The sequence below is a fragment of the Vibrio sp. 10N.247.311.47 genome (genome assembly GCF_041467535.1).
Classification (GTDB): domain Bacteria; phylum Pseudomonadota; class Gammaproteobacteria; order Enterobacterales; family Vibrionaceae; genus Vibrio; species Vibrio crassostreae_C.
The window spans coordinates 1-45,807 of record NZ_JBFSUR010000038.1; the positions used below are offsets into that span (position 1 = coordinate 1).

A 45,807-nucleotide genomic window follows, 5' to 3' on the forward strand; every position below is an offset into this window, starting at 1 on the left:
GAGCGCAACCTTGCCAAGGTTGAGGTCATCGGTTCGAACCCGATGTATCGCTCCAGCTTTCTTCTAAAAAAGCTAATAAGTACTTTAAACCTCTGTGTTTAAAGGCGACCACAAAGGTCACGCTCTTTCTTTAATGCTGCGAAGCATAATCCCCCAAAAAAGCAAATAATCCTCCATCATGGTGGATATTTTTTTGTCTTAAATTTTTCTTAGCAACTGAAATGCTAGTAAATATCAGGTCTCTGAAGCAGACACTTGAGGTTTTTCACATCTATAAACAGACTTATCCACAAAATGTTAGGTGTGGATAACTTGGTTGATAAAGTTGTTTCAGGCTTAATTCTTTACCTATCCCTAAAAGATCTTTCTTGTTTTCAATATATTAGATGAATTGCAGCGATCGTAACTTGTTGTTTTTTATCAAGTTGGATGCCTATCTTGGATTTAATAAAAGATCGTTAACTTGTTGTTTTTTGATCTTAATCATTTATCGGTACTGTGTTTAACTTTGCTCGGGTGTCGGAAGTTTACGAGAGTTCTGAATTTTTTCCACATTGTTAGAATTGAGAACAAGGTCAAACATTGTTCTAAAATTATGTGCAACGAGTTGTCTTAAATATTGGACTATCGATGTGGGTGTCGCTGTCAATCGTTGATACCAAAAGGGCTAGGCGTCTCTTGGTAGTCCTTTCTCTACTATACGTATCAGTCTGTGCTTTTTGGTGGAGATTTTGCTGTTACTTTTTTGCACACAGCTATTTTTCTGCGTAGAGCTATCTTCTTGCACACTGCTAGCGTTGGGTAACTGCTGTAGTTGTTTATTCAAAGCCCACTCAATATGCACATCCAACATATCGTTTTTCCCTTGATGAGACTCCAGCGTTTCAACAATGCGTTGTTGGAATGGTGCATTGCCCATCGCAACAAAGATGTTGCGTAACCACTGGGTGTGGCCGATACGTCTGATTGCTGAGCCTTCCATTTTCTTTAGGAAGGTTGCTTCGTCCCAACTTGAAAGTGACACCAGATCGGCTTCTTGGAAATCTTCTCTGCGGTGAAAGTCGGTTTGTTCTGTAAGTTCGGCATGACGGTTCCATGGGCAAACTAACTGACAATCATCACAACCGTAAATACGGTTACCAATGGCATCTCTATACTCTTCAGGGATCACACCATCATATTCAATGGTTAAGTACGAGATACATTTGCGAGCATCCACTACGCCATCAGCAATAATGGCACCCGTTGGGCAAGAAGTGATACATGCGGTGCATTTGCCGCACTCATCAAGACTGGGTTCATCCGTTGGAAGAGAGATGTTAACCAACAGCTCCCCTAGAAAGAACCAAGAGCCAGCGTCTTTATCAAGAATTAATGAGTGTTTACCTGTCCAGCCCAACCCTGCTTTTTGAGCGAGTGGTCTTTCCAAAATGGGCGCTGAATCGACGAAAGGGCGTGAGTCTAAACCCTCGACCTCTTTTTCAATTCTTTGTCCTAGCTTTTTCAACTGGTTACGGAACAATTTGTGATAGTCGCGGCCTAAAGAATAGCGGCTGATGTAGCCTTGAGTGGTATCGCTTAGGTTAGAGGCGAACTGAGCTTCTGGTGGTAGGTAGTTCATTCGAGCGCTGATCACTCGAATTGTGCCTGGGTGAAGTTCATCAGGACGTGCACGCATCATCCCATGTCGAGCCATCCAATCCATTTCGCCGTGGTTGCCAGCATCTAGCCATGCTTGAAGAGGGGCTTCGTGTTCACTTAAATCAACATCGCAGATGCCAACTTTTTGAAAGCCCAGCTCTTTTCCCCAGATTTTAATTTTTTCAGCAAGATGGTCTAGATTCATGGCTTATTTCTTATTTTCTCTGTTTTACAATTAGAGATAAGGCTAATTAAAATTAGGTTCGGCAAAAATGGGGGCGGATCTTAACGGATCTTAGTGGTGTTGACCAGAACAGACGCGTTTTGAGCAGTATTTTTCATAGAACTTACACTTGAGTGCTTGTCTCCCAAAAGCATCACGGTTTACTATTCTTGTTCTTTTGATTTTTATATAGTCAACGATCGATTTTTAGAGAACGTATTCATGAGCACGAAACAATTTACTTTGAAAGATGAACAAGCAACGATTCAATTAGGAACGGAGCTTTCGAATCTTTGCTCACAGCAGACGACTATTTATCTGCATGGTGATCTTGGCGCAGGTAAAACGACTTTCAGTCGTGGCTTTGTAAAAGCACTTGGCCATCAAGGAAATGTAAAGAGCCCAACGTATACTCTAGTTGAACCTTATCAACTTGCAGATTGGCAGGTGTACCACTTTGACCTTTATCGCCTAGCCGATCCTGAAGAGTTAGAGTTTATGGGAATTCGTGACTACTTTACTCCGGATGCTATCTGTTTGGTTGAATGGCCTGAGAAAGGTTATGGGATGCTACCAGAAGCCGATTTGGATATTGATATTCGTTACCAAGACGATCACCGTGTTGTTTCTTTAACCGCTAATAGTGAATACGGACAGCGCTTACTTAGTCAGTTGGAGTTATGTTGATTTCTAAACGCCTTATTTCAACAGTGGCCATGATGGCTGCTGTTTTTTCTATACTGTTTTCTTCACTTGTTTCTGCAAACTCACTGAAAAGTTTAAGGGTTTGGCCTTCTCCAGAAGAAACTCGTGTGGTTATCGACTTAAAATCAGAAGCGGACTTTAGCTATTTCACCCTGAGTAGCCCGAGTCGCTTAGTGGTTGATTTAAAAAATACCAGTCTTGCGACTAAGTTACCGGTCGAGGTGAAAGACAGCCCTGTTCTATCTAAGATTCGTAAGAGCTCACCGCCAGACAAAAACACCTATCGCTTGGTTTTTGAGTTAAAGAAGTCGTCTAAAGCAGAATTATTCAAACTGAGCCCGACCCCAGGTGGTCAGTATGGACACCGTTTGGTGATCGACTTACCTCATGGTGCGGCAAGTAAAGCGACATCGACACCGAGTAAGCCAACGGTAAGTAAGAACATTAATCAGGTTAAGCGCCAGAAAGATATTCTAATTGTGATTGATCCTGGTCACGGTGGTGAAGACCCAGGTTCGATTGGTCCTACGCGTAAATACGAAAAAGACGCGACTCTGAGTATTTCTAAGAAGTTAGCAGCTCAACTGAATGCGGTCCCGGGGATCAAAACTCGTATGACTCGTAATGCTGATTACTTTGTGAACCTGAATCGACGTGTTGCGATTGCTCGAGAGAATGAAGCTCACCTGTTGATCTCTATTCACGCCGACGCCTTTACGACGCCTCAACCAAGAGGTGGTTCAGTGTTTGTATTGAACACTCGACGCGCAAATACAGAGATCTCTCGTTGGATTGAGAATAAAGAGAAACAGTCTGAATTGCTTGGTGGTAGCGGTGCAGCGTTCACAAGCAATATTGATGATAAGAACGTAAACCAAACCCTGCTTGATTTGCAGTTTAGCCACTCTCAAAAAGAGGGCTACAAACTGGCAACGGCAATTCTGTCTGAAATGGGTAAGGTTGCGAAACTGCACAATAGCAAGCCGATTAACACCAGCTTAGCAGTATTACGTTCACCACAGATCCCATCAGTACTGGTAGAGACAGGTTTTATTTCGAATCCGACGGAAGAGAAGCTTCTTTTCCAACGTTCGCACCAAGATAAATTGGCACGAGCAGTGACTAAAGCGGTGGTTAAGTATTTGAAGGCTAACCCGCCTGAAGGGATTATCTTGTCTAACGCAACGTCATCAACGGGCAGCGTGAGCCAACATAAAGTCTCTCGTGGTGAGTCTTTGTCTGTGATTGCGAGCAAGTATGGTACGTCGACACAGACGTTGATGAAGTTCAACAATCTGAAATCGAGCAGCCTAGCAATTGGTCAAGTACTTAAGATTCCAGGCAGTGCTTCAACTTCATCATCAAGCAGTGCGGTTCAAACTAAGACCATCACTCACACGGTTAAGTCTGGAGAGTACCTAGGTAAGATCGCCAGCCGCTATAAAGTGTCGGTGGCTGATATTAAACGTGAGAACCGTTTGAAATCAGAGACGGTGAGAGTAGGCCAAAAGTTACGTATTACGGTTGAAGTTAAAGATGTTCCTCTGCGCAAACACAAAGTTGCAAGAGGTGATTACCTTGGCAAGATAGCTTCGAAATACGGCGTGAGCGTCAACAGCATTCGCCAAGCGAATAAGTTAAAATCTGACAGCCTGGCTATCGGCCAAGTGTTGATTATTCCTCACAAGTAGTCTTGGGAATGCTAAACAGCTTCAGGTATATCAATGATAAAAAATAAGAACTAGTGCAAACGTAGCAGCGTTTCCATCAATGGCAGTAAGGTAGCTATAAATATGACGATCAAAATACTGCCAGCTCGGTTAGCTAACCAAATCGCAGCGGGTGAGGTGGTAGAAAGACCCGCTTCTGTTGTAAAAGAGTTGGTTGAGAACAGTTTGGATTCTGGTGCGACACGTATCGATATTGATATCGAGAAAGGTGGCGCCAAGATGATCCGCGTTCGTGACAATGGTAAAGGCATCGTAAAAGATGAGCTTGCCTTGGCACTGAGTCGTCATGCTACCTCCAAAATCCACACTCTTGATGACCTAGAGGCGATCGTCAGCCTCGGTTTCCGTGGTGAAGCGCTGGCGAGTATTAGCTCGGTTGCGCGCTTAACCATGACGTCACGCCCTGCCACTCAAGATCAAGCTTGGGCAGCACACAGTGAAGGCCGTGATATGCAGGTGAAACTGCAGCCTGCGGCGCATCCTATTGGCACTTCGGTTGAGGTGTTGGACCTGTTCTTTAATACGCCAGCACGCCGCAAATTCTTACGCACCGAGAAAACTGAATTCACCCATATTGATGAGTTGCTTAAACGCATCGCATTGAGTCGTTTTGATGTGACGATCAACCTTCGTCATAACGGCAAGATGATTCGTCAGTACCGCGCTGCAAAAACACAAGTTCAAGCAGAAAAGCGAATCGCTGCGGTATGTGGCAATCCTTTTGTTCGTCATATGCTTAAGATCGAACTTGAGCATCAAGGCCTAAAACTTCATGGCTGGATCACCACGCCAGAAGGAGCAAGACAACAAAGCGATCTACAATACTGCTATGTGAACGGTCGTATGATGCGAGACAAGCTGATCAATCATGCGATTCGTCAAAGCTATGAGACCAGCCTACGCCCAGACCAATTTGCAACTTATGTGTTGTTCATTGAGCTAGACCCGCATCAAGTCGACGTGAATGTTCACCCTGCCAAACATGAAGTACGTTTCCATCAAGCTCGCCTTGTGCATGACTTTATTTACCAAGCATTGAGTGACGGTTTAGCACAGAGCAAGCAGATTGATGCGGCGCCTATTAATCAATCCGCTTTCCACCAATCAGAAGCCCCTAATTATCAACAGGATAGTTCGGTGCCTGAAGTGGAAGAGACGACGAGTTTTAGCGCTCCAGAAAGCGATACCCCAGCTCATTCGGAACAATCGCAGGTTTCTGAAAGAGTGCGACATGCGATTGAGCAGACGCCAGCCTACCCAAGAAAAGCCGAATCTGAGCAGGTTTATGATAACTCTCAGCACAGCGTTAATGATGGTGGGCGACATTATGTTTCATCAATTAGCCCAAGCTCATCAACCAGTCCAAGTTCATCTGCTGGCCGAAGCTCGGCTACTAGTGACAGCAGTTTTACCGCTTCCTCTCGCCAAGAGTGGATAGAGTCTCGACCTGAACCTAAAAAAGAGAAAGAGCCACACCAACATCATGGTGAACCCGCGCCATCTAAGCGAGAAGTGAAAGCCTATAAAGAGCTTCTGAAAACGCCTGATTTTGATGATCAAGTTGTACAGCCTTCATCTTCTCAAGAGCATGTGGCACCAGTAGAAACCAGAGACAACTTAGAAAATAAAGAAAATAAAGAAAATAAAGAAGCTAAGCCTGCTCAACAGAATCCTGTTCATTTAAAGCCAAGAGCAGCAGTGACGGATTTGGGGAAAGCGGTCTCGGTTGTTGAACGTCAATATCTCGTGATGGGCAACAAGAATGGTTGTGTTTTGGTTTCCTTAGCTAAGGCTGAATTATTACGTGTTGTTGGTCAGCTTGATACTCGAGGTGGTGCGTTAAAAAGCCAACCACTATTGGTGCCTTTATCGATTAAGCTGGGTAGTGAACTTGTCGAAGTTGCTAAGGCGCTGAGTCAAACTCTGGCATTACTGGGGATTGAGCTTAAGGCGCGAAACAGCGAGGCGGTAATGGTGATGGGCGTGCCTTCTCCTTTAAGGCAGCAAAACTTACAAATTTTGATCCCAGATCTGTTATCTTACGCGGCTTCATTAAACGCTCAGATTGTTGATAAACACTCGGCTAATGTTTCTAACGACCTATTGCCATCATTGGTCAACTGGATCGGGATTCAAACCGCACAAGTAAAAAGCGACTACACTTTATCTGAAGCGGTTCAACTAGTTGGGGAACTAGAACAACTTTGGCATGGTCTACTTCCATTAGATGATCCAGAGTTTGTTAATCCTATCGACTTTTCAGCGACTATAGCCGCGTTTACGGTTTAATTTTTTCGCGACGACCTTTGTCTTTTTAGCTGAATACGTCGCGACACAAAGCCCTTTGCTAAAAAGCGCTAAAACAGAGAAGCAAATACAAAATATCATGACTGAAAAATTACCTTTAGCGTTGTTTTTAATGGGCCCAACGGCGTCAGGAAAAACAGATTTAGCTATCCGCTTACGTCAGAAATACCCTGTAGAGATCATCAGCGTCGATTCGGCATTGATCTACAAAGACATGGATATTGGTACCGCTAAACCGGATGCGGAAGAGCTTGAGCTCGCGCCTCATCGCTTGATTGATATTTTGGATCCAAGCGAAGCGTATTCTGCGGCAGATTTTCGTCGTGATGCGATCAATGAAATGAATAAGATTGTAGCGGAAGGCAAAATCCCGTTACTTGTTGGTGGCACAATGCTGTACTACAAAGCATTGTTGGAAGGTTTATCGCCATTACCAGCCGCGGATCAAGAGATTCGTAAGCAGATTGAAGCGGAATCTATCGAACAAGGTTGGCAGGCATTGCACGATCAATTAAGAGAGATAGATCCCGTATCCGCTGAAAGAATACACCCAAATGATCCACAAAGGCTTTCAAGGGCATTGGAAGTTTACCGAATTTCGGGTAAAACATTAACAGAGCTAACTCAAACGAAAGGCGATAGCCTGCCATTTCGTGTAAAACAATTTGCAATAGCTCCCAAGGAAAGGACTGAACTCCATCGCCGCATTGAGCTGCGTTTCGAGAAGATGATAGAAGCTGGGTTTGAAGATGAAATGAAGGCGTTGTACGCCAGAGAAGATCTTCACCCTGAACTGCCATCGATCCGATGCGTTGGTTATAGGCAGATGTGGGATTATTTAGACGGTAATTGTGATTTAGACGAAGCGGTTTTCCGTGGTGTCTGTGCAACCCGTCAGTTGGCCAAGCGACAAATCACCTGGTTGCGCAGTTGGGATGATTTAACTTGGTTAGATAGCGAAAACATTGATCAAGCGTTAGAAACTCTTTCAGATGCAATAGCATCTGATTAGTATTGCTGTGTATAATGTGATCGCTTTTGCGTGAATATACTCTGGAAAGGATCCGTTATTGAGGCTTTTAAAAATCACAGCCTTTCAATAACAACGGAGTTTTTTTATTCATTTAGCTCAGATGCAAAGGCCGCACCTTTTTGTGCACCACTAGCTAAATAATTACAACAAAATACAAATAAGGAAAATAAAATGGCTAAGGGGCAATCGCTACAAGACCCATTCCTAAATGCACTCCGTCGTGAGCGCATTCCAGTCTCTATCTATCTTGTTAACGGCATTAAGCTGCAAGGTCAGATCGAGTCTTTCGATCAATTCGTGATCTTATTGAAGAACACAGTAAACCAAATGGTTTACAAGCATGCGATTTCTACTGTGGTACCTGCTCGCGCAGTTAGTCACCACAGCGGCGAGCAACGCACGCCATCTGATCGTCCAGAGAAGACTGAAGATTAATCGTTCAATTTGTACAGCTTGCGCTGTAATAAGGAGTTGGTTGCTTGTTTGACCGTTATGAATCCGGCGAGCGAGCCGTACTTGTTCATATCAACTTCACGCAAGAGGGAGAATGGGAAGATCTAAGCGAATGTGAAATGCTGGTCTCCTCAGCGGGGGTAGAAACGCTACAAGTGATTACTGGTAGCCGACAATCCCCACTCCCTAAATACTACGTTGGAGAAGGTAAAGCCCTAGAAATCGCACAAGCTGTTCAGCTGACCGGTGCTGAAATTGTGATTTTTAACCACTCCCTCTCTCCTGCCCAAGAGCGCAACCTCGAGCAATTGTGTAAATGTCGTGTGATTGATCGCACGGGTTTGATCTTAGATATTTTTGCACAACGTGCGCGAACTCATGAAGGTAAGCTACAAGTTGAGCTCGCTCAGCTTCGTCATATCTCTACCCGGTTGATTCGTGGTTGGACTCACCTTGAAAGGCAGAAAGGTGGTATTGGTCTTCGTGGTCCAGGTGAAACTCAACTGGAAACCGATCGACGTTTGTTGCGTGACCGTATAAAGGCAATACTACGTCGTTTAGCGAAAGTTGCTAAGCAGCGTGAACAAGGACGACGTGCTCGTAATCGAGCTGAAATCCCAACAATTTCTTTGGTTGGTTATACCAACGCAGGGAAATCAACACTTTTCAATCGCATCACAAGTGCTGGTGTTTATGCGGCAGACCAACTGTTTGCAACCCTAGACCCAACACTACGTAAGATTGATTTGGCAGATGTCGGGCCTGCAATTCTCGCAGATACCGTAGGTTTTATCCGTCATCTACCACACGACTTGGTCGCTGCGTTCAAGGCAACATTACAAGAGACGCAGGAAGCTGACATTTTGTTACATGTTGTTGATGCCAGTGATGACCGTTTTCGTGAGAACATTCAGGCTGTTCATGAAGTATTAGAAGAAATCGATGCTCATGAAGTGCCAACCCTTGTAGTCATGAACAAAATTGACTGCATGGAAGACCAAAAACCTCGAATTGAAAGAGACGAAGAGGGCGCACCTCGCGCTGTTTGGGTTTCTGCAATGGAAGGAGAAGGTATTGAGCTACTGTTTGAAGCTTTAACTGAGCGTTTAGCTAGCCAGATGGTTCAATTCCGGTTGTGTATTCCACATCAACATCAGGGCCGTATTCGCAGCTTATTCTTCGAGATGAAATGTATTCAACAGGAAGAGTATGATGAAAATGGTAACTTGTTGATAGATATCCGAATGCAACAAATAGATTGGTCTAAACTTGAAAAAAGAGAAGGGGCGCTCTTAGGTGACTTTATCGTTACCAAAGAGACTGCTACAGTATAACGTCATATCAAATGATGGAGCTTTCTAATGGCGTGGAATGAGCCTGGAAATAACAACAACGGCGATAATAACGGCCGCGATAATGACCCTTGGGGTAATAAAAATAATCGCGGCGGCCGAGATCAAGGACCGCCAGATCTAGACGAAGTGTTTAATAAACTAAGTCAAAAGTTAGGTGGCAAGTTTGGTAAAAAAGGTAGCAACGGCAACGGACCATCTATTGGTGGTGGCGGTGCAATTGGCTTTGGTGTCATTGCCGTTATTGCTATTGCTATCTGGTTCTTCGCTGGTTTCTACACCGTTGGCGAAGCAGAAAGAGCAGTAGTACTTCGACTGGGTCAGTTCGACCGTATCGAAGAACCTGGTCTTAACTGGCACCCACGCTTCATCGATGAAATCAGTGATGAGCAACTAGTAAACGTTCAAGCGATTCGTTCTCTACGTGCTGCTGGCACGATGCTAACGAAAGATGAAAACGTTGTGACCGTTGAAATGGGTGTTCAATACCGTGTTTCTGACCCATACAAGTACTTGTATCGTGTAACGAATGCAGACGACAGTTTACGTCAAGCAACCGATTCCGCGCTTCGTGCGGTAATTGGTGACTCACTAATGGATAGTATCCTGACAAGTGGTCGTCAGCAGATTCGTCAAAGCACTCAAGAAACGTTGAACCGTATTATTGATAGCTACGATATGGGTATTCTGATTGTTGATGTGAACTTCCAGTCAGCACGTCCACCTGAGCAAGTGAAAGATGCATTTGATGATGCTATCGCGGCTCGTGAGGATGAAGAGCGTTTTGAACGTGAAGCTGAAGCTTACCGAAATGACATTCTTCCAAAAGCAACAGGTCGTGCTGAGCGTTTGAAGAAAGAAGCGGTGGGTTACTCAGAGCGCATAGTTAATGGTGCTCTAGGTCAAGTTGCTCAATTCGAGAAACTGCTACCTGAATACCAAGCTGCTCCTGAAGTAACACGTAACCGTATGTACCTAGATACAATGGAAAAAGTGTACTCAAGCACATCGAAAGTCCTGATTGATTCTGAATCAAGCGGTAACTTGCTATACCTACCAATTGATAAGCTAGGCGCACAAGGTGGTTCTCAGTCGGGCTCTCGCCCTGCAAAAGCATCATCAACTTACGATCAAATTGAGTTAGAAACTCAAGCGGATCCAAAGCCTAGCACTCAAACTCGTTCAGACAGTTCACGCCAAGGGAGATACTAATAATGCGTAAATTAATGATCCCTGTATTAGTTGTGACGATTGCCCTTCTATTGATGTCAGTGTTTGTGATTCAAGAAGGTGAGCGTGGCATGGTAATTCGTTTTGGTCGAGTTCTCGATGACAACGGCGTATCACGAATCTATGAACCAGGTCTGCACTTTAAACTACCGATGTTTGATCGCGTAAAAGTACTTGATGCTCGTATTCAAACGATGGATGGCCGTTCTGACCGTTTCGTAACATCAGAGAAAAAAGACGTTCTAATTGATACTTACGCAAAATGGCGTATTGCTGATTTTGGACGTTTCTATCTGAGTACCGGTGGCGGTAATATCATGACGGCAGAAGCACTTCTTGAGCGTAAAGTGACAGATGTTCTTCGTTCTGAAATTGGTTCTCGTGAAATTAAGCAGATCGTGTCAGGCCCTCGCAACAAGGACATCCTGCCAGACTCTGCTGATAGCGAAGTCGTCACAACGGTAGCGGCTGCAGAAGCACTAGAAGTTGATGGCGAACGCGATAAGATCATGGAAAACGTTTTGTCTGGAACGGCAGAAAGTGCGATGGCTGATTTAGGTGTTGAAGTTGTTGATTTTCGTATGAAGAAGATTAACCTTCCTGACGAAATCAGTGAATCTATCTACCGCCGTATGCGTGCAGAACGTGAATCGGTTGCTCGTAGACACCGTTCTCAAGGTCGTGAGAAAGCGGAAGTTATCCGTGCTCAAGCTGAGCTAGAAGTGGCAACAGTTCTTGCTGAAGCTGACCGTACAGCTCGAATCACTCGTGGTGATGCGGATGCAGAAGCAGCGAAGATCTACTCTGATGCGTTCAGCAAAGATCCTGAGTTCTACGGCTTCATGCGTTCATTGCAAGCTTATGAGACATCATTTAGCGATAAGAGCGACATTCTAGTACTGGATCCGAAGACTGACTTCTTCCAATACATGAATCAAGCAAGCGGCGCTCCAGCAAAATAAGCTGATGCGTTAGCGAATGCTTAGCTTAATAAGCAAAATACGTTAAAACTTAAAAGGCTCCCATTGTGGGAGCCTTTTTGTTTTCTATGACTTCTTTCAGGAGGAGACATGTTTGTGGATTCACTATTGGGGCGCGAGGGAAGGCGCTTAACAGCGTTCTACTTATAGAAACCTAGCGGTAGGTCATGAAAGCGATAACCGCTCCAGCCACCACAAGACAGCCTCCAATGCGGCGCAGTTGCGTGTCTGGTTGCTCGCTCAGTTGCGCGACCATGTTTCTCCAGCCATTGGGTGCAATCAAGGGGCCGAGCCCTTCCACAATAAGTACGAGCCCAATAGCGAGCCAAATTGATTGAGACATGGTTCTGCCTTTTGTCTGTAAAAAAGCAATGATATCAGTATCTTTACACATCTGCCCCCAGTTATGGCTGGTTTATTTTTGTACAGCGTTAACGTTTATGAACAAAAAGTGACTGCAAGAAGTGTGATTCAGTGCTAGAATCCATTTTTAATTAGCAACAGAAATTGGAAAGATGGGAAATAACGTAGTCGTTCTAGGCACCCAATGGGGTGATGAAGGTAAAGGTAAAATCGTTGACCTTTTAACTGAAGATGCAAAATACGTGGTTCGCTACCAAGGCGGTCACAATGCAGGTCACACACTTGTAATTGACGGTGAAAAAACCGTTCTTCACTTAATTCCATCAGGCATCCTACGTAATAACGTTAAATGTGTTATTGGTAACGGTGTAGTATTATCGCCTGACGCACTTCTAAAAGAAATGAAGCCTCTTGAAGATCGCGGTATTCCAGTACGTGAACGTCTTTTCATCTCTGAAGCTTGTCCTCTAATTCTTCCGTACCACATTGCAATCGACAACGCGCGTGAAATCGCTCGTGGCGCTAAAGCTATCGGTACAACGGGTCGTGGTATCGGTCCTGCTTACGAAGATAAAGTTGCTCGTCGCGGTCTACGCGTTGGCGACCTTTTCGATAAAGAAGCATTTGCTGAGAAGCTAAAAGAAGTGATGGAATTCCACAACTTCCAACTAGAGCACTTCTACAAAGCTGAAACAGTAAGCTACGAAGAAGTTCTTGAGCAAGCGATGAGCTACGCAGACATGTTAACTGCGATGGTTATCGACGTAACTGACGAACTAGACGCAGCACGTAAGCGCGGCGACAAGATCATGTTCGAAGGTGCTCAAGGTACGCTACTAGATATCGACCACGGTACTTACCCATACGTAACGTCTTCTAACACGACTGCTGGTGGTGTTGCTGCAGGTTCTGGTTTCGGTCCTCGTCACATCGGTTACATCCTTGGTATTACTAAGGCTTACTGTACTCGTGTTGGTTCAGGTCCATTCCCTACTGAGCTATACGATGGCCTTGAGAAGCAAGACCCAGTTGGTAAACACCTAGGCGATGTTGGTCACGAGTTTGGCGCAACAACTGGTCGTCTACGTCGTACTGGTTGGTTTGATGCTGTTGCTATGCGTCGTGCAATCCAAATCAACTCTCTATCTGGTATGTGTCTAACTAAACTAGACGTTCTAGATGGCCTAGAAGAACTAAAAATCTGTACTGGTTACAAGATGAAAGATGGTTCTATCCTAGAAGTTTCTCCAATGGCTGCTGAGTCATTCGAAGAAGCGACGCCAATCTACGAAACAATGCCTGGTTGGTCTGAAAACACATTTGGTGCTAAATCTATCGACGCGCTTCCACAAGCTGCTCTAGATTACATCAAGCGTATCGAAGACCTAACTGGCGTTCCAATTGATATCGTATCAACTGGCCCAGATCGTAACGAAACTATCATCAAGGTTCACCCATACGGCGCATAATGCCTGCTGAGTGATTACCAGGCACGAACAGTGCTTTGATAATAAAATAGTTTTCTAAAAGCCGACTTTATTAAGTCGGCTTTTTAATACCTGCAATTTAGCCGTTCACTCTTTGATGGTGATCTTTTAAGCGTCATCAGGCAAAATATTGCCCATTAACGGCAAGTTTTGTCTAAAGCCGTCGGGGTTATTGCCGATACAGATATCATGGAAAGTGAAGTTCACCCTGTTTTGTGCGTGTAGAAATCCTCTGCATTCCTCAATAGATAACTTTAGCGACAGATAATAGAGTGCAGGTATGAAGCTACGAATTGTGGCAGCTTCATTAATAATGGCGCTGAGCTCACCCTTGAGTCATGCTAATTTGGCTGATGTGGGAGAGCCCGTTCCAATATATACAGAAGCTGAACTGATTAATTTAATCGAAAATAATCAACATCTAGAGCGAGTGAAAGCTGATAAGTGCCAGTTAGTTGAAGATATCGTTGCTCGTGCAACGCGTATTAGCTTGCCTTCTTATGAGTTTTTATACGGTGATATGTTGGCTTGGGGTGTGTGTGTTCCACAAGATGTAGAGCTTGGCCTTTACTATATGGAAAACGCGGCACATCAAGGTTTACCCGCTGCATTAGAGCAGTTAGGTCGTTATTACTCTCGTGGTACTTTGGTACAACAAGATCAAGAGCGTGCGATTCCGTATCTACGTGAAGCAGCCTCGATGGGTAACTTAAGTGCGAGCATTCACTTAGCGGAACTCTTGTTACGTGACTACGGTAGCCCATTGGATTATGAAGATGCTTACCGTTGGTTGTATAATTCGGTAACCGCAGACCAAAGACAACACAGACGTATCACTGTGCTTCGTAGCGGACTGGAACAGAGAATGCCAGACAATATTATTGCTCGAGCAAAGCGTCGAGACGTGTTCTGGTAATACCGAGCAAGAAGCCTGTAATGATCCCTGCACTCATTGTTACAGGAAACAAGACTTAAAAAGCCCCGCCTAATTTAGTTAGTGCGGGGCTTTTTACGTTTAGGAGGTCATGCTATTCGATTGCGAGTTTATTGAACAACCTCACCAGACTCAATTACCGTTTCACGAACAACCTTAGTGAAATCGAGTGCTTCTTGGCGGATCTTATCTTCGTCTACCGTTAGCATGTCGCGATCTTGCATGATGATCTTGCCATCAACGATGGAATGACGAACATTGCCTGAGTTAGCTGAGTACACCAGTGCTGAGTATGGGTTGTAGACCGGAACCATATTTGGCGCCTTAGTATCGATCACTATGATGTCAGCCAGTTTGCCTGCTTCAAGAGAGCCGATCTTATCTTCCATGTGCAGCGCTTTTGCTGCGCCCATGGTCGCCATGTCGATCACTTTGATCGGCGGCATCGCAGCACGATCTTTGTTAACTAACTTGTGAACCTTAGCGACTTGGTTGAACTCATCAATGGTGCTCAGTGTGTTACCAGACATTGGGCCATCAGTACCTAAACCGATACGCACGTTCTCGTCATACATCTTAAGGGCAGGTGATACACCTTTTGCTGACTTGATGTTAGCACTCATGTTATGAGCTACACCCATATCCGATTTCTTCACCAGTTCGATATCATGATCGTCAACAAGGATCATGTGTGCACCCACCAAGTTCTTGTTGAGTGCGCCAATGCTGTCCATGTATTGAACCGGGGACAATCCATCAGAACGCTCTGCGATTTTCTCTTCTTCACGGTGTGATTCTGCAAGGTGAATCATTACTGGAACATCTAACTCTAGGGAGAGCTTAGATATTTTCTGCAGGATCTCTGTGGTGTTGGTGTAAGGCGCATGCGGTGCAAACGCTGGTGTGATTCGCGGGTGATCTTTGTATTCTTCAATGAAGTTCAACGCGTACTTAATGCCTTCTTCGGCGTTGGCCGCATCGGCTACAGGGAACTTAATCACCGTTTCACCTAGGATGGCACGCATACCGATCTTATCGACGGTTTTTGCGACTTCATCTTCGAAGTAGTACATGTCGGCGTAAGTGGTCACACCGCCTTTCACCATTTCAACGTTACCTAGGTTGGCACCAATGCGTACCATGTCTCGCGATACTAGCTTCTTCTCTAGCGGAAAGATGTAACGGTGCAGGCGATCTGGCACATCATCGGCTAACGAACGGAAAACTGTCATTGATACATGAGTATGGGTATTGATGAGACCTGGCATAACGATATCGCCATCAACGTCTAACACTTGCTTAGCTTGGTACTGCTTCTCTAGTGAAGCATCACCAACCGCAATGATTTTGTTGTCTTTGACCACAACAGTACCGCTTTCATAAACCGTTTTGTCTTGGTTCATGGTTAGAACCATCGCATCGGTAATCATCAGGTCAGCCTTTTCCATTGCCGAACTTGCGAATGGGAACAGCGCTAGGCTCGCCATAGCTGAAGCCAATAAAGTGCGTTTTAGTTTCATATCATACCCAGAACAGGAGTTGGTAAAGTGCGTGGATAATAGTGTATTTCATTCATGGCGCAAACGTTTGTTTTATCGTTTGCTTGAAATTTTGATGATAATCCACGTCTATGAAGCGATGTTTCACAAAGTGAAGATATGTATCAATCTGAGGTTATTTGAGTGTTTTCTAAAGCATATCTGTAGCTTACCCCTAGCATCAGATATACTAGGGGTATATACCTTCCTTGCTTAAGCAGGCCCGCCTATGTCAAAAAACACACCAACGTCAGAAAATACGACAGCGACAACCACTGTTGATCCTTTTGCCGACCGAGAGTCGAAAAATTACGATAACCCAGTACCAAGCCGAGAGTTCATTATTTCGTTTCTAACAGACGCGAATATTCCGATGAACCGCAACGATCTATTCGAAGCTTTGGGTCTTGCTGGAGAGGAACAATATGAAGGGCTGCGTCGTCGTTTACGTGCAATGGAACGTGATGGACAGCTTATCTTTACCCGTCGTCAGTGCTACGCATTGCCTGAGAAGATGGAACTGATCAAAGGCTATGTGATTGGTCATAAAGACGGTCATGGTTGGGTTCGCCCAGACGGCAGTGTGGGTAAAGACAATGATATCGTGCTGCCGCATCATCAGATGAAAACCATCATGCACGGTGATTACGTATTGGTTCAGCCTACTGACAACAGTAAGCGTGGCCGTCGTGAAGGTCGCTTGGTTCGTGTGCTTGAAGAGCGTAAAACGCCACTTGTTGGTCGCTTCTTCCTAGAGTACGGCCATTCTTACGTTGTTGCTGATGATTCACGTATTAGTCACGACATCCAGATCCCTACTGAGCATAAAGGCGGTGCTCGAATGGGTAATGTGGTTGTGATTGAAATTACGGATCGCGGTGGTCGTTCTCGTAACATGATGGGGAAAGTAACCGAAGTTCTTGGTGAAAACATGGCGCCGGGTATGGAAACGCAGATTGCGATCCGTACTCACCAGATCCCACAAGAGTGGCCTGAAGCGGTAGATAAGCAAATCGAAAACCTAGGTGAGCATGTTCCTGAAGAAGCAAAAGAAGGACGTGTAGACCTGCGTAAACTGCCATTGGTTACCATTGATGGTGAAGATGCGCGTGACTTCGATGATGCGGTTTACTGTGAAGCGAAGAAAGGCGGCGGCTGGCGTCTATGGGTAGCGATTGCTGACGTAAGTTACTACGTTCGCCCAGATACAGCGCTAGACAAAGAAGCGATTAACCGTGGTAACTCGGTATACTTCCCGTCACAAGTCGTGCCAATGCTGCCAGAAGTGCTTTCAAATGGTTTGTGTTCATTGAACCCTCAGGTAGACCGTTTATGTATGGTTTGTGAGATGACTATCTCAGACAAAGGTAAACTGTCAGGCTACAAGCACTACGAAGCGGTAATGAATTCTCATGCTCGTCTTACTTATAACAAAGTAGGCGCGATCTTAGATGGCAATGAAGAATTACGTGAGCGTTACGAACCTGAAGTACCACATCTTGAAGAGCTTCATAAGATGTATAAGGTGCTTAAGAAAACGCGTGACGAACGTGGTGCGATTGAATTTGAAACGGTAGAAACTAAGTTTATCTTCAATGCGGATCGTAAGATTGACCGTATTGAGCCAGTAATTCGTAACGATGCACACAAGATCATCGAAGAATGTATGATTCTTGCGAATATCGCATCGGCATCTTACGTAGAAAAAGCGAAAGAGCCTGCGCTGTACCGTGTTCACGAAACTCCGGGCGAAGAGCGCTTAATGGGCTTCAAGAGCTTTTTAAGTGAATTAGGTTTAACACTGGAAGGTGGTCTGTCGCCATCACCAGTAGACTATGCACAACTGATGCAACAGATTAATGAACGTGAAGATCGTGAATTAATCCAAACCATGCTGCTACGCTCAATGAAGCAAGCGGTATACAACGCGGATAACGCGGGTCACTTTGGTTTAGCTCTTAAACGCTATGCTCACTTTACCTCGCCAATTCGTCGTTACCCAGATTTGCTATTGCACCGTGCGATTAAGTACCTTATTGCGAAAGAAGAAGGTCGTAACAGCGAACGTTGGACGCCAACTGGTGGTTACCACTACACTTTCGATGATATGGACTTCTACGGCGAGCAGTGTTCAATGACTGAACGTCGTGCTGATGACGCAACGCGTGAAGTAAACGACTGGTTGAAGTGTGAATACATGCAAGACCATGTCGGTGAGGTGATGGATGGTGTGATTGCCAACGTGACTGGTTTTGGCTTCTTTGTTCGTCTAACTGAACTGCACATTGATGGCTTGGTACACATCTCAGCGCTAGCGAATGATTACTACCAATTTGATGCTGTTGGTCAGCGTCTAGTGGGTGAAAGCTCAGGTAATATCTACCGCTTGGGTGATTCGGTTAAAGTGAAGGTTTCTGCGGTTAATTTAGAAACTCGCCAAATCGACTTTGACTTAGAAGACACTGATCGTCAGCCGCGTGGCAAAGGCAAAACAGCCAAGAAGCGTGCAGCAGAAGCGATGAAAAAGGCGAAAAGCAAGAAGCGCTCAGCAGTGAAGAGTAATAAGCCAGGTGTATCAGCGAAGCCTATGGTTGAGCCAACTAAGCGACCTGACGGAAGCAGCGAAGGCCCTGCTAAGAAGAAAAAGCCAGCGAATAAAACCGGTGCTGCTAAAGCTCGCGCAAAGAAAAAGCGTGCAGCAAGCCGTAAGCCAAAGGCTGATAAGTCTTAAGACTGATAAATCTTAAGGCTAATAAGGCGCTGTGCTAATCAGGTTTAGCGCCTAACTGATTTAATTTAATGCGAGAGTATCAGGCGTAAGACGCATACTCTCGAAATGAACAACACAGAGAGGGATGCATCGGCATTGATGTCATTCATCTCTGAGCAATAAGAGTAACTTGAGACAATGAGTAACGAATTTATTTACGGTATTCACGCGGTGAAAGCCGTACTAGAAAAAGATCCTGCACGTTTTATCGAAGCGTATGTATTGAAAGGTCGCCAAGACGAGCGTCTTCTTCCATTACTGAACCAACTGCAACAGTTTGGTGTGTCGATTCAACAGATGGGTCGTAAGCCGTTGGATGAAAAAGCACAAGGTGCGAATCACCAAGGTCTTATTGCTAAGGTGAAGCCTGCTAAGCAGCTTAATGAAACTCACCTAGACGATATCCTAGCGCAGCACGAACAGCCTTTGCTGTTAGTTCTAGACGGCGTAACAGACCCTCATAACCTAGGCGCTTGTCTACGTAACGCGGATGCCGCAGGTGTCGCTGCTGTTATCGTACCTAAAGATCGCTCTTCGCCGTTAACAGCAACGGTAAGCAAGGTTGCATGTGGCGCAGCTGAAACGGTTCCTCTCGTGCGCGTAACCAACCTTGCTCGCACAATGCGTGCACTGCAAGAGCAGGGCGTATGGTTTGTGGGTACGGCAGGTGAAGCAACGCATGATATCTATCAAGCGAAGCTAACGGGTCCTCTTGCGGTAGTTATGGGTGCAGAAGGTGACGGTATGCGTCGTTTAACTCGTGAAACTTGCGATGATCTGATTAAGATTCCAATGGCAGGTAGCGTATCGAGCTTAAATGTTTCTGTGGCGTCGGGTATTTGCCTGTTCGAAGCGGTAAGACAGCGTTTAGCTCAGTAATGCGTTAACGCTGCTTTAAGTCTATGAATTTATTAGCGCTCACCACTTGCTGGTGGGCGTTTCTTTTTAGGCTGTTATAGCAAAATCCATCGGTTTGTCGGATGGCTAGATGGCGACAGAAAAACTGTTTCATTATTCACCAAATAGCGCTTGCCAATACCGGGTTCTTTCTATAACATTTGCCGTCCTTAAAACTCGGTCATTTATCTTTAGTTCCTTGCTTCCTCTGGACGACCGGGCCACTCGTGGAAGCTAATAATCCGTAAGGAGCAACCAAATGCGTCATTACGAAATCGTATTCATGGTTCACCCTGATCAAAGCGAGCAAGTTGCTGGCATGATCGAGCGTTACACTGGTTCTATCACTGAAGCTGGCGGTACTATCCACCGTCTAGAAGACTGGGGTCGTCGTCAAATGGCTTACCCAATCAACAAGCTTCACAAAGCTCACTACGTTCTTATGAACGTTGAAGCTGGTCAAGAAGTGATTGACGAGCTAGAAACTGCTTTCCGTTTCAACGATGCAGTTCTACGTAACATGATCATGCGCACTAAAGGCGCTGTGACTGAGCAATCTATTATGCTTAAGCAAAAAGAAGAGCGTGCAGAGCGTGCTCCTCGTCGCGAAGAGCGTACAGAAGCTAAACCAGAAGCAGCTGCTGAGTAATTCTTTTTTGGCTTAACGCCTTAAAAAATTCTCAACTTGTTTTAGGTCATTGATAGTTATTTCGATAATTGTGAAAGACCGCTTTACTAAATTTAAGATCAGGAGATAGCCCATGGCTCGTTTCTTCCGTCGTCGTAAATTCTGCCGTTTCACTGCAGAAGGCGTACAAGAGATTGACTACAAAGACGTAGCAACTCTTAAAAACTACATCACTGAAGCTGGTAAAATCGTACCTAGCCGTATCACTGGTACAAGCGCTAAGTACCAGCGTCAACTAGCTCGCGCTATCAAGCGTTCTCGTTACCTAGCTCTACTACCGTACACTGACAAGCATCAGTAATCGGTAATAGTTAATAATAGTTTAAGAGGACTAAGATAATGCAAGTTATTCTACTTGATAAGATCGGTAACCTAGGTGGCCTTGGCGACCAAGTAAACGTTAAATCTGGTTACGCTCGTAACTTCCTTATCCCACAGGGTAAAGCAGTTATGGCAACTAAAGACAACGTTGCTATGTTCGAAACTCGTCGTGCTGAACTAGAAGCTAAAGTTGCTGAGCAACTAGCTGCTGCTGAAGCTCGTGCAGAGAGCGTTAACACTCTAGAAGGCGTTACAATCGCTTCTAAAGCTGGTGACGAAGGTAAACTATTCGGTTCTATCGGTACTCGTGACATCGCTGACGCTATTACAGCGGCAGGTGTTGCAGTAGCTAAGAGCGAAGTACGCCTACCTGAAGGCGCTCTACGTAACATCGGCGAATTCGAAGTAAGCATCCAACTTCACTCTGAAGTTTTTGCTACTGCGAAAATCGCTATCGTTGCAGCTGAGTAATTTCAGTACCAAGACGAATTCTTTCTTTTGAAAGTTTTAAACACCAGCTTCGGCTGGTGTTTTTTTATGTCTGGAATATAGGAAAGTACAAAGAAGGGCTACAGTAGGTAAAAAGCTTACGGTGATCCATAAGCTGTTATTGCTGAACAAGTTGTTCTCAAGGTTAGAGGTGGCCTAAGATTAGAACTGGAAGAGCAAGTTGATCGATAGAACAGAGTCTTGTTTGCTTAAGCCTTCAGGCACTTTATCGTGGTACTGGCGAGAGTGAGCGATCTTCAGCGCGATATTGTCAGTAATATCGTTGATGGCTTCTAACTCAGTATCAAACTTTAGGTTACTGTGACCAGAGACAAGCGTCACGTCTGCCTTGAGCTGCAAATTCTTCAACACCTGCCATGACGTATTCACGTTGCCACGGAAAATTGCCTCTTCAACAATCTCTGGGAAGATGATGTCATCATCGTCGATCTCATCGAGGTTTGGCTCTTGGTAACGAAAACCTGGGCCCACTTCGACTTCCAATACAAACTCTTCGGTATTCGAAAACTGGTAACCCAGACCACTCGAAATTGTGTAGTCCTTAAAGTAAGCACTGTATCTCGAGTCGACTCCTTTGAAACTGCCGTAAAGGTAGGTTTTAGGGCTTAACTTGTAGTCACTCTGAGCTGAGTAAGTCGATTGCCTTTTGTCTTCTTCGCCATCTTTGTAGAGGTTGTAGTATTTCCATTCACCACTGGTTCTATGACGGCCAGCCGTGTACTCACCGTTAAGGCGTGCGTTAAGCGCTCGTGAATCAGAGTTACCAGTATGCGACTGATATCCAAATTCGACTTCCGTTTTTAGCGGGCTCGGTAGTTCTGTATCACTTGTATCACTCGGTGCGATATCCATATCTTTTTCTTCAGGTGTCGGTGCAACGACGATCGGCTCAGAAGTAGGTTCTGAAACTACTATAGAGTCGAGGATTGCATCAACAGAGTCTTTAGCATCAACAGAGGCTTTAGCATCATCAGCTAAGGCCAACGGAGCGCTCAGGAGACCGATGCTTAGAAGACTAGAGCTTAGAAGACCAGTGCTCAGAGCCAATAATTTGGACACGCATACCTCTAGTTATACAGTGAGTGAATGGCAGGATCGTAATGCTACCCTTGGTTAATTCCGTCAGCAATAGGTAAATTCTTCCTGAAGAATAAAACAAACTCATAGGATCGGATTACAAACGGATGTTCTTGGGTATAATGAACGATCATTATTAGTTATTGAGTGTAGTCATAGTGGATACCAAAAGTCAGAAATCAGCCAACGATCAGGTGGACGCCATCAAGGTCCCGCCACATTCATTAGAAGCTGAGCAATCTGTTATTGGCGGTTTGTTATTAGATAACGAACGCTGGGATACAGTTGCCGAAAAGGTTGTGGCCAAAGACTTTTATAGCCGTCCTCACCGTCTGATCTTTGAAGCGGTAAAGGATATCCTTGAAGAAAGTTCTCCTCTGGATCTTATTACACTCTCTGAACATTTAGAGCTGCGTGAGCAACTTGAAGAAGTGGGTGGCTTTGCTTACCTTGCTGACTTAGCGAAAAACACACCAAGTGCCGCAAACATCAATGCGTATGCGGATATCGTAGCGCAACGTGCACTTGTTCGTAGCCTGATTGGTGTCGCGAATGAGATTGCTGATTCTGGTTATGACCCTCAAGGTCGTACATCGGAAGAGCTGGTTGATCTTGCTGAAAGTAAAGTCTTCGCGATTGCCGAAGGCCGTGCAAGTGAAAACGAAGGTCCACAAAACGTTGATAGCATTCTAGAGAAGACGCTAGAACGTATCGAGATCCTATACAAAACGCCGCAAGATGGTGTGACAGGTGTCGATACTGGCTTCAACGACCTCAACAAGAAAACAGCAGGTCTACAAGGCTCTGACTTAATTATTGTTGCTGCTCGTCCATCGATGGGTAAAACCACATTTGCGATGAACTTGTGTGAAAACGCGGCGATGAAGCAAGACAAACCGGTTTTAATCTTCTCGCTAGAGATGCCAGCCGAACAGCTGATGATGCGTATGCTTGCGTCACTTTCTCGCGTAGACCAAACCAAGATTCGTACTGGTCAGCTAGATGATGAAGATTGGGCTCGTATCTCGTCGAGTATGGGTATTCTGATGGATAAGAAGAATATGTATATCGATGACAGCTCGGGTCTAACGCCAACAGAAGTGCGTTCTCGTGCTCGACGTATCGCTCGTGAACACGATGGTATCTCTATGATCATGATAGATTACCTTCAATTAATGCGTGTACCTTCGTTATCTGATAACCGTACTCTTGAAATCGCCGAGATTTCTCGCTCATTGAAAGCGTTAGCAAAAGAGCTCAACGTTCCGGTTGTGGCACTTTCTCAGCTTAACCGTTCCCTAGAGCAACGTGCTGATAAGCGCCCAGTAAACTCGGATTTGCGTGAATCAGGTTCGATTGAGCAAGATGCCGATTTGATCATGTTCATCTATCGTGATGAGGTTTATAACCCAGATAGTTCCTTGAAAGGCATTGCTGAGATCATCCTTGGTAAGCAACGTAACGGTCCGATCGGTTCTGTTCGTCTTACGTTCCAAGGCCAACACTCCCGATTTGATAACTATGCAGGCCCTGCATTTGATGATGAGTAATCGCTAATGACTTACATGAAAGCGGCGACGGCGAGCATTGACTTAAACGCGCTCGAACATAACCTGAACCAGATAAAGTCGAAGGCTCCTCAGTGCAAGGTCATGTCTGTTGTGAAAGCCAATGGCTACGGACACGGCTTACTGCATATAGCCAAGCATTCAAAAAGCTCTGATGCTTTTGGTGTGGCGCGTATTGAAGAAGCGTTACAACTTCGTGCTGGTGGCATTGTTAAACCTATTTTGTTGCTGGAAGGATTTTACTCTTCGGGCGATTTGCCAATCTTGGTGACCAATAACATTCAAACGGTGGTGCATTGTGAAGAGCAATTAAGCGCGCTAGAGAATGCGGATTTGGAAACACCCGTTGTGGTATGGCTAAAAGTCGACAGTGGTATGCACCGATTAGGTGTTCGCCCTGAGCAATACCAAAACTTTGTTGAGCGTTTGCATCAATGTGCGAATGTTGCCAAACCTCTACGTTACATGAGCCACTTCGGTTGTGCTGATGAACTGGATAGAGCAACCACCGTTGAACAGACAGAGCTTTTCTTGTCGCTTACTGAAGGTTGTGAAGGGGAGCGTTCACTTGCTGCCTCTGCGGGTTTACTCGCTTGGCCAGACAGCCACCTTGATTGGGTTCGTCCGGGAATCATATCTTACGGTGTCTCTCCGTTTGTTGATAAATCAGCGCAAGAGCTTGGATTTTTGCCTGTGATGACCCTGACCTCACACCTAATTGCCGTTCGCGATGTGAAAGCCGGTGAAAGTGTGGGTTATGGCGGAAACTGGACCAGTGAACGTGATACCAAGGTTGGTGTTATCGCGATTGGTTATGGTGATGGTTATCCTCGTACTGCACCTAACGGTACTCCAGTGTTCGTTAACGGTCGAAAAGTACCGATCGCAGGACGTGTATCAATGGACATGCTAACGGTTGATCTAGGCCCTGATGCGGCAGATAAAGTCGGCGATGAAGCGACTCTGTGGGGTAAAGATTTACCTTCAGAAGAAGTGGCTGAACATATCGGCACTATCGCTTACGAGTTAGTCACTAAGCTGACTTCGCGTGTTGCGATGGAATATGTGAAGTAATCATGGATCTTGATAAGTAAATTATGTTCAAGCGAACGACTCGAAGCTGGCTAATGTCTGCAATGACATTACTCGGTGTCAGCTTTTCTTCTTCCGCTGTGAGTGAAGAAAAAGATTCAGCCTTTGTTCCTTTCTACTTCAGCACCGAAACCATGGGTAACACCTTTGGGGTTGCGGGTGTCGCAAAGGGTGTTTGGCAACCTCAAGCCGCTCTGTTTGGTATTGCACTCTATTCAGACAAAGACAGCTATGTCGGTTTTCTATCGGCCTTTAACTATGCCTTGTCTGAGAACGTATTGTTTAGCACTCAGATGTATCAAGCGCGCTTCAACGACAACCCGTATTACATTGGTTCTCAAGGCGATAATGATTCATCTATCGATGACAAAACCATTGCTGATGGCTTAGAGCAAAACTATCAGTTTGAGTTTAAGTATTTGCTACCTTGGGGCAACGTTGCAGAGCATGGCTTACTCGGCGCGTTTCAACCAATCAAAGAGTTCAGTTTTGCTTCGCCAGTCGAATCGGGTGTCAGTTCGATTCTATTTACGCCTTTTTATACTGCTCGTGAGTTGGAAGGTTTAAATAATACCGAGGAGGCAACAGGCTTTAGTTTGGCGTTTGATTGGGATAACCGTGATAGCACACGCAACCCGACCAGAGGTTCTCACACTAACCTTGAGTTCACCACTGGCGCAGAGAGTTGGTCTAACGATGACTTGTGGCTTAAGTGGACCTTCCAAAATAGCCAGTACTTTGCTTTAGGTCCTTTAGGGGACTTATTCGATCAACAAGTTGTGGCACTCGATTTCTATACTGCTGATACGCCAACGTGGGATAACTGCTCTGGGCAAGATTGTGCTCGCCCACCAGAAACGGAGCAAGCTCGATTGGGTGGCTTGTATCGTTTACGAGGTTATACCGGAGGTCGTTATCACGGTCGCTCTGCAGTTCATTATTCTGCTGAGTACCGAGTACTTCCTGACTGGCAACCACTTGGCGATATCCCACTGATAAACTACTACGATTTGCCTTGGTGGCAATGGGTAGCGTTTGCTGAATTAGGGCGCGTTGCCGATGAGTACGACATCAAAACACTGCACTCGGACATGAAATGGAGCTTAGGTGGCGCGGTGCGTTTCCAAGTGGAAGGTATTGTTGTACGTGCTGAGTTGGCGCGAGGTGGTGACGAAGGGGCCTTTAGGGTTATGATAAACCAGCCCTTCTAAACCTTTCGGCCTACAGTAGGCCAAATACTATTTTTATAAGAGTGGTCGTGGAAACACACCACTCTTTTTTATTAACAAGATATTGTTTTTATTAAGGAGATCTTGTTTTCAAGCAGTCTACTCACCTTGCATCGTAGCAATCACAGTTCGGCTTCCACCACAATCTCGGTGCTCTCCTAAGTAAATACCCTGCCATGTTCCTAAAGCTAAACGACCATTGCTAATTGGTATTGTCACACTGGTGCCAAGTGTCGATGCTTTAATGTGGGCAGGCATGTCATCATCACCTTCATAGGTGTGTCTGTAGTAGGGCGCTCGCTCTGGGACAAACTTATTAAAGTGCGACTCCATATCGGTACGGACGGTAGGATCAGCGTTCTCGTTTAGCGTGAGGCTGGCAGAGGTATGTTGGATAAAAAGATGTAATAAACCAACAGATAGAGAATTGATATCGTGTATCTGTTGTTCAATTTCATCAGTAATGAGATGAAATCCACGCTTTCTTGCATTTAGGTGTATAGTCTTCTGAATCCACATACGCCATCCTTTATAATGTGTTTGGAAAAAAAGTGGTTTAACGCTATCTTTTGAACTTGAATTTATCAGCTATCGCTCACATTTAATTATGTTAGAACCTGAGTCAGCATCGATCTCTCTATCAGGAAATCGAATCCTGATTTATCTCAAGGTGGCGCTCTTCATATACGGCATAATACGTCGTGAAAAAAAATTACAAAGAATCTTTCAGTGGTGACGCGGTTTGGTCATCACAGAAAAATATAAACTTTCGCCTAATCGGGGGTTCTATTCATCACCCAGGTGACGTTTAGAATAAAACCTACAGTAACATCGGGATAGATACCATGTTGAAAAATATCAACCCAACGCAAACACAAGCGTGGAAAGCTCTAACGGCACATTTTGAGTCTGCTCAAGATATGGATATGAAAGAGCTGTTTGCTCAAGATGCAAAGCGTTTCGAGAGCTTTTCTACTCGTTTCGGTTCTGACATCTTAGTGGATTACTCTAAGAACCTTATCGATGCTGAAACTATGCAGCACCTATTTGCTCTTGCGAACGAGACTGAAGTTAAGTCTGCAATCGAAGCAATGTTCGGTGGTGATGCAATCAACAAGACTGAAGGTCGTTCAGTACTTCACACTGCTCTACGTAACCGTAGCGACAAGCCAGTAATGGTTGACGGCAAAGACGTAATGCCAGCAGTTAACGCTGTACTAGCAAAAATGGAACTGTTCACACACCGCATCGTTTCTGGTGAGTGGAAAGGTTACACAGGTAAAGAGATCACTGATGTTGTAAACATCGGTATCGGCGGTTCGGATCTTGGTCCATACATGGTGACTGAAGCACTAACGCCATACAAAACTCGCCTAAACATGCACTTCGTTTCTAACGTAGATGGCACTCACATCGTTGAGACACTTAAGCCTCTTAACCCAGAAACAACGCTATTCTTAGTGGCATCTAAAACATTCACGACTCAAGAAACAATGACTAACGCGCACTCTGCACGTGATTGGTTCTTGGCTGAAGCGGGTGACAACGCACACGTAGCTAAACACTTCGCAGCACTATCAACTAACGCAACTGCGGTAGCTGAGTTTGGTATTGATACTGACAACATGTTCGAATTCTGGGACTGGGTTGGTGGTCGTTACTCACTATGGTCTGCAATCGGTCTTTCTATCTCACTATCTGTTGGCTTCGATAACTTCGTTGAGCTACTAGAAGGTGCTCACGAGATGGATAACCACTTTGCTTCAACTGAGTTTGAAAGCAACATTCCAGTAATCCTTGCGCTTATCGGTATTTGGTATAACAACTTCCACGGCGCTGAGTCAGAAGCAATTCTACCTTACGACCAGTACATGCACCGTTTTGCAGCTTACTTCCAGCAAGGCAACATGGAATCAAACGGTAAGTTTGTAGACCGTGAAGGCAACCCGGTAGAGTACCAAACAGGTCCTATCATCTGGGGCGAACCTGGTACAAACGGTCAGCATGCTTTCTACCAACTGATTCACCAAGGCACTAAGCTGATCCCATCAGACTTCATTGCTCCTGCTATCAGCCACAACCCAGCATCTGATCACCACCAGAAGCTAATGTCTAACTTCTTTGCTCAAACTGAAGCACTAGCATTCGGTAAGACAAAAGAGACAGTGGAAGCTGAATTCCTAGCGGCTGGCAAAACAGCTGAAGAAGTGGCTGAGCTTGTACCTTTCAAAGTATTTGAAGGTAACCGTCCAACGAACTCTATTCTTGTTAAGCAAATCAACCCTCGCTCTTTAGGTAACCTAATCGCGATGTACGAGCACAAGATCTTCGTTCAAGGCGTTATCTGGAACATCTTCAGCTTCGACCAATGGGGTGTAGAACTTGGTAAGCAACTAGCAAACCAAATTCTTCCAGAGCTTGCTGACGATGCTCAAGTAACGTCTCACGACAGCTCAACTAACGGTCTAATCAACGCATTTAAAGCGCTTAAAGCTTAATTGAGTTGATAGCACCAAAAAAACGCCAACCTTCGGGTTGGCGCTTTTGTATCTGTATAGCAAGCATTGGTTAAATCGCAGGTAATAAAAAAGGCTGGCATGATGCCAACCTTCTTTGAGTTGATACTCAGTACTGCTAGAAATAAACAGCTGTTATTCGAAACAGATCTCGATGAAAGCATTACCCCATTGAGATGAGAAAGGCATGATGATGATTGCCCCATCACACTTGTGACGAATCGTATGACCTTTACCGGAAACCACGATTGGTGTTGCCATATCGAAGTCAAAACCGCTTTCCGCAAGAATACGTTTCGCACCGCCAGTCACCATGTTAGTGATTTCACCCACCATATCGGTCACTTCTTCGTTGAGGCCGTTTGGTCGTTCACCAAGCATGTTTTCCATGATTTCGAGAGCGAGACCTTCATCAAAGGTGATCGACATAGAGCCACGAGATTGTGTACCCACCATACCAATTAGGCCGGATACATCACCACGAGCGATTTCATCTTTCTTAACTCTCGGTTTTTGTGGCTTCAATTCTAGAGAAGCCATCGTTTTTAATACGTTCATCAAAGAAGCTAAAAACGGGTTTACAAATTCAGCGCGCATAATGTTCTTCTATAATCTTATTCTTTCATCTCGGAGGAGCAAGATTGGCAAATGCCATGCGATTCAATGACATGATTCGTCAATTGAAAGCCATGCTTCTCAGCGTTACTGGCGAGTAGGGTGACAAGCGCATCGTCCTGCAGTTCTATCACAGTGCCACATTTATCGCAGATCAGTAGTTGGGAGAAATGTTTGTTGGCATTGCAAGAGCAGCAGCATATGAAGCTATTGGTTGACTCAACTCTGTGAATGAAACCTTGCTCCAACAAGAAATCCAAAGCGCGATATACTGTAGGTGGCTTGGCTTGCGGTTCACTGACTTTCAACTGCTCTAATAATTCATAAGCACTGGAGGCTTTTTTATTAGAGAGGATGAGCTCAAACACTCGCTTTCTTTGAGGTGTTAATCTAACGCCTCGCGATGCGCATATCCCTTCAACTTGCTCTATTAATGTGTGGTCCAAATTTTTCACCATTCAATCGGACATCCCTAATCAAACCTTATTTCTAGGTTACTACGTTTTGGGAGCCAATGATTTCTATTAAAGTCAGGTACAGAGCGTATTGTGACCCACGACTTTGAATAAGACAAGGTAACTCAAAATGACAGTGTGACTCAAGGCATAACTGATTAATGAGGTTGAATTAGAGATCTGGTGAATAGGTTTATAAAAAAGTATGAGGTAAAGTTGATATGACATCTTCATTTGAGTTCAATTTAGCTCAATTAATTTTTCTTACAATAATGTGCTGTTTTAAATCACATTTCTTATCGCATATTGTTCCTTATTCGCTAAAATCGATGCCTAATATAGACTAGAAGAAGACTATTGACCCCTCCTGTCAACATGAGCTTGTCATGGTGTATTGTAGTTTTAGTCTTTAATTTCAAATGCTTGGAGTTAAGCTGTGGAGCAAGTAAACAAAGAATCATTTCTGAAACTGTTGTCCATCTATAATCAAAGAGAAAAACGTTATCAACAACGTTTGGATGACTTTAAGGCCATGAGGGATAAGCTTGAAGAAGTGGAAGAACCAAGAGTTAAAAAAAATGAGCTATACATCAAACTGGCTATAGCCGCAGCTATTATTTTAGTCATCGCCTTTATCTTTATTTAAGTCGTCAAATTGGAAGGGAATAAAATGAAAAAGCATTTTGACGCTTTGGCTAAAGCTTCATTAGAAAGTAGTCATCTTAACCTTGGTGAATGGTATGAAAGCTATGGTTTAGCACTGCACTTATTCAAGTCTGATAGCAAAATTTACACAAAGGCGATGAAAAAGCGAGACGGTCATAAAAAGCACATTGCAAAATATATTGAACCTAAGTTACTCACCACGGAAGGAGTAACTGAGGAGTTTAAAAAAATAATGCGTTGGAAGACCTTTGTTGAACGATGGGACGCATATTACGAACCTATTGCAAAGCCTCAAGATCGCGTGCATCACTTGTCTGCAGTATTGGAGGCTTTGTCCGATGAAGATGTTCCACGAGCTTTAATCGAAATCGATAATTTGCCGGTTGACTACTTGATCAACGATACTTTTTGGGGCGAGGTCATTCTCTTTATCGTTGCCGCAAGATCAGGAGATCAAGAGCAGGCCCGATCAATAACGCAAGAACTGTACAACATGGCGCAGAGCGATCACAACACAGCGTTACTTAGCCATTTGTTACCAGCTTTATGTAAGAAATATTTAGATGAAGAGTATTATCCATGGCAAATGAAGGCTCGTGTAGTGAACTGGAATGGAGAAACTTATCATTGTGTTCCGGTATTAATACACAACTTTGATGCTTTTGGTGGTCAAGAGTACATAAACCATACTCCTGTCAGACAACGTGCTCGCGTTGAAAGAAAACATAGCGTGGATTACGTGTATTCTACAGACCGTTATGGAAACCGAGGTCAAAGCATCGCGAGTGCGACTGCTAATGTTGGAATCGCCGTAGCGAGTGCGACAGGTAAAGTTATCGGCCATACTTTGCTTTTGGGCGCCGCAGGGGCGATATATCTAGCGTTAGCCGGTAAGATTCGAGTAAATCACTACAATAATTCCAATCATAAGATAGTCTTAAATCGTAAGACCGAGATGCCTGTCAATTCGTGTGGTTATATCGTGACTAAACAGAACAGTACTATTGAACCATGGCAGGATGAAGAGGGGAGCGAAAGCATAGACAATAGCTTTTCGTTTTTGAACTTCACAGATGGTTTGGCTTATCCATGTCGAAAGGGGTATGACATCCCAGATGAACAAGGGCTTATTCAATTATTATTTGATGAAATAATGTAATCATGATTTGTATTTATGAGTTTTTGAGCCTTTGCTTTCAATCAAATTAAACCATTAAACACGTCCACTCCAACAACATATCAACAATCGAAATCAATGGTTGGAGTCATCATATATTAGCACTTTGCGGTCTCCGTGCTTGGAGGCCGACTTTGTCGTGCTCAGCGTGTGAAACCCAGTTATGTCACATATAAGCTACCAACGGATAAGGATCTCATGTTTTCACCACCTTCACGTGTAACCACGCTTTCAAGAGGGCTGCTTGTCACTACTATTGCTCTTATTCAGGGATGTTCATCTACAGATAAAGTAACACCACCACAACCAACCTTGGAGGGAGGGCTTGGATTACCTGCAGATGCAAAACTAATCTCGAATCATAACTCAGCAGAGGGGCGAGAAATGTTTCGTGATATGCAGTTGGCGTTAAAATCGCGCAATCTTTATCAAACCATGGGAGGGGATATCTCTTACATCAAAGGACAGTGCCCTATTGATGTTATCGCCCACCGTGGCAGCTCTAATTATGCTGAAAACTCTCGTAATGCGATTCAAATGGCGGCGGTAAGTGGTTTTGATGGAGCAGAAATTGATGTGATGCTGACGCGTGATAAAGATTGGGTTGTACATCACGACATAGAAACAGGAAGAGCAACCGCTCGTAGTGATGGTAAGCGATATCGCGTGAGTCGTATGAAGAGTAGTGAGTGGAACTCTCTGAGTGGAAGGAGCCCTGACGGAACATTAGATGGGTATCGTCCCGCTTATTTCAATGAAGCCGTGAATGATTGGTACCATTACGCAACGATTGAACAACCCCTTAATATTGAAATAAAAACATCAGATGGCTCCATGGAAGATTTGTTTAAACTCGACGAAATGGCCAGACAAAGTCTCCCCTATAGAAACTATTTTTATTCATCAATGGATATGGACGTTCTGAAAAAAATGCGGGAAATCAATCCAAGTGTTTATCTTGGGTATGTGTGGGAAGCGCATTCAACGTCGGTTGCTAAATTTAAAAAAGATGCAAAGCGAGGGATGAGATCTGATGATTATTATCAGAAAAATAAAAAGAATATCGATCGCGCCTTTGCTATGGAGGGGCGTTATCGTAAGCATAAGCCCAAACATTCCGCTAAAACGGTAAAACGAATACTTGGCCCCAATAGTGGATTACATGTTGATATAAGAAGTTACCGACAATATGCGACAATTTACAGCCGTGCGAAAGCGCAAGGCATGAAGGTGGTGACTTATACGATTAACGGAACGGATTACCACCAAGATCAATTGGTCTCGTTAGCTAAGGCAGGTCGACCTCTGCCAGATGAGGCGATCATGGATACCAGTAAGTTCTCTATTTGTCAGCAGCTTGCTCCACAGCTTGTCGTTCAATCAAATGGCTACCAACCCACAACGTTAGCAGGCGAAACCGTTGCTGGCCTACCCAATGACGCTGATTTTCACCGACTCTATGAACAAATAGATTACCTCAAAGATGGCCATTACATCACTAACCGAGGTCTCATTAGGAGTGTGTCACATTCCAAGCCTGCTAGCGTGAAAGGTGTGAAAAAAAGAACGCAAACAACGCAGAGCGCGAAGCCAGCAGTGCTGTTTGATATTCAAGATGAAGATTTAAATTTAAGTAACGATGCGATCAGCATTTCGATGCCGACAGAAAAATGATGTTTGATGAGAACAGGGATAGACAAATTATGGAAGCGTTAAGATGAAACCAGTTCCTAGCCAGGACGTAATAACCACAAATAATAAGAAGCCGAAATGGTTGGCTGTTTTGTTGTTTTTTTGTTCACTTCTTTATCTTTTTCCTGAAGTCGCTTTCAACGCCAAGTTGGTTGAAATTGCGGGTGGAATCGATGTTAGTGATGCTCAATTACATAAAACGGAGCTATTTGGCCGAACCATCTCAGGGATCGGGGTGACTTTAATTGTTGCGGATTTTCTACTTAAAGGATGGCTGACCACGACGAAGTTTCGCGCTATTTCATCGTTGGTCGTGATTACAGCTTTGGTTTGGCCAACGGTTTTTTTTGGTCAAAAGGCGGTAATAGATAAATGGTTGATTGAACCGAGTAGTGCAAAGCAGAGACAGGAGGCTTTCTTTTCCTCTGTACTGCGATCTAGTTTAGCGATGAATGCGATTAATATCGAAGGGATCCCTTATAACTCAGAGGCGAGTACCGAGTCGTCAGAAATGACTTTTCTCGCTTTGATCGGTGGGTTGGTTTACAGCAATGATGCATTCTTAAGTCATATTGATGATAAGAAAGTTCAAATTTTGGATCGTTATATTCAAAATCGAGCAAACGCCAATTTCGATGAGCACTATGCGAACTATAAAGTATTACGGAGTGAAGTTCAGCAATCGTGGCATCAATATCAAAAACATGTTGGGGCGTATAATCAGACGGTAGAGTCTCGCCATCAAAAGGCCAATCAAGCGTGGGAAGAGGTCGAGTCGACCGTCGCGACGGGGTATCGTGATTATCAACAGGCGAGTAAGGCCTATTTAACGAGAGCAGAGGCGAGAGCACAAAGAGTTGCACAACCTATTTTTGACCTATTTGATGATAAAGAACGCTGTTATAAACGCAAAGGAAGCTCAAGAGCCAATTGTATCAGCCGCATTGAAGATCGCTATGAACGCTTATTAAAAGATAACTCGATTCCCCACCAACCGATGGATTATTGGTTAGAGAAAACCTTTCGACGAACGAAAGGTGAAACATCTTGGGGGGAAGCATTCGGTTCTCTAGGCTTATCAGTTATCCAAGCCGGTATTGAGCAGGCGACAGGGCAAGCTGGAGAAGCCATTCAAGATAAAACGTATACCAATAGTGTCGCTCATTACACACCACGAATACTGGCAGTGTGGCAAAAACAGTTCTTAAAAGAGACCGGTTATCCTATGGGAATCGACTCTATGTCGGAGTTTCGCTCCCACTCTACAACAGCAAGTAAGGTTCGTACTCAAGTTCATCGAAAGGGGATCCATTTAGACTCCAATTGGCAAATAAACCAAATTAGCGTGTTTAAAAATGCAGTCAGAAACAAAGTTATGAAGGACACCAAAGCTCGTTGGCATGCCGAGGCAAAGCAGCGGGGTTACGACATTGAACCGAACTTATCTTGGAATGATTTTCAAAAAGTAGCCGAAGTTCAGCAACAAATAAAGAATCGTATGGGCGAACGTTATTACGTCGAGCCCATGATGGCGACGTGGAATAATAAGCAATTTTACCAACAGGTTATTGTTCCAAATGTGAGGCGTGAGAGAGATTATTGGCTAGGTTATATTGAGGCGTCACGCGCTCAGTTTGCTGATGATGGCCCTTATGCTGAACAAGGCAAAGCGGCATTGCGTTCTATCATTGTGCCGCCAATATCAATGGGACTATCGCTATTTCTCGTTGTCCTAACGGTGTTTAAGCTGCCAGGAAAATTTATCGTGTTGATGAATTACCATAAACCACGGCCAGCACCGAACTTGAAGAGCAAGGCTCTGAATATAGGCAGCTCGTTTATCGTCATATTCGTTATTCTTGTTGTGCCTGTGAATGTATTTTCATCCAAGTACACTCAAACGGACTCAACGATTGGCTTTTTCTTAGAGCAAGTCAGTGACACACTATCTCCGTCGGCTTCTTATGCCGTTCGTTGGGTGATACATACTCAACCGTTGATTCATCCACTTGGCGCTCAAATAGACAAAAGTATGCGTATTACTGATGGGTTTTCTACCTCTTTGGAGCATTCGGTAGCGGAGTTGGATGGTGTTTTTGCTCGTTATTTAACTCAGCGTGCTGAGAGCGAACCGGTGAGTTCAGCTAAAAACAATAATGAAGCCCAAACGGAGTTTCCTATGTACATCAATTCAAATGCACAGAACCAACCGGGTTTTAAGGTTCGAATAATGAATATTAAGCCTAGGTACCAAGCCGGTATGCGATTGCCAGAGGGTAATTATGATGTTGAGGTCCGTGCCAATGGATACCAACCAAAGCGTTTATGGGTAAAGCACAGTAAAGGAAAAGCCTCTCACCGAATCGAACTTGAAAAGTTGGTTATTTAAGTCCGCGTCATAGAAAGTGAACAGAAGAAAATGATCTGCTCCTTCCACTAAAAAGGGTTTAGCGTTACTTGGCGCGGGAGCTGCTTTGGTAGCTGGTCACCCTGAACTTATCACCGCGAGCGTATCGGCAGACGGTGTTCAATTCGGGGGTATTATTGGCGCAAGTGCTCCAATAGTATTTGGCCTATGGGAAACCCTACGCAATGAGTTTAAGTAAATGGCAGAGTATCAAACAATCATTGTTGCCGTTGTTAGTGCCTTATCTAGCGGAGTGGGTGTAGGCGTAACGCTCAAAACGGATGTTAAGTGGTTGCGCGTGATGATGGAAAAAATGGACGAGCGTTTGACTCGGTTGGAAAATAAAAGCCCTCAATCGTGAGGGCTTTGTTCTCATAGAGAATATTTCTCTGACTTGAAAAGTTACTTACCCGCAGGTTTTTCTTCGAGTAGCTTAATTTCAGAGTTATTTTGCAGTAATTCGTATGAATGGTTGAGCTCTTTAACCGTCTCAGTGTCAAACTGGTCATCATTACTAGCAAGACAAGTCATTGAACCCCCAGACGCATTAAACTTGTGTACTTCTTTAATTGCTCTCGCAAGTTCATTGTTTGCTTTTTCGTTCTCGACTAAGCCCTGCTCTTTTAAACTCGCAATAACTTTATCTACAATTTCATCTTCTTGCTTTTCTATATTTTTATTCGAAGCTTCAGAGAACTCCTGAAACATTTCGGGTGGAACCGTGCCTTTTAGCTGCTCTAATTGCTTATGTTTGATTCGTAGCTCAGTAACAGATACGGCTAAATCAGTTAGTGATTTTAGTGATTTAAATAGTATCGTCATAGCCGATGCACCAACCAACAAATCTATAATGAATGAACCACGATCAGCGTTTACTATTTCAAAATCTTCAGTTGGTTGGTTTACTGCCATAGAGAATCCACGCGCGATCAAGCTCCATCGTTTAGCCCAATCATTAAATTCAATAACATTGCTGATGGAGGCTTCGTTATGGAAAGTTAAACGAGTTAGAATTTTCCCTGTTGGAACTTCTATTGCATTAAGAAATTCACTAGGAACAATGATAGGAAGTGCACCTCTTATCTGAGTAAACGCCTTTGTAGCTGCTGTCAAAAACTTCAAGTGTCGATCTAATGTAGATATTACAAAGTTCGTATCATTGACTTGCATATCAAAAAGTAAAGTGAACTCATTTAAAGCTCCTTCTAATACTATCGAGCTCACATTCAACTTAATTAGACATTTTCTTTGATTGCTTGTTATCGAACTGCAGTCAATAGCAGAAATAGCCTCAAGTAACACTTTTTTTTCGTTGGGTATCGCAGCGTTACCTTTCAGTCTGTTTAAGCAAGTGCTTAGTAAGGTTTCTACTTTATTGAGCTGGATCTCTTTGTGATACCACAGAGACAACTCTTGAATTTCATTTATTTGCATATTTATACAGGTTCTAAATAATTGTCGGTTAAGCTCGTTATATCAGAAATTACTTATACTTACAGTGAATAGGGTCAAAACAAATTACCGATAAAGATGTTGCTGAGAGTCGTAAATGTAAGTGACGTTTTCTGATCACTCATGGAGTTTTGTTATGCAACTTATGTGGGAATAGCTGCGTATAAACCTGCCATAAAATGTTCAGATTCCTATGTCCTGTCACTTGAGCTACCTCTTCAATAGAGTAGCCCTTTTCAAACAACCGACTTGCTCCCTCTCTTCGTAAGTCGTGATACCTCAGATCTTCAATACCTAACTCGTTTCTCACTCTTTGAAAGCCTGCGCTAACACTTCGTGAGTTGTACGGGAAAATTAGCTCACCTTTGTTAGGTTGCTTTAGTGCTATCTCAAATGACTCACCAAGTAACGGGACAATCATGTGATTACCTTCTTTCTTCCTTGGGTCTTTTCTATCTCTAACGAGTATCGTTTTATGTTCTTGGTTGAGGTCTTCCCAACGCAGCTTGCAGACTTCACCAATTCGCATACAAGTAAGAATGCTGAACTCAAGAATATCGGTGAATGGGATTCGAGTTGTGCCGTTTGGCCGGAAAGATTCACGTTGTTCTAATCCAAGCTTTAAGAGTTTCAGTTCTTCAGAAGTAGGGCGACGTGTTCGTTTCTGACTTTTACCGATTAACCCCATATCAATGAGGACAGGGACGGCTTCATCAAATATCTGAAAGTTGGCCGCGATGTTGAACACAGGCTTTGCTTTTTTCATCACAGAACGGAGATACGCAACATCGTGATAGACCGTTGCACCGCCAGCGCCTCCACCTTTCCTGTTTTTACAGTGTTGGATTAAATCGCTAGTTCTTAGCTTGTCGCTTTCAACCTTGGATATGTCACAGTCACGAAGAAGCTTAATTACGTATTGCTTCGTTCGTCCTGTTTTATCCCATAAATCAGGCTCTTCCATAAACTTGTCCAGAAGTACGTACAACGGTACGGATTTCTGTCCGGATTCGTCAGGGTTTTCTAGCTCAAGAACCCGCTTGTTTGCATAGGTTCTAGCGAGTTCTTTTTTCCTGAATGTTTTCGATTCCCTGTGTATAATCGCCGAATTCTTTTTGACTACAATGTCCACTGTGAAGCGTGATTCACCGCTTTTTAGTGTTCTTTTTTTAATGCTAAATGATGCCATTCGTCCTACTCCATCGATACGTACTATATGCGTACTGAAAGGGTGAGTTTGGGGCAACTCTAGCAAATTGCTGTATATATATACAGTATATAGATTTCGAGTAACACCTTATGAAACCTGACAATACTAGTAAATACGCGGCTAACCGCTTATCCGTTGCACCCATGCTCGATTGGACTGACCGCCACTGTCGTTACTTTCACCGTTTGCTTTCTCAGCAGACTCTTCTGTACACGGAAATGGTAACAACGGGCGCGATCTTACATGGTAAGGGCGACTTCCTAGAATATAACGAGCAAGAACATCCTCTTGCACTTCAACTCGGTGGTTCAAACCCGGTTGATCTTGCGGCTTGTGCCAAGCTTGCTGGTGAGCGTGGTTACGATGAAGTGAATCTTAACGTAGGTTGCCCTTCAGACCGAGTTCAGAATGGTCGATTTGGTGCATGCTTGATGGCTGAGCCCGAGTTGGTGGCAGATTGTGTTTCAGCGATGAAAGAAGTCACTGATATTCCAATTACGGTGAAAACGCGTATCGGTATCGATGACCAAGACTCTTATGAGTTTCTAACTAAGTTTGTTTCGACGGTTTCTGAAAAAGGTGGCTGTGAGCAATTTACTATTCACGCGCGTAAAGCGTGGTTGAGTGGCCTTAGCCCGAAAGAGAACCGTGAGATCCCACCGCTAGATTATGATCGTGCATACCAAATCAAGAAAGATTTCTCTGATCTGGTGATTGCCGTGAATGGTGGCATTACTACTCTTGAGCAAACTAAGGAGCACTTGCAACACCTTGATGGTGTGATGATTGGTCGTGAGGCTTACCATAGCCCATTTATTTTGGCTGAAGTTGATCAACAGATCTTTGGTTTAGACACACCAATTAAGAAGCGCTCACAGGTTGTCGAAGAGATGTACCCGTACATCGAGCGTGAACTTTCAAATGGCGCAAGCTTAGGTCACATATCTCGTCACATGCTTGGTTTGTTTCAAAGCATGCCTGGTGCAAGACAATGGCGTCGCTACATCAGTGAAAACGCACATAAGAAAGGTGCAGGTATTGAAGTGATGCAAACAGCATTGGCTAAGATCCCTAAAGAGCTAAATGTTTAAGCTCCCTCTAAGTTAAAAACTTAAGGTTAAATTCGCCACTAGAGGTTAAATTTACCACTATAAGTTTCCGAAAAGCCACGTATGAAGATGTGTGGCTTTTTATTTATCTGATAAATAAGGATTTTATAGGGTTGGCATACTTGGTATGGAAGCTGCAATGTTAGAAAGTAGGAAAGATAGGTCATTAACTCATTAGGGAGACCATTATGTTTGAATTAATATTTGTTCTTATTTTCGTTGCGACTCTACTTGTCACTGGTATTACGTTTATGACGGTATTGGCTGCAACCGGAGTGGCGTTATTAGTCATGTTGGTCTTAGGTATGATGGGCGTCGTGTTTAAGTTACTGCCTTGGTTGATCGTGATTGCAATCGGTGTGTGGTTTTTCAAAAATTTTGTACACAGTTCTAACCAGAGACGTTACTAAGGTCATCGTGCCGTCAAATCTTTACTCGTCAGCGGTTTATCGTTTTAGAATTTAAGATGTGTGGTAGAATTTTCCCCAATAATCTATGAATGTGCATACAATTAGCACTACGATATGGAATTGGAGCTATCTCAAATGAATAAAATGCCATTAATTGCTTTAGTGGGAATGCTATCTTTAAGTTCAGCAGTGTCTGCTGAAGAAGAGTTTTCTTACACGGCTAAAGTCGGTGCCGATATGTGGTGGGGAAGTACAAAGCTAAACGAAGTTAGACAAGATGACGATTCTAACTCACCTTCGTTGTATTTCGCATTTGAGCATAATGCCCCGATGCTACCAAACGCTAGCTTTCGCTATACTTCTGTTGATGCAGATTCATTGGCTTTCGATAAGTACGACTACACCTTCTATTACACGTTGTTAGATCACAAGCAGATGAACTTCGATGCGGGTGTGACGTTTACTCAATACTCAAACTCGAATTACATTGAACCAAAAGCAACAGGTGCGAAAACATCGACGTTTGATGAGTTCACGTGGAGCTTCTACGGTAACGCAGAGATCAATGTGCCGGACACTAACTTCGATATCATTGGTACGATGGAGTTCGGTGATAGCAGTGGTATTAAGAGCACTGACTTGATGGCGGGTGTTCAGTACCGAATTCCAGTATCAGAATCTGAAATTGCCCTGCGTGGTGGTTACCGTGTTATCGATTTAGATTCGGATGAGTTCTTTAGCTCAGAACTAGGCAAGAGCTTTGTCATGGTCGATGGTTGGTTTGCTGGTGCTGAAGTGCGCTTCTAGGCCATATAAAGCAAATTTAGAACGAATTTTAAGAACGCCACTTTATTAAGTGGCGTTTTTTTATATCTATTGATTATATCTTTCTGGAATTAGTTAGCACATTCATCACTTTCGACCATCCTTAATACAGAGAGCCAATTTGCGTCTATTCTTATAAGGTCTATGTAGTGAGGTCAAAGCAAGGGATGGAATATGACACTCAATGAATTACGAAATTTATATAGAGAAAATCTGTTAGTTGAAGCGATCATAGAGCCCTCAATTCAAGAAGGGTCTTGGGTTGTGGAGTTTCGCCATATGGGAGGTGGCTTTGTTCTGCTTACTGATGTTCATGGTGAAGAGTGCCATTACGCGGATTTAGACCTAGCATCTAAATCGGCAATGGCGGTTGGCTTTCAGCAAGTGCGTATTGAAAACCAGTAAGTCAATTTGCGTTTCAATCGGTTTTTACTTCCAAAAAGTTATAAAACATACTTTTCTATTCTTTCTTGTTATTAAAAGGAGTGGTTAATCTATCGTCACGCAATGATTAGGGATGTCGTGACCATGTCTTTAAATAAGAAAGAGTCTTCACAAAATAATAATGCACAGTCTGGGGCTAATGAGTTACCTGGGCTAGCAGCACCACTTAATGACCAACAATTGGGTCATCTTCAGCAAACTGTTTCTGAACTGTCTTCACAGCAACTGGCATGGGTCAGTGGTTACCTTTGGGGAGTGAGCCAAGCTCAGCCTGTCGGTGCTGCTGCGCCAATCGCTCAAGCGGCCGCTGCAGTAGCGGCTAAGCCAGCGGGTAAGCTCAGCATTATCTTCGCTTCTCAAACCGGTAATGCTAAAGGCGTCGCTGAATCGCTCGAGGCAGAAGCAAAAGCCTTAGGTATCGCCGTCGAGCTTTTCGATGCGAGTGATTATAAAGGTAAGAACTTAGCCAAAGAGACACACGTCATTTTCGTCGCTTCAACCAATGGTGAGGGCGAAGCCCCTGATAACGCGATTGAGTTGCATGAATTCCTTCAATCGAAGAAAGCGCCAAAATTATCAAACCTACAATACGGTGTGATTGGTTTAGGTGACTCAAGCTATGAGTTCTTCTGCCAAACGGCTAAAGACTTCGATAACTTCCTCGCTAAGCTTGGTGCGAAATCGTTTGTCGATCGCCTTGATTGTGATGTTGATTACGAAGAATCAGCAACGGAATGGCGCGCTAAAGCATTAGAGCAAGTAAAAGAGACGCTATCGACAGGCACTGAAGCCGATGTGGTTCAATTACCAGTCGGTCAAGCGGCCGCCGGTCATTCGCAATACACCAAACAAAACCCATACACCGCGACACTATTGACGAGCCAAAAGATCACGGGTCGTGACTCGGGTAAAGATGTTCGTCATATCGAGATTGATCTTGATGAGTCGGGCATTACCTACCAACCCGGCGATGCGCTAGGCGTATGGTATGAAAACAGTTCAGAACTCGCAAATCAGATTCTTTCTAAGGTTGGGTTATCGGGTATCGAAAGTGTCGATGTCGATGGTGAGAATCTATCTATCCATAGTGCGCTAGTGAGTAAATTTGAGATTACCACTTCAAACCCTCAACTTGTGACTAAGTTTGCTGAGTTATCGGGCAGCAAGAAGTTAATCAAGCTGGTGGAAGATAAAGACAAGCTTCGTGAATACGCGGGTAATACTCAAGTTGTCGATGTTTTAGCTGAGAAGAAAACTAAGCTATCGGCTGATGAGTTAATTGGCCTGTTACGTAAGCTGACACCGCGTCTCTATTCTATTGCATCAAGCCAAGCAGAAGTAGATGAAGAAGTTCACTTGACGGTTGGTTTGGTTGAATACCAAAAAGGCGAAGAGTCTCGTTTAGGCGGAGCTTCTAGCTTCTTAGCTCAACGTCTTGAAGAGGGTGGTGAAGTGAAGGTGTTTGTTGAGAACAACAATAACTTCAAATTACCACAAGACGACAATACACCAATCATCATGGTCGGCCCGGGTACCGGTATCGCACCGTTCCGCAGTTTTGTTCAAGAGCGTGAAAACAATGATGCTGAAGGAAAAAGCTGGTTGTTCTTTGGTGACCGTACCTTTACTCAAGATTTCTTATACCAAGTTGAATGGCAAAAGTACCTCAAGTCTGGCGCGCTAACTAAGCTCGATGTTGCCTTTAGCCGTGACCAAAAAGAAAAGGTTTATGTTCAGGACCGTTTAATCGAACAAGCAGAGCAGGTGTGGCAATGGCTGCAAGAGGGCGCGTACCTCTATGTCTGTGGCGATGCGACTCGAATGGCTAAAGATGTTCATGAAGCGTTAGTTTCGATAGCGGAAAAGCATGGCAACCAGAGCCGCGAGCAAGCTGAACAATATATTAATGATTTACGTAAAGCGAAACGTTACCAAAGGGATGTGTACTAATGAGCAAGCAAGTAATAGAGCAAGAAGTGCTAGGTCAAGTACTTGGACCTTTGGCTGACAATGAGCGTCTTAAGCGTGAAAGTAATAACCTACGCGGTACGATTGAACAAGATCTCCAAGACCGCATAACAGGTGGCTTTACTGCTGATAACTTTCAGTTGATTCGTTTCCACGGTATGTATCAACAAGACGACCGTGATATTCGTAACGAACGTACCAAACAAAAGCTCGAACCGTTACATAACGTCATGCTTCGTGCTCGTATGCCTGGTGGCATCATTACCCCTAAGCAGTGGTTGGCGATTGATAAGTTCGCAGACGAAAGTACCTCTTACGGTTCAATTCGTCTAACAACTCGTCAAACGTTTCAGTTCCACGGTGTCTTGAAGCCGAACATTAAGTTGATGCACCAAACGCTAAATAGCATTGGCATTGATTCAATTGCGACAGCGGGTGATGTAAACCGAAATGTTCTATGTACGACAAACCCGGTTGAATCTGAACTTCATCAAGAAGCTTACGAGTGGGCGAAAAAGATCAGTGAACATCTATTACCGAAGACTCGTGCTTATGCAGAAATCTGGTTAGATGGTGAAAAACTAGAAACAACGGATGAAGAACCTATCCTTGGTAGCAACTACCTACCGCGTAAGTTCAAGACGACGGTTGTCATTCCTCCGCAAAATGATGTGGACGTCCATGCTAACGATCTTAACTTTGTTGCTATTGCTGAAGACGGAAAGCTGGTGGGCTTTAATGTGTTAGTCGGTGGCGGTCTTGCTATGACACATGGTGATACCTCTACTTATGCACGTAAAGCTGACGACTTTGGTTTTGTGCCATTAGATAAAACGTTAGATGTAGCAGCGGCGGTGGTAACGACTCAGCGTGACTGGGGTAACCGTTCAAACCGTAAGAATGCAAAAACCAAATACACACTAGACCGTGTTGGTATTGATGTATTCAAAGCAGAAGTAGAAAAGCGTGCAGGCGTAGAATTTTCTGAAAGCCGTCCTTATGAGTTTACTGGCCGTGGTGATCGCATTGGTTGGGCGGAAGGCATTGATGGTAAGCACCACTTGGCGTTATTCATCGAGAATGGTCGTTTACTTGATTTTCCGGGTAAAGCTCTGAAAACAGGTGTTGCTGAAATAGCGAAGATCCACAAAGGTGACTTCCGCATGACTGCAAACCAAAACCTAATTGTTGCGGGTGTGTCGACGAGTCAAAAGGCCAAGATTGAAAAACTGGCGCGTCAATATGGCTTGATGGATGATGCTGTTTCAGAGCAACGTAAAAACTCAATGGCGTGTGTGGCTTTCCCAACATGTCCTTTAGCAATGGCAGAAGCTGAGCGCTTTCTTCCTGAGTTTGTAACGGATGTTGAAGACATTCTGAAAAAACATGGATTACCAGAAGAAGATAACATCATCCTTCGAATCACAGGTTGTCCAAACGGTTGTGGTCGTGCAATGTTGGCTGAACTTGGTTTAGTGGGTAAGGCTCCGGGGCGTTACAACATGCACCTAGGTGGCAACAAGGCCGGAACTCGTATCCCTAAGATGTATAAAGAGAACATCACATCAGCTCAGATCTTAGAAGAGATTGATGCGCTGGTGGGACGTTGGGCTACAGAACGCAACGACAAAGAAGGGTTCGGTGATTTTACAATCCGAGCTGGCATCATCGAAGAGGTGATCATTTCCAAGAGGGATCTGCATGCATAATTCTGTCGCTTCAAAATTGAAGTTAGCAGAGCTACTCGCATTGACTAAGACGGAGCAAATACTTCGTCTTGGACAAATCAACGCAGAGTTAGAGCAGCTAACCGCATTAGAAAGAGTTAAGTGGGCTTTAGATAATTTAGAAGGGACACATGTTGTGTCTTCTAGTTTCGGAATCCAAGCAGCATTGATGTTGCACCTAGTGACCCAAGCAAAACCAGATATTCCGGTTATTTTGACTGACACAGGGTATCTATTTCCGGAGACCTATCGCTTTATTGATGAGTTAAGTCAGAAGTTGACTCTAAACCTTCAAGTCTTTCGCGCCCAACAGAGCCCTAATTGGCAAGAAGCGCAATATGGAAAACTTTGGGATCAAGGTATAGAAGGGATAGAGAAGTACAACAAGCTTAATAAAGTTGAACCGATGAGAAGAGCGTTGGATGAGCTCGAGGCTGGGACATGGTTTTCCGGTTTAAGAAGAGAGCAATCTCAATCGCGTGCAAATTTGCCAATCTTATCTATCCAAAATGGTGTGTTTAAATTTTTGCCGGTAATCGATTGGACGAATAAAGATGTTCACTATTACCTAGAAGAGCATGGTCTCGGTTATCACCCGCTTCGAGAGCAGGGTTACCTTTCTGTTGGAGATACACATACAACTAAGAAGTGGGAACCGGGTATGACTGAAGAGGAAACTCGTTTTAATGGGTTGAAACGCGAATGTGGTCTCCATGAAGATGATGGAGAGCAATATGGTTCTGGGATTTAGACTCGTTGCCATTTAAAAAGCTGCCATGAGGCAGCTTTTTTGTTTTCTAGGATGAAAATTAGATCAATTGTGGATAAGTCTGTGGTTATTTTGTAAGTACTCTGTAGTTAAACTTGCACAAATAAGGCTTTGAGTGTTTATTCGCCATGTAATCGTTATTTTTGCATCTTTCTTTAATAAACACTTGCCAATGTGATGAACATCTCTATAATGCCGCCTCACTGACACGGCAGACGCCACAAGGCTTCAGCGAGA

The 45,807-nt window shown here is 44.1% G+C and carries 41 protein-coding genes; 32 read left to right on the forward strand and 9 right to left on the reverse strand.

Going from position 1 to position 45,807, the window contains the following annotated elements:
* Window positions 1-667: 667 nt before the first annotated feature.
* On the reverse strand, window positions 668-1,846 hold the full coding sequence (queG, locus tag AB6E51_RS20390; protein WP_372059025.1) for a tRNA epoxyqueuosine(34) reductase QueG: 1,179 nt from the start codon (window positions 1,844-1,846) through the stop codon (window positions 668-670).
* 240 nt (window positions 1,847-2,086) lie between these two features.
* Between queG and tsaE the strand changes: the two genes are divergently transcribed.
* The 8 genes from tsaE to hflC all read left to right on the forward strand — a co-directional run bounded on the left by tsaE (window position 2,087) and on the right by hflC (window position 11,636).
* Window positions 2,087-2,551 (forward strand): tRNA (adenosine(37)-N6)-threonylcarbamoyltransferase complex ATPase subunit type 1 TsaE, encoded by a 465-nt coding sequence (gene tsaE, locus AB6E51_RS20395; protein ID WP_017059923.1) that lies wholly within the window; start codon window positions 2,087-2,089, stop codon window positions 2,549-2,551.
* Window positions 2,545-4,260, forward strand: a complete 1,716-nt coding sequence (locus AB6E51_RS20400; RefSeq protein ID WP_372059026.1) for an N-acetylmuramoyl-L-alanine amidase — start codon at window positions 2,545-2,547, stop codon at window positions 4,258-4,260. The genes tsaE and AB6E51_RS20400 overlap by 7 nt, the downstream gene beginning before the upstream one ends.
* 102 nt (window positions 4,261-4,362) lie before the next feature.
* Window positions 4,363-6,588, forward strand: coding sequence for a DNA mismatch repair endonuclease MutL (mutL, locus tag AB6E51_RS20405; RefSeq protein ID WP_372059028.1), 2,226 nt, complete (start codon window positions 4,363-4,365; stop codon window positions 6,586-6,588).
* A gap of 97 nt (window positions 6,589-6,685) precedes the next feature.
* On the forward strand, window positions 6,686-7,618 hold the full coding sequence (gene miaA, locus AB6E51_RS20410) for a tRNA (adenosine(37)-N6)-dimethylallyltransferase MiaA (protein WP_017059926.1): 933 nt from the start codon (window positions 6,686-6,688) through the stop codon (window positions 7,616-7,618).
* A 192-nt stretch (window positions 7,619-7,810) separates the two neighbouring features.
* Window positions 7,811-8,074 carry an RNA chaperone Hfq gene (hfq, locus tag AB6E51_RS20415; RefSeq protein ID WP_017059927.1) on the forward strand — a complete coding sequence of 88 codons (264 nt, stop codon included), beginning with the start codon at window positions 7,811-7,813 and terminating at the stop codon, window positions 8,072-8,074.
* A 44-nt stretch (window positions 8,075-8,118) separates the two neighbouring features.
* On the forward strand, window positions 8,119-9,426 hold the full coding sequence (hflX, locus tag AB6E51_RS20420) for a ribosome rescue GTPase HflX (protein WP_017059928.1): 1,308 nt from the start codon (window positions 8,119-8,121) through the stop codon (window positions 9,424-9,426).
* A 27-nt stretch (window positions 9,427-9,453) separates the two neighbouring features.
* Window positions 9,454-10,656 (forward strand): FtsH protease activity modulator HflK, encoded by a 1,203-nt coding sequence (hflK, locus tag AB6E51_RS20425; protein ID WP_372059030.1) that lies wholly within the window; start codon window positions 9,454-9,456, stop codon window positions 10,654-10,656.
* Between the two features lie 2 nt (window positions 10,657-10,658).
* Window positions 10,659-11,636 (forward strand): protease modulator HflC, encoded by a 978-nt coding sequence (hflC, locus tag AB6E51_RS20430; protein ID WP_017059930.1) that lies wholly within the window; start codon window positions 10,659-10,661, stop codon window positions 11,634-11,636.
* 172 nt (window positions 11,637-11,808) lie between these two features.
* Here the strand turns inward: hflC and AB6E51_RS20435 are convergent, their stop codons facing one another.
* Window positions 11,809-11,997: a DUF2065 domain-containing protein gene (locus tag AB6E51_RS20435; RefSeq protein WP_010434105.1), complete on the reverse strand. Its 189-nt coding sequence runs from the start codon at window positions 11,995-11,997 to the stop codon at window positions 11,809-11,811.
* Between the two features lie 172 nt (window positions 11,998-12,169).
* Here AB6E51_RS20435 and AB6E51_RS20440 point away from each other — a divergent pair, with 172 nt between their 5' ends.
* The gene (locus AB6E51_RS20440) at window positions 12,170-13,486 is read left to right on the forward strand and encodes an adenylosuccinate synthase (RefSeq protein ID WP_010434108.1); all 1,317 of its coding nucleotides are present in this window, start codon (window positions 12,170-12,172) and stop codon (window positions 13,484-13,486) included.
* Window positions 13,487-13,784: 298 nt separating this feature from the next.
* Window positions 13,785-14,420 (forward strand): flagellar protein MotX, encoded by a 636-nt coding sequence (gene motX, locus AB6E51_RS20445; RefSeq protein WP_017063177.1) that lies wholly within the window; start codon window positions 13,785-13,787, stop codon window positions 14,418-14,420.
* A gap of 128 nt (window positions 14,421-14,548) precedes the next feature.
* Here the strand turns inward: motX and AB6E51_RS20450 are convergent, their stop codons facing one another.
* The gene (locus tag AB6E51_RS20450; protein ID WP_017063178.1) at window positions 14,549-15,958 is read right to left on the reverse strand and encodes an amidohydrolase; all 1,410 of its coding nucleotides are present in this window, start codon (window positions 15,956-15,958) and stop codon (window positions 14,549-14,551) included.
* Between the two features lie 247 nt (window positions 15,959-16,205).
* On the opposite strand from AB6E51_RS20450, the gene rnr reads away from it, so the two are divergent.
* The 5 genes from rnr to rplI all read left to right on the forward strand — a co-directional run bounded on the left by rnr (window position 16,206) and on the right by rplI (window position 21,123).
* On the forward strand, window positions 16,206-18,707 hold the full coding sequence (gene rnr, locus AB6E51_RS20455) for a ribonuclease R (protein ID WP_229648341.1): 2,502 nt from the start codon (window positions 16,206-16,208) through the stop codon (window positions 18,705-18,707).
* Between the two features lie 177 nt (window positions 18,708-18,884).
* Window positions 18,885-19,625 carry a 23S rRNA (guanosine(2251)-2'-O)-methyltransferase RlmB gene (gene rlmB / locus AB6E51_RS20460; protein ID WP_017063180.1) on the forward strand — a complete coding sequence of 247 codons (741 nt, stop codon included), beginning with the start codon at window positions 18,885-18,887 and terminating at the stop codon, window positions 19,623-19,625.
* Between the two features lie 277 nt (window positions 19,626-19,902).
* On the forward strand, window positions 19,903-20,292 hold the full coding sequence (gene rpsF / locus AB6E51_RS20465) for a 30S ribosomal protein S6 (RefSeq protein ID WP_004741278.1): 390 nt from the start codon (window positions 19,903-19,905) through the stop codon (window positions 20,290-20,292).
* A 112-nt stretch (window positions 20,293-20,404) separates the two neighbouring features.
* Window positions 20,405-20,632, forward strand: a complete 228-nt coding sequence (gene rpsR, locus AB6E51_RS20470; protein ID WP_000090472.1) for a 30S ribosomal protein S18 — start codon at window positions 20,405-20,407, stop codon at window positions 20,630-20,632.
* A gap of 38 nt (window positions 20,633-20,670) precedes the next feature.
* Entirely contained in the window at window positions 20,671-21,123 is a 453-nt protein-coding gene (rplI, locus tag AB6E51_RS20475; protein ID WP_010434182.1) for a 50S ribosomal protein L9, read from the forward strand.
* Between the two features lie 180 nt (window positions 21,124-21,303).
* On the opposite strand, the gene AB6E51_RS20480 is transcribed toward rplI, so the two are convergent.
* The gene (locus AB6E51_RS20480; RefSeq protein ID WP_372059031.1) at window positions 21,304-22,221 is read right to left on the reverse strand and encodes a DUF481 domain-containing protein; all 918 of its coding nucleotides are present in this window, start codon (window positions 22,219-22,221) and stop codon (window positions 21,304-21,306) included.
* Window positions 22,222-22,397: 176 nt separating this feature from the next.
* Between AB6E51_RS20480 and AB6E51_RS20485 the strand changes: the two genes are divergently transcribed.
* From AB6E51_RS20485 to AB6E51_RS20495, 3 genes are read left to right on the forward strand one after another with little or no spacing between them, the layout of a single operon-like run.
* Entirely contained in the window at window positions 22,398-23,789 is a 1,392-nt protein-coding gene (locus AB6E51_RS20485; protein ID WP_016767560.1) for a replicative DNA helicase, read from the forward strand.
* Window positions 23,790-23,795: 6 nt separating this feature from the next.
* Complete coding sequence (gene alr, locus AB6E51_RS20490) at window positions 23,796-24,881, forward strand: alanine racemase (RefSeq protein WP_017065624.1); 1,086 nt, start codon at window positions 23,796-23,798, stop codon at window positions 24,879-24,881.
* Window positions 24,882-24,904: 23 nt separating this feature from the next.
* Entirely contained in the window at window positions 24,905-26,110 is a 1,206-nt protein-coding gene (locus AB6E51_RS20495) for a BamA/TamA family outer membrane protein (RefSeq protein WP_372059033.1), read from the forward strand.
* A 117-nt stretch (window positions 26,111-26,227) separates the two neighbouring features.
* On the opposite strand, the gene AB6E51_RS20500 is transcribed toward AB6E51_RS20495, so the two are convergent.
* On the reverse strand, window positions 26,228-26,647 hold the full coding sequence (locus AB6E51_RS20500) for a secondary thiamine-phosphate synthase enzyme YjbQ (RefSeq protein WP_017059938.1): 420 nt from the start codon (window positions 26,645-26,647) through the stop codon (window positions 26,228-26,230).
* Window positions 26,648-26,973: 326 nt separating this feature from the next.
* On the opposite strand from AB6E51_RS20500, the gene pgi reads away from it, so the two are divergent.
* Window positions 26,974-28,626, forward strand: coding sequence for a glucose-6-phosphate isomerase (pgi, locus tag AB6E51_RS20505; RefSeq protein ID WP_017065622.1), 1,653 nt, complete (start codon window positions 26,974-26,976; stop codon window positions 28,624-28,626).
* Window positions 28,627-28,779: 153 nt separating this feature from the next.
* Here the strand turns inward: pgi and AB6E51_RS20510 are convergent, their stop codons facing one another.
* Complete coding sequence (locus AB6E51_RS20510; RefSeq protein ID WP_017059940.1) at window positions 28,780-29,241, reverse strand: chemotaxis protein CheX; 462 nt, start codon at window positions 29,239-29,241, stop codon at window positions 28,780-28,782.
* A gap of 17 nt (window positions 29,242-29,258) precedes the next feature.
* Complete coding sequence (zur, locus tag AB6E51_RS20515) at window positions 29,259-29,717, reverse strand: zinc uptake transcriptional repressor Zur (protein ID WP_017059941.1); 459 nt, start codon at window positions 29,715-29,717, stop codon at window positions 29,259-29,261.
* 433 nt (window positions 29,718-30,150) lie between these two features.
* Between zur and AB6E51_RS20520 the strand changes: the two genes are divergently transcribed.
* The 6 genes from AB6E51_RS20520 to AB6E51_RS20545 all read left to right on the forward strand — a co-directional run bounded on the left by AB6E51_RS20520 (window position 30,151) and on the right by AB6E51_RS20545 (window position 36,017).
* Window positions 30,151-30,360: a hypothetical protein gene (locus AB6E51_RS20520; RefSeq protein WP_017059942.1), complete on the forward strand. Its 210-nt coding sequence runs from the start codon at window positions 30,151-30,153 to the stop codon at window positions 30,358-30,360.
* Between the two features lie 24 nt (window positions 30,361-30,384).
* Window positions 30,385-31,539, forward strand: a complete 1,155-nt coding sequence (locus tag AB6E51_RS20525; protein WP_017059943.1) for a hypothetical protein — start codon at window positions 30,385-30,387, stop codon at window positions 31,537-31,539.
* 216 nt (window positions 31,540-31,755) lie between these two features.
* Window positions 31,756-33,231 carry a glycerophosphodiester phosphodiesterase gene (locus tag AB6E51_RS20530; RefSeq protein WP_372059034.1) on the forward strand — a complete coding sequence of 492 codons (1,476 nt, stop codon included), beginning with the start codon at window positions 31,756-31,758 and terminating at the stop codon, window positions 33,229-33,231.
* A 43-nt stretch (window positions 33,232-33,274) separates the two neighbouring features.
* Window positions 33,275-35,638: a hypothetical protein gene (locus AB6E51_RS20535; RefSeq protein ID WP_017059945.1), complete on the forward strand. Its 2,364-nt coding sequence runs from the start codon at window positions 33,275-33,277 to the stop codon at window positions 35,636-35,638.
* Between the two features lie 85 nt (window positions 35,639-35,723).
* Window positions 35,724-35,855 carry a hypothetical protein gene (locus AB6E51_RS20540; protein ID WP_017059946.1) on the forward strand — a complete coding sequence of 44 codons (132 nt, stop codon included), beginning with the start codon at window positions 35,724-35,726 and terminating at the stop codon, window positions 35,853-35,855.
* Entirely contained in the window at window positions 35,856-36,017 is a 162-nt protein-coding gene (locus AB6E51_RS20545; protein ID WP_372059036.1) for a hypothetical protein, read from the forward strand.
* Window positions 36,018-36,058: 41 nt separating this feature from the next.
* On the opposite strand, the gene AB6E51_RS20550 is transcribed toward AB6E51_RS20545, so the two are convergent.
* Both AB6E51_RS20550 and AB6E51_RS20555 read right to left on the reverse strand, forming a co-directional pair.
* A complete protein-coding gene (locus AB6E51_RS20550) occupies window positions 36,059-37,090 on the reverse strand; it encodes a hypothetical protein (protein WP_372059038.1) in 1,032 nt (343 codons plus the stop codon).
* A gap of 139 nt (window positions 37,091-37,229) precedes the next feature.
* Window positions 37,230-38,297 (reverse strand): tyrosine-type recombinase/integrase, encoded by a 1,068-nt coding sequence (locus AB6E51_RS20555; protein ID WP_372059040.1) that lies wholly within the window; start codon window positions 38,295-38,297, stop codon window positions 37,230-37,232.
* A gap of 110 nt (window positions 38,298-38,407) precedes the next feature.
* On the opposite strand from AB6E51_RS20555, the gene dusA reads away from it, so the two are divergent.
* The 7 genes from dusA (at window position 38,408) to AB6E51_RS20590 (ending at window position 45,552) form a co-directional block, all read left to right on the forward strand.
* Window positions 38,408-39,409 (forward strand): tRNA dihydrouridine(20/20a) synthase DusA, encoded by a 1,002-nt coding sequence (gene dusA, locus AB6E51_RS20560; RefSeq protein ID WP_017069030.1) that lies wholly within the window; start codon window positions 38,408-38,410, stop codon window positions 39,407-39,409.
* A gap of 206 nt (window positions 39,410-39,615) precedes the next feature.
* On the forward strand, window positions 39,616-39,837 hold the full coding sequence (gene pspG, locus AB6E51_RS20565; protein ID WP_017059950.1) for an envelope stress response protein PspG: 222 nt from the start codon (window positions 39,616-39,618) through the stop codon (window positions 39,835-39,837).
* A 135-nt stretch (window positions 39,838-39,972) separates the two neighbouring features.
* Entirely contained in the window at window positions 39,973-40,644 is a 672-nt protein-coding gene (locus AB6E51_RS20570; protein WP_102333451.1) for a TIGR04219 family outer membrane beta-barrel protein, read from the forward strand.
* A 192-nt stretch (window positions 40,645-40,836) separates the two neighbouring features.
* The gene (locus AB6E51_RS20575) at window positions 40,837-41,067 is read left to right on the forward strand and encodes a hypothetical protein (protein ID WP_004735813.1); all 231 of its coding nucleotides are present in this window, start codon (window positions 40,837-40,839) and stop codon (window positions 41,065-41,067) included.
* A 123-nt stretch (window positions 41,068-41,190) separates the two neighbouring features.
* Window positions 41,191-43,056, forward strand: coding sequence for an assimilatory sulfite reductase (NADPH) flavoprotein subunit (locus tag AB6E51_RS20580; protein WP_102394623.1), 1,866 nt, complete (start codon window positions 41,191-41,193; stop codon window positions 43,054-43,056).
* Entirely contained in the window at window positions 43,056-44,783 is a 1,728-nt protein-coding gene (gene cysI, locus AB6E51_RS20585; protein WP_065584776.1) for an assimilatory sulfite reductase (NADPH) hemoprotein subunit, read from the forward strand. The genes AB6E51_RS20580 and cysI overlap by 1 nt, the downstream gene beginning before the upstream one ends.
* Window positions 44,776-45,552 carry a phosphoadenylyl-sulfate reductase gene (locus AB6E51_RS20590; protein ID WP_017059954.1) on the forward strand — a complete coding sequence of 259 codons (777 nt, stop codon included), beginning with the start codon at window positions 44,776-44,778 and terminating at the stop codon, window positions 45,550-45,552. Before cysI ends, AB6E51_RS20590 begins: the two co-directional genes overlap by 8 nt.
* Window positions 45,553-45,807 lie beyond the last annotated feature (255 nt).

Bases quoted from the DNA above. Each gene is read 5' to 3' on its own strand.
- queG (WP_372059025.1), bottom strand. From the start codon at position 1,846: ATGAATCTAGACCATCTTGCTGAAAAAATTAAAATCTGGGGAAAAGAG.
- tsaE (WP_017059923.1), top strand. From the start codon at position 2,087: ATGAGCACGAAACAATTTACTTTGAAAGATGAACAAGCAACGATTCAA.
- AB6E51_RS20400 (WP_372059026.1), top strand. From the start codon at position 2,545: ATGTTGATTTCTAAACGCCTTATTTCAACAGTGGCCATGATGGCTGCT.
- mutL (WP_372059028.1), top strand. From the start codon at position 4,363: ATGACGATCAAAATACTGCCAGCTCGGTTAGCTAACCAAATCGCAGCG.
- miaA (WP_017059926.1), top strand. From the start codon at position 6,686: ATGACTGAAAAATTACCTTTAGCGTTGTTTTTAATGGGCCCAACGGCG.
- hfq (WP_017059927.1), top strand. From the start codon at position 7,811: ATGGCTAAGGGGCAATCGCTACAAGACCCATTCCTAAATGCACTCCGT.
- hflK (WP_372059030.1), top strand. From the start codon at position 9,454: ATGGCGTGGAATGAGCCTGGAAATAACAACAACGGCGATAATAACGGC.
- hflC (WP_017059930.1), top strand. From the start codon at position 10,659: ATGCGTAAATTAATGATCCCTGTATTAGTTGTGACGATTGCCCTTCTA.
- AB6E51_RS20435 (WP_010434105.1), bottom strand. From the start codon at position 11,997: ATGTCTCAATCAATTTGGCTCGCTATTGGGCTCGTACTTATTGTGGAA.
- AB6E51_RS20440 (WP_010434108.1), top strand. From the start codon at position 12,170: ATGGGAAATAACGTAGTCGTTCTAGGCACCCAATGGGGTGATGAAGGT.
- motX (WP_017063177.1), top strand. From the start codon at position 13,785: ATGAAGCTACGAATTGTGGCAGCTTCATTAATAATGGCGCTGAGCTCA.
- AB6E51_RS20450 (WP_017063178.1), bottom strand. From the start codon at position 15,958: ATGAAACTAAAACGCACTTTATTGGCTTCAGCTATGGCGAGCCTAGCG.
- rnr (WP_229648341.1), top strand. From the start codon at position 16,206: ATGTCAAAAAACACACCAACGTCAGAAAATACGACAGCGACAACCACT.
- rlmB (WP_017063180.1), top strand. From the start codon at position 18,885: ATGAGTAACGAATTTATTTACGGTATTCACGCGGTGAAAGCCGTACTA.
- rpsF (WP_004741278.1), top strand. From the start codon at position 19,903: ATGCGTCATTACGAAATCGTATTCATGGTTCACCCTGATCAAAGCGAG.
- rpsR (WP_000090472.1), top strand. From the start codon at position 20,405: ATGGCTCGTTTCTTCCGTCGTCGTAAATTCTGCCGTTTCACTGCAGAA.
- rplI (WP_010434182.1), top strand. From the start codon at position 20,671: ATGCAAGTTATTCTACTTGATAAGATCGGTAACCTAGGTGGCCTTGGC.
- alr (WP_017065624.1), top strand. From the start codon at position 23,796: ATGACTTACATGAAAGCGGCGACGGCGAGCATTGACTTAAACGCGCTC.
- AB6E51_RS20495 (WP_372059033.1), top strand. From the start codon at position 24,905: ATGTTCAAGCGAACGACTCGAAGCTGGCTAATGTCTGCAATGACATTA.
- AB6E51_RS20500 (WP_017059938.1), bottom strand. From the start codon at position 26,647: ATGTGGATTCAGAAGACTATACACCTAAATGCAAGAAAGCGTGGATTT.
- pgi (WP_017065622.1), top strand. From the start codon at position 26,974: ATGTTGAAAAATATCAACCCAACGCAAACACAAGCGTGGAAAGCTCTA.
- AB6E51_RS20510 (WP_017059940.1), bottom strand. From the start codon at position 29,241: ATGCGCGCTGAATTTGTAAACCCGTTTTTAGCTTCTTTGATGAACGTA.
- zur (WP_017059941.1), bottom strand. From the start codon at position 29,717: ATGGTGAAAAATTTGGACCACACATTAATAGAGCAAGTTGAAGGGATA.
- AB6E51_RS20525 (WP_017059943.1), top strand. From the start codon at position 30,385: ATGAAAAAGCATTTTGACGCTTTGGCTAAAGCTTCATTAGAAAGTAGT.
- AB6E51_RS20530 (WP_372059034.1), top strand. From the start codon at position 31,756: ATGTTTTCACCACCTTCACGTGTAACCACGCTTTCAAGAGGGCTGCTT.
- AB6E51_RS20535 (WP_017059945.1), top strand. From the start codon at position 33,275: ATGAAACCAGTTCCTAGCCAGGACGTAATAACCACAAATAATAAGAAG.
- AB6E51_RS20545 (WP_372059036.1), top strand. From the start codon at position 35,856: ATGGCAGAGTATCAAACAATCATTGTTGCCGTTGTTAGTGCCTTATCT.
- AB6E51_RS20550 (WP_372059038.1), bottom strand. From the start codon at position 37,090: ATGCAAATAAATGAAATTCAAGAGTTGTCTCTGTGGTATCACAAAGAG.
- AB6E51_RS20555 (WP_372059040.1), bottom strand. From the start codon at position 38,297: ATGGCATCATTTAGCATTAAAAAAAGAACACTAAAAAGCGGTGAATCA.
- dusA (WP_017069030.1), top strand. From the start codon at position 38,408: ATGAAACCTGACAATACTAGTAAATACGCGGCTAACCGCTTATCCGTT.
- pspG (WP_017059950.1), top strand. From the start codon at position 39,616: ATGTTTGAATTAATATTTGTTCTTATTTTCGTTGCGACTCTACTTGTC.
- AB6E51_RS20570 (WP_102333451.1), top strand. From the start codon at position 39,973: ATGAATAAAATGCCATTAATTGCTTTAGTGGGAATGCTATCTTTAAGT.
- AB6E51_RS20575 (WP_004735813.1), top strand. From the start codon at position 40,837: ATGACACTCAATGAATTACGAAATTTATATAGAGAAAATCTGTTAGTT.
- AB6E51_RS20580 (WP_102394623.1), top strand. From the start codon at position 41,191: ATGTCTTTAAATAAGAAAGAGTCTTCACAAAATAATAATGCACAGTCT.
- cysI (WP_065584776.1), top strand. From the start codon at position 43,056: ATGAGCAAGCAAGTAATAGAGCAAGAAGTGCTAGGTCAAGTACTTGGA.
- AB6E51_RS20590 (WP_017059954.1), top strand. From the start codon at position 44,776: ATGCATAATTCTGTCGCTTCAAAATTGAAGTTAGCAGAGCTACTCGCA.